The following is a 57,671-nucleotide window of genomic DNA, read 5'->3' on the forward strand; positions in this document are numbered from 1 at the left end:
TACTCGAATCACTTCGAGGCAGAACGTGACGTGATGGATTTTATTGCTCACTACAACCATCGACGTTGCCACTCTGCCTCGAATAACCTGCCGCCAGCTATTTTCGAAAAACTGGCGGCCTAATACTCCTACAGAATGGTCCAAAAAAACTGGACCACTACAAGTTGCCTCCTACCTTCGAACGCGGCAAGGCTGAATCTGTGCGGTGCAAGGGTAGGAGCGAACTTGTTCGCGAGGGCTGCGGGCCTGGAGAACCGCATTAGCCCCTCTCGCCAACAAGTTGCCTCCTACCCGGCAAATCCAGCCGTCGCTTGAATGGGCTGCAATCACAGTGCGCGGCGGAAGATATCTTCTATTTGCGCCTGATCAGCGGGACGCGGGTTGGTCAGTCCACAAGCGTCTTTCAACGCGTTGGCGGCCAGGATCGGGAAGTCCTCTTCCTTCACGCCCAAGGCAGTCAGCCCCGGCGGAATGTCGATGGAACCTGCCAACGTGCGAATCGCAGCAACCGCCGCACGAGCGCCCTCCTCCGGCGCCAGGCCGCGAATATCGGCCCCCATGGCATGCGCCACATCCTTCAGACGAGCCGGGCAGACCGCGGCATTGAAACTCTGCACATGAGGCAGCAATACCGCATTGCACACGCCATGCGGCAAGTCATAAAAACCACCGAGCTGGTGAGCCATGGCATGCACGTAGCCCAGGGACGCATTATTGAACGCCATGCCCGCGAGAAACTGGGCATACGCCATGTTTTCCCTTGCTTCCATGTCTGAGCCATCGTCCACTGCACGGCGCAGATAACCGGCGATCAGTGACATAGCCTTCAGAGCACAGGCATCGGTGATCGGCGTGGCGGCGGTCGACACATAAGCCTCGATGGCATGGGTTAGTGCGTCCATACCGGTAGCAGCGGTCAGTGACTTGGGCATCTTCGCCATCATTGCCGGGTCATTGACTGACAACAGCGGTGTAACGTTGCGATCAACGATGGCCATTTTTACGTGGCGCACTTCATCAGTGATGATGCAAAAGCGGGTCATCTCACTTGCCGTACCTGCCGTTGTGTTGATGGCAATCAACGGCAATTGCGGGTTCTTCGAACGGTCCACGCCTTCGTAATCACTGATATGCCCACCGTTGGTGGCGCACAAGGCAATGCCTTTGGCGCAGTCGTGAGGCGAGCCGCCACCCAGCGATATCACAAAGTCGCATTGCCGCTCACGCAGCATGGCCAGGCCGCTTTCGACGTTACTGACGGTCGGATTGGGTTTCGCGCCATCGAACACCACTGAGTCAATGCCCTGCTCCACCAGAAGACCAGCGATCTGCGTCGCCAGCCCTGCCTTGGCAAGGCCAGCATCGGTAACGATCAGCGCTTTGAGAAAACCGTATTTACGAATGGCCTGCATCGCTTCGTCGAGACAGCCAAGGCCCATGATGTTCACGGCGGGAATGAAAAAGGTGCTGCTCATGATGGAACCTCGGCGTGATCGCCTGCGCGTGGGAATGCTTACAGCATGCGCGCGCCGAGGATGGGGGAATTGATCTGGCTCAATGAATGGAGATGCGAGCGCAATCCCTGTAGGAGCTGACGAGCAACGCGAAGCTGCGATATCGATCTGTCTGATACACCGCTATCGCAGCCTCGCGTTGCTCGTCAGCGCCTACAGATACTGGGTCTTAGCTGATAAACCCATCCGCCTGCAGCAAGGTTTCCAGGCACTGTTCCTGGATACCGTAGAACACTTTCAGTTCCTGGATTTTCGCCAGTATCTCGGTGGACTTGAGCGGCTCGGCGCGTTTGACGGCCAGAATCATCTTGTTCTTGTTGGTGTGCTCCAACGAGATGAATTCGAACACTTTGGTTTCATAACCACAGGCTTCGAGCAACAGTGCGCGCAGGCTGTCGGTGACCATTTCAGCTTGCTGGCCCATGTGCAGGCCATATTGCAACATCGGCCGCAGCAAGGTCGGGCTCTGGATCTGCAGACGGATCTGCTTATGGCAGCACGGCGAACACATGATGATCGACGCACCGGAGCGGATGCCCATATGAATCGCGTAATCCGTGGCAATGTCGCAGGCATGCAGGGCGATCATCACGTCCAGTGCGCTGGGCGCGACACTGCGCACGTCGCCGCACTCAAACTTCAGGCCCGGATGTTCCAGGCGAGCCGCGGCGTTATTGCACAGCGTCACCATGTCTTCACGCAGCTCGACACCGGTCACCTGCCCTTCGGCCTGCAAGGTGTTGCGCAGGTAATCGTGAATAGCGAACGTCAGATAGCCCTTGCCTGAGCCGAAGTCCGCGACTTTGATCGGCTGATCAAGCTTGAGCGGTGAGGACGTCAGGGCGTGGGAAAACACTTCAATGAACTTGTTGATCTGTTTCCATTTGCGGGACATGGACGGGATCAGTTCATGCTGTTTGTTGGTCACGCCCAGGTCAGTCAGAAACGGCCGGGTCAATTCCAGATAACGTTTCTTCTCACGGTCATGGCCCGAAGACGGCGCTTCGCGCTCCTGTTGCGCCTTGCTCTTGAACAGCGTGCTCTTGCCTTTCTTGCTGAATTCCAGCTGGACCTCATCCGTCAACGACAGCAAGTGCGCGTTCTTGAAAGAATCGGGCAACAGGTGCGCAACGACCTGCACCGCTTCGACCAACGGGAAGTTCTTGGTGATGTCCCGGGTTTTATAGCGATAAACGAAAGACAGGCAGGGCTGCTCCTTGACCGTCAGCGCTTTGATGATCACCCGCTGCAACTCTGCTTCGCCGCCTACGTATTTGGCCAGCACCAGCTTGATGAACGAGTTCTGGGAGAGGCTGTTTTCCAGCAGACTCAAAAACTGCGCACGATGATCCGGCGCGGGCTGGGTGGAAGTAGCGGTGACTGACATCTAAAAACGCCTCGGGACGAGCTGATAGCAAAGGCAGCTATTTTAGGCGGTTAGGGCATTGGAGGTTGGATTAATTGATGAACGCCGGTCTGGAAGAGTGAACCTGGATTGTCGAGCCATAGACTGTTTGTTACTTTTTGATTCCGAATCGATGACGTGGCTTTAGCCAAAACGGAAGTTCCCCTGCATAATCCTTGGCCTGCGTCGGGATGTCGAAACATGCGCTCACAGATCCATCAGTGCACTGATAATTACTGTGACAATCTGCAGTCCTGGCCGATAAGAACTGCCAAAGGTCTAAACCCATAAAATATGGCTGCCTGTTATTTAATGCGAGTTGCGGGCAAGCCTTGAGAAATCATTCATGAATAAGCTGTGTTTACTCGGTCTTCTGGTCGGTCTGGCCAGTCAGCCAGCGTTGGCTGCGAACAATGTCAACGCCCCGGCTGCCAATAGCCAGGCCACGCTGCAAGCTAAAAACGCCTTCATCGCGAACTTGATGAAGCAAATGACCCTCGACGAAAAGATCGGTCAGTTGCGCTTGATCAGCATCGCCCAGGACATGCCGCAGCCGATGATTCTCAAGGAAATTGCTGCGGGCCGCATTGGCGGAACGTTCAATTCCATTACTCGCTCGGAAAACCGCCCGCTTCAGGAAGCTGCAGTCGCTAAAAGCCGTCTGAAGATTCCGATGTTCTTCGCTTATGACGTCATCCATGGCCATCGGACCATTTTCCCGATCAGCCTGGGCATGGCCGCCAGCTGGGACATGGCTGCCATTGCCGAGACCGGCCGTATTTCAGCTATCGAGGCCAGCGCCGACGGCCTGGACATGACCTTCGCTCCAATGGTGGATATCTCCCGCGACCCACGCTGGGGCCGTAGCTCCGAAGGTTTTGGCGAAGACACATATCTTGTTTCACGCATTTCCAAAGAGATGGTCAAGTCGTTCCAGGGTGCAAATGTGGCTTCTGCCGACAGCATCATGGCCGCCGTCAAGCACTTCGCCCTTTACGGCGCTGTGGAAGGCGGTCGGGACTACAACACCGTGGACATGAGTCCTACCCGCATGTATCAGGACTACCTGCCGCCGTATCGCGCAGGTATCGATGCAGGCGCAGGCGGTGTGATGATCGCCCTCAACTCGATCAATGGTGTACCGGCCACCTCCAACAAGTGGCTGCTGCAAGACCTGTTGCGTAAGGATTGGGGCTTCAAGGGCGTGACCATCAGCGACCACGGTGCGATCAAGGAATTGATCGATCACGGCGTCGCCAAGGATTATCGCGAAGCCGCAAAGCTGGCTATCAAGGCCGGCGTTGACTTGAGCATGAACGACAAGGCCTACGGCGAAGAGCTGCCAGGTCTGGTCAAGAGCGGCGAAGTCTCCGTTAAGGAAATCGACAACGCGGTCCGCGAGGTGCTGGGCGCCAAATACGACATGGGTCTGTTCGCCAACCCGTACCTGCGCATCGGCGATGCCGCTCAGGACCCGGCAGACACCTACTCTGAAGACCGTCTGCACCGCGCAGAAGCGCGTGACGTTGCCCGCAAGACGCTGGTGTTGCTGAAAAACCAGAACGACATCCTGCCACTGAAGAAAGAAGGCACCATCGCCGTGATCGGCAGCCTGGCCAAGAGTCAGCTGGACATGCTCGGCAGTTGGTCTGCCGCGGGTCGCCCGAATCAGTCGGTCACCGTGTATGACGGTCTGGCCAATGCCGTCGGCGACAAGGCAAAACTGCTTTACGCACGAGGCTCCAACGTCAGCGATAACGAACACATCCTCAACTACCTGAACTTCATTGAGCACGAAGTTGAAGTCGATCCGCGTCCGGCTCAGGAAATGCTCGACGAAGCGGTGAAGACGGCTGAACAGGCCGACGTAATCGTCGCGGTAGTGGGCGAATCTCGCGGCATGTCACACGAATCCGCCAGCCGCAGCAGCCTGAACATCCCCGCCACACAGCAGGCATTGATCAAGGCACTCAAAGCCACAGGCAAACCGCTGGTACTGGTGCTGATGAATGGGCGTCCGCTGGTACTGGTCGATGAGGTCGAGCAAGCCGATGCGATGCTGGAAACCTGGTTCCCGGGCACCGAGGGCGGCAATGCCGTGGCTGACGTGCTGTTCGGCGACTACAACCCGTCCGGTAAGCTGGCGATGTCGTTCCCCCGCTCGATAGGTCAACTGCCGGTCTACTACGCACACCTGAACACCGGTCGTCCGTACTCGACGGAAAAACCTGGCAACTACACGTCGCATTACTTCGAAGAAACCAACGGCCCGCTGTTTCCGTTTGGTTTTGGCCTGAGCTACACACAGTTCGATGTGTCCGACATCACCCTGTCTGCCAAAGACCTGCCACGCAAAGGCAAGCTGACCGCTAGCGTCACGGTGAAGAACACGGGCAAGGTCGCGGGCGAAACCGTGGTTCAGTTGTACCTGCATGACGTTGCAGCGTCCATCAGCCGTCCGGTCAAAGAGCTCAAAGGCTTCGAGAAAATCATGCTGAACGCGGGGGAAGAGAAAGTCGTGACCTTCACCCTCACAGAAGAAGACCTGAAGTTCTTTAACCCGCAGTTGAAATACGCTGCCGAAGCAGGTGAGTTCAGGCTGATGATTGGCCTGGATTCTGCGACGGTTAAAGAGACGAGCTTCAATTTGTTGTAAGTGCGAGTATCGAGGGCGGGCCCACTGCCCTCGACGAATAATATAAACCTCAGATGCTATACCTGTGGGAGCGGTGCTTGCCCGCGATGAGGCTGGACGCGATCTGAAGTGAACCGCGTCCAGCCTCATCGCGGGCAAGCACCGCTCCCACAGGAGATGGCATTCCAAACCAGATAATGCGCAATCCTGGCTGTCTCGCTCATGCCCTCCACTTCCCGCTCCCTGCGCATCACGCTGTATGCCCTGCTTATCCTGGCGGGCGCTGCTGTTTCGGCGGGTCTGGCCATGCGTCAGGCGCAGCGCCACGGTGTGGAACAGGACGCTGCACGGGCACAGGAGCAGCTTTCGCTTTACGCCAATACTCTGCACACGCTGATTGAACGCTACCGGGCACTGCCAGCAGTCCTGGCCCTTGACCCGGAATTGCGCACAGCCCTGAATGGCCCGATCACTGCCGTGTCCCAGGATGCACTGAACCGCAAACTGGAGAAGATCAACGGTGCGGCGCAATCCTCGACCCTGGAATTGATGAATCGCAAAGGCCTCGCCATCGGGGCCAGCAACTGGCGGCTACCGACCAGTTACGTCGGCCACAACTATGCCTTTCGCCCGTATTTCCAGCAAACCAAAGCCACAGGCGTTGGACGCTTTTACGCAGTCGGCGTGACCAGCGGCATCCCCGGCTATTTCCTGTCCCATGCAGTAACTGGCGATGCCGGGGAATTCATGGGTGCCATGGTGGTGAAGCTGGAGTTCCCCGACCTTGAGCACGAGTGGGCAAAGGGCGACGACCTGCTGCTGGTCAGTGACGCCAAGGGCATCGTCTTCATCGCCAGCCAGCCGCGCTGGCGTTATCGCGAATTGCTGCCCATCGCCGCGCAAGATCGCGCCGAGCTGTCCGCGACTCGCCAGTACGACAAACAACCGCTGTCCCCGCTACAGCGCACTGAGCTGCGCGAATTCAACAATCAAAGCCACCTGACTCGCGTGCAGGGTCCGGACGGCGAGGCTGATTACCTGTGGCAGTCCATGCCTTTGCCCGCCGAAGACTGGACCCTGCACCTGTTACGCAAACCGCAACTGGCCAGTGAGGACGCCCGAAACGCAGCGCTGGCAGCGGCGGGTACCTGGCTGACGCTGGTGTTTCTCGGCTTGTTTCTCTATCAACGCTGGCGTCTGGCGCGCCTGCGCGAACACAGTCGTGACGAGCTGGAACGTCAGGTGCAAGAACGCACCCGGGATCTGCGCACCGCTCAGGAAGGCCTGGTGCAATCGACCAAACTCGCCGCGCTGGGGCAGATGTCTGCGGCACTGGCCCACGAAATCAATCAGCCCCTCACCGCGCAAAGTATGCAACTGGCTACGCTGCGCCTGCTGCTGGATCACGGGCGTATTGACGACGCCTACAAGGCGCTGGAACCCCTGGACCAACAGTTGATTCGGATGAAGGCACTGACCGGACATCTGAAAACCTTCGCCCGCAAAAGCCCCGGAGGCTTGCGCGAACGACTCGATCTGGCGGCGGTGGTTGATCAAGCCTTATTGCTGCTGGACTCGCGACTGCGCGACGAGCACGTTGAGTGCGTGCTGAATCTGACAAGACCGGCCTGGGTGCGCGGCGATGCCATTCGTTTAGAGCAGGTGCTGATCAATCTGCTGCGCAATGCACTGGATGCCATCCGCGACAAGCCCGTCAAACGCCTCGAAATCCGCATTCATCCGGAACAGACGCGCTGGCTTGTCAGCGTGGAGGACAGCGGCGGTGGTATTGCTGACGAGCATCTGGCGAACATCTTCGATCCATTCTTCACCACCAAACCTGTTGGCGATGGTTTGGGATTGGGGCTTGCGGTGTCTTATGCCATCGTCCACGAGTTGGGTGGACGCTTGAGTGCCGAAAACCAGAGCGATGGTGCGCGGTTCTGGTTCAGCTTGCCCAATGACTATCTGGAGCCTGACCCCGCATGTTGAACTCAGTGATTGTGGTCGACGACGAAGCCCCGATTCGCGAAGCCGTGGAGCAATGGCTAAGCCTGTCCAGCTTCAATGTTCAGGTCTACAGCCGCGCCGAAGACTGCCTGGCGAATTTGCCCGAGCATTTTCCCGGCGTGATCCTCAGCGATGTGCGCATGCCGGGCATGAACGGGATGGAGTTGTTAAGCCGGATACAGGCGATCGATGCCGATCTGCCGGTGATTCTGCTCACCGGCCACGGCGATGTACCTATGGCGGTGGATGCGATGCGGGAAGGTGCGTATGACTTTCTCGAAAAGCCCTTCAGCCCCGAAGTACTGCTGCGCAACCTGCGCCGCGCGCTGGAAAAACGCGAACTGATCCTGGAAAACCGCCGACTGCACGAACAGGCCGATACCCGGACTCAACTGGAGGCCACATTGCTGGGTGTTTCTCCCGGCCTGCAAACCTTGCGGCGACAGGTGCTGGACTTGTCGCAATTGCCGGTCAACGTGGTCATTCGCGGTGAAACCGGGAGCGGCAAGGAAATGGTTGCCCGCTGCCTGCATGACTTTGGCCCTCGAGCGCACAAGCCTTTTGTAGCGCTCAACTGTGCGGCGATTCCAGAGCAGTTATTTGAAGCCGAGCTGTTCGGCCATGAGAGCGGCGCGTTTACCGGCGCGCAAGGCAAACGCATCGGTAAGCTGGAATACGCGGACGGCGGCACGCTGTTTCTTGATGAAATCGAAAGCATGCCGCTGGCCCAGCAAGTCAAATTGCTGCGCGTACTGCAAGACAAGAAACTTGAGCGGCTGGGTTCAAACAAGGCCATTGACGTCGACCTGCGTATCGTCGCGGCGACCAAACCCGACCTGCTGGAAGAAGCCCGTGCCGGACGCTTTCGCGAAGACCTGGCTTATCGGCTGACGGTGGCCGAGTTGCGTTTACCGCCATTGCGCGAGCGCCGTGAAGACATTCCCCTGTTGTTCGCGCATTTCGCCAGTGCCGCTGCGCAGCGTCTGGGTCGCAGCGCGCCTGAACTCAGTGGCGCACAGTTGGGCCAGTTGCTGAGTCATGACTGGCCCGGCAACGTCCGCGAGCTGGCCAACGCGGCTGAACGGCAGATTCTCGGCCTGACGTCGCCGCCGACAGTGCAGACCGATCCGGGGCAATCCCTCGCGGCTCAACAGGAAGCCTTCGAAGCGCAATGCCTGCGTGCCGCGCTGGCCCGTCACAAAGGGGATATCAAGGCCGTACTCGAAGAACTGCAACTGCCACGCCGCACCTTGAATGAGAAGATGCAACGGCATGGGTTATTGCGGGAGATGTTTGTCGAGTAGATCTGCCGCCAGGGCATTACTGATCGATCTGAAAACACCGTCCCTGTAGGAGCTGCCGAAGGCTGCGATGCATTTTTCCTGACACACCGCCATCGCAGCCTTCGGCAGCTCCTACAGAAATTTGCGTTAGCGATGAATTATCGGCAGTTTTCCGCCTACCCCAACACCATCAATAAGCGGATTTCCGCTTATTGCTTCCCCCTCGTGCCCTCTAGACCGGCATTTCCTCACATGGCACAGCTCCTGCTATATCCACAGCAAGGCTGCGCAATGACGCGCCATTCTAAAAACAATGAATAATAAGGAACATGATGGACACTCCCAACTCTGCTTCCAAAGGGTCGGCCAACGCTCCAGCGGCTGAAAAAACCACCTCAACCCGTCTTAAATCCATTTTCAGCGGCTCGGTCGGCAACATGGTCGAGTGGTATGACTGGTACGTTTACGCCGCCTTCTCCCTCTACTTCGCCAAGTCCTTTTTCCCCAAGGGCGACACCACCGCACAACTGCTCAACACCGCTGCCATCTTCGCCGTAGGCTTCTTGATGCGCCCGATTGGCGGCTGGCTGATGGGTTTGTACGCAGACCGCAAAGGCCGCAAGGCAGCGTTGATGGCTTCGGTGCTGCTGATGTGTTTTGGCTCCCTGATCATCGCGTTGACTCCGGGCTATGAAGTCATCGGTGTCGGCGCTCCGATCCTTCTGGTATTCGCCCGCTTGCTGCAAGGTCTGTCAGTGGGCGGCGAGTACGGCACTTCAGCGACCTACCTCAGTGAAATGGCAACCAAGGAACGCCGGGGCTTCTTCTCCAGCTTTCAGTATGTGACGCTGATTTCCGGCCAGCTCATCGCGCTCGCCGTATTGATCGTGCTGCAACAGACGTTGACCACCGAACAGCTGTACTCGTGGGGCTGGCGCGTGCCGTTCGTGATTGGCGCACTCTGTGCGGTCGTCGCGCTGTTCCTGCGCCGTGGCATGGAAGAAACTGAATCGTTTACCCGCGCCAAGAAGGAAAAGCCAAAAGAAAGCCTGATGCGCACCTTGATGCGCCACCCCAAGGAGCTGATGACCGTAGTCGGCCTGACCATGGGCGGCACATTGGCTTTCTATACGTACACCACCTATATGCAAAAGTATCTGGTGAACACGGTCGGCATGAGCATCAGTGATTCCACCACGATCTCGGCTGCAACGCTGTTTCTGTTCATGGTGATTCAACCACTGGTGGGCGCACTGTCCGACAAGGTCGGCCGTCGGCCAATCCTGATTGCCTTTGGCGTGATGGGGACATTGTGTACGGTGCCCATTCTGACCACCTTGCACACGATCCAGTCCTGGTGGGGGGCATTCTTCCTGATCATGGCGGCGCTGATCATCGTCAGCGGCTATACCTCGATCAACGCCGTAGTAAAAGCCGAGCTGTTCCCGACCGAGATTCGCGCGCTGGGTGTTGGCTTGCCCTACGCGCTGACCGTTTCGATCTTTGGCGGCACCGCTGAATACATCGCGCTGTGGTTCAAGAGTATTGGTATGGAAACCGGTTACTACTGGTACGTCACCGCCTGTATCGCCTGTTCGCTGCTGGTCTATGTGTTCATGAAGGACACTCGCAAGCACTCGCGGATTGAAACCGACTGACACATCTATCAGCGGTAATGATGAAGGGCAGCCACATTCAGCGTGTCTGCCCTTTTTAATGAGAGCGACTCGTAACTAACACTGACGAAATCAGTGCAATTACAAGCTAAAAAACTATCTGAAACAGCAATAAATAATACGTTTAAAATTTGTCAAGAGGGTTTATTACAAAGTTTTTCAGAGAAATGCACCACTCTGAGGCAAGCAGACCTGCGAAGCCCGAAAATCGCGCCTTACGGCCTACTATCATTTCTAACGATGGTCGTTAGCACTGCTATTCACTTCTGAATAAATTTCAGGCGCGTAGCATTCACTCCATACCGAACTGACAACCCATTCGATTACTGGAGTAACAATCATGAAAACCAGCAAACTGATTTTTGGTCTTGCTTTCTCTGTTCTGGCTTCGAGCGCTTTCGCTTCGCCACAAATGCCTAGCCTGCCAGGCAACAACCACACCAACGCCATTGAGCAGACTTCGACGCTCACCGTTGCTGAAGGCGGTTCCGTACACACTAACGTTGGCAGCATCCGTCAGGCCGCTGTTGGCAATGACCAGATTGGCGCAGATCGTTTGGCTGAAGACGGTGCCGACCGTGTAGGTCCTAATCGTCAGGCTGCAGATGGTGCTGATCATGTAGGTGCAAATCGTCTGGCTGAAGATGGTGCAGACCGAGTTGGTGCTAATCGCCTGACCTCTGACGGCGCTGACCATGTTGGTGCAAATCGTCTGGCCGCTGATGGCGCAGACCGTGTAGGTGCAAACCGTCGGGTGTAATTGCTCGACGTGTCCCCTTTAGCCCGGCCCTAGTGCCGGGCTTAATCGTTTTTGAATCACACGAAACTGTCAGGCGCTGCGAATTGTCAGGCACTATAGACGCATCTTTTCATGCGCCTTCAAGGCCAACAGGACTAGCACATGTCAGACGATATCTACTCTTACGAACCCTCTCTCGGCCACGGCCTGCCTCACGATCCGTTCAACGCCATCGTGGGCCCGCGCCCCATCGGCTGGATTTCTTCGCAGGATGCCGACGGCAAGCTGAACCTGGCGCCGTACAGCTTTTTCAATGCCTTCAACTACATTCCGCCGATCATCGGTTTCTGCAGCGTAGGCCGTAAAGACAGCCTCAATAACATCGAGCAGACCGGCGAGTTTGTCTGGAATCTGGCCACGCGCTCGCTGGCGGAAGCCATGAATCAGAGCTGCGCACCGGTGGCTGCAGATGTCAGCGAATTCGAACTGGCTAACCTGACGCCGCTGGCATCGCAAATCGTAGCGGTGCCGCGGGTGAAGGAGACGCCTGTTTCATTCGAGTGTAAGGTGACCCAGATCATCCAGCTACAGCGTGCCGACAAGGAAGTCGTACCCAGCTGGTTGATTCTTGGCGAGGTGGTGGCGGTGCATATCGCTAAATCGCTGCTCAAGGACGGTATCTATGACACCGCAGCAGGGGAACCAATTCTGCGTGGCGGCGGCCCGGCGGATTATTTCCAGCTAGGCCCGGAAGCGCTGTTCAAGATGCACCGTCCCAAAGCCTGATCAATGGGCCTGAAATGAAAGGCCGCCCTCGGTATCGATTTCGATCAAACGGTTCAGCTCAGCACTGGCTGCAACGTCCGCTTCATGGGCGGTCTTGAATTTTTGCTCTGGCAGTACCCGGTTGAATACCGGCGCACCACCGGCCCCCAGCCCTTTTACTGCAATGGCAGCGCTATAGCCACCCTCGCCCGGAACAACTGCGGAAACAGCTTCGAAGCCATTGAGTTCTTTACGTGCCATGGGTGCAGATCCTGCTTGTGCCTTAAAGCAGGAGATTCTAAACCGGCGGCGCTCAAACCGCTTGCATCAGCTGCTCGGCTTCAGCCTGTGTGGCGAAAGTATGGAAATCCAGGCTGCTGACCATATAGGTCTGCATGACGTCGGAGAATACTTGCAACTCGGGCGTGGTCAGCCAGCTGCTCATCGCCTCTTCACTCGCCCAGCAGCCGGAGATCAGCCACAGATCAGGGTCCTTCAGTGAGTGCTGTAACGCGAAGCTCAAGCAACCGTCGGCCGTGCGTGAAGGCTCGATCAGGCAGCGCAGGCGCTCGCCCAGTTGTTCGCTCTGACCGGTCCTGGCGCGGGCGAAAACCAGATGGCTCACGGGTGATGACTGAGGCATGGTCATGGCTCCTTTGTCTGCAGGATGATTATCGGGGTGCGGCGACAGGAACCGAGATTAGAGGCTTCGCGCAATGATCGTTAGTCAGTTACTGTTGGCTTCTTGCCTGATCCTGCAGCGCTGTGAAAAGCACATCGCATGCACAACGATGGTCCGAGGGCGTTCGTACACAGCACCAGGCAATGTCTGATCCGGTTTAGCAGCCTCGGATACGCACCTTGGCAGGATCAGGCAATCATCTCGCAGGAATCGGGTAGTGCTTTGGCTTGCACAAAAATAAGCTGGGCACATCAATGAAGGATTAAAGGACTCGCCCATGCCGCAACTCCAGCCACTCAAAGAACCGCTCAGCGAGGACCTGGAGAAGCAGCGAATCGAGCTGGCTGATCTGGTTCGCCGGTTCGCCCCAACCGAAGGCTCGTTCCAGACGGCAATTTCACCGCTGCACATGGTGCGTTATGAAAGCCCGGCGCAATCGCTGCCGAGCCTGGTCCAGCCCGCGCTGTGCCTGTTCGCCCACGGTAGCAAGGAAGTACGCCTCGGCGATGAGACCTACACGTATGACCCACTCAACTATCTGGTGCTGTCTGTCGCGTTGCCGCTGAGCGGTAGAATCCTCCACGCGACGCCGGAAAATCCGAATCTGGCCTTGCGACTGGATATCGACCCGGCAGATATCAACGCACTGATTGCCGAAGCCGGGCCGATGAGCGTTCCTACCCGCCCCAGTGGACGTGGTCTCTATATCGAGAGGATCGACACCCAGCTGCTGGATGCCGTGCTTCGCCTGTCACGTTTGCTCGACAGCCCTAAAGACATCGCAATGCTTGCGCCACTGATCAAGCGCGAAATCCTCTATCGCCTGTTGCGCAGCCCCCAAGGCCATCGCCTCTACGAAATCGCCATCACCAGTTGCCAGACTCATCGCGTGACTCAGGCGATCCGATGGCTCAACCACAATTTCACTGAGCCTTTGCGCATTGAAGAGCTGGCCAGGGAGGTGAATCTCAGTGTTTCCACCCTGCATCATCGCTTCAAGGCCGTCACGGCGATGAGTCCGTTGCAATACCAGAAGCAGTTGCGGCTGCAGGAAGCACGACGCTTGATGCTGGCCGATGGGCTCGACGCGTCGGCTGCAGGTTACCGAGTGGGTTACGAAAGCCCGTCGCAATTCAGCCGCGAATACAGCCGCCTGTTCGGTGCCCCGCCGTTGCGCGATCTGGCAAGGTTGCGGGCCACTGTTTAGCGCTGCTCGCTACACATTCCTGTAGGAGCGCACGAGCAATGCGAGGCCGATATAGTATTGCGCCTGACACACCGCCATCGCGGTCTCGCGGTGCTCGTGCGCTCCTACAGGGGAAAATGGTGGTGCTTAAAGACGCTATAACTTTTAAGGCTATACGCCATACCCCATAGATCAATTCTGTCCTACGACCCCAGCGCCCCTGCCCTACACTCGCTTTAATCCTTCCTGAACTGCCAAGTAGTTGGAACGAGGAAAGCGACATGAACATAAAAATAAAAAAATGCGTCACTGTATTGGGTATCAGCGCAGTAATCGCCGTGTATGCGGCGGGTGCCTATCGCAATGAGCTTGCTCGTCAGGCGCCACAAGTGGCGACATGCAGCTTCGGTCATTGCGTGCCCAGTAACGCGACATTCAGCGCATTACGATAAGGCCTCGCTGAAGCGTTTAAGTCACTGGAAATGCATAAGGCAGCTATCGATTAGGGAGCTATCGGCTTAGACTGATTACGCTCCCCGTCGGCATTCGGCGGAAATAACTGTCGATCAGGTTCTGCCTTGACCAGTATTGCCCAGACCACGCCTTCAATCCGTAGCGTCCTGTACGCGTTGATGATGGCCGTATTTCTCAGCGCCCTTGATCAGACGATTGTTGCCGTCTCGATCCCCGCCATTTCAACCCAGTTCAATGATTTCGACCTGTTGGCCTGGGTGATCTCCGCCTACATGGTTGCCCTGACCGTGGCCGTGCCGATCTACGGCAAGCTCGGCGATTTGTTCGGCCGACGTAAATTGATGCTCTTCGGGTTGGGGCTTTTTACTTTGGCATCGTTGTTCTGCGGCGTCGCGCAAAGCATGGAGCAGCTGGTGCTCGCACGGGTCATTCAGGGGATTGGCGCAGGCGGCATGGTTTCTGTCAGTCAGGCAATCATCGGTGACTTGGTGCCGCCTCGGGAGCGCGGCCGCTATCAGGGTTACTTCAGCGGCATGTATGCACTGGCCAGTGTATCCGGGCCATTATTGGGAGGTGTCATGACCCAATACCTGTCGTGGCGCTGGGTGTTCCTGATCAATCTGCCAATGGGCTTGATCGCGTGGTGGTTTGCCAAACGTACCCTGCTCGGTCTGCCTGTCCCGCAACGTAAACCGATCATCGATTATCTTGGCACGGTGCTGATGATTATCGGCCTGACGGCGTTGTTGCTGGGTATCACTGAAATAGGACAAGGTCGCAGCTGGCGGGATCAACAGGTGCTGGCACTACTGGGTGTCGCATTGCTGGCGCTGATTTGTTTCGTCTGGTACGAGCGCCGTGCAGCTGAACCGTTGCTGCCTATGCACCTGTTCGCCAACCGCAGCGCAGTGCTCTGCTGGTGCACCATTTTCTTCACCAGCTTCCAGGCTATTTCGCTGATCGTGCTGGTGCCGCTGCGTTATCAGACGGTCACCGGGGGCGGTGCCGACAGCGCCGCTCTGCACCTTTTGCCATTGGCGATTGGCATGCCCATGGGCGCTTTCTTTGCAGGCCGTCGCACTTCATTGACCGGCCGCTACAAACCCATGATCCTCACCGGCGCAATGTTGATGCCGATTGCGATTCTCGGCATGGCGTTCACTCCACCACAATCCTTGATGCTGACCAGCCTGTTCATGGTGCTGACAGGGATCGCCAGTGGAATGCAGTTCCCGACGTCACTCGTAGGGACGCAAAACTCGGTGGCGAAGCACGACATGGGAGTAGCGACCAGTACCACTAACCTGTTCCGATCCCTGGGTGGCGCGGTGGGTGTAGCGCTGATGTCAGCACTGCTGCTGGCAATGCTCCAAGGCACAGGACTGGGTGGCGCAGGCTCGATCGGTGGTGAAGGTGCATCCGGCAATGTGCTGATGGACAGCCTCAACGCCGCCAGTGGCCCGGCATTGCAAATTCTGCGCGATCAACTGTCGCTGACGTTCCGCCACCTGATGATCGTCAGCGCGGCCATCGCACTGCTGGGCCTGGCTGCGGCGCTGGCGATGCCGGATAACCTGTTGCGCGGGAAGGAGCATAAGGAGAGCTGATCCAGCAGCAACGCTCATTTAGCCTGAAATGTCTTATTGTGGGAGCGAATTCATTCGCGAATGAGTTCGCCCAGGCTCTGCGCGATGTCGTGGGACCGGCTTTAGCCGGGAAAAGGCCGATACAGGCACTGAAGATTGGTCGTCTGAAATACCGCCTTCCCGGCTGAAGCCGGTCCCACGGCACATATCAGCTTGCGGGTAAAGAATCTCCCTCAGATACCCCGTCTACAGCTATAACGCGCGGACTCGGTACCCCACGAGTTGAACAACCTACTGCTTATTGGCTGTAATACCCCACCGCCACCAGGTAATCCCCAACCTTGCGCTCATACGCATGCTTGTTCTCCACCTTGCCGGTTACGGGGTTACGCCAACGGTATTCGTATTCAGCTGCGTCCTGTTTTTCAATCAGCGCGAGCATTGGTTCGCCGACAGGTTTGCCCTCAGGGTCTTTAACCTTGCGAAAGTCGGTATTGATCAATCGTAGGTTGGTGCCATGCGCCACATAACGCTTGCTCTTCAGATCGACGACAAACACATAAAGGTCATCCTGCAGAAATCCGCCTCGCAGGCTGTTGATAGCGGTGAGAGTGCCCTTCTGGTCACGACCCATTTCGCTAACCGCCTTATCCAGCAACGCTCTGGCTTGTTCAGGCGATGCTCGAGGCACGTAATAACCCACCGCGAGAATCCGCTCGCCAAGCCGCTGAAAGTACACCCGCTTGCGCTCGACCTTGCCGTCAGCCCAGTTCTGCCAGCGATACTCGGCTTGTTGGACACCTTTGCTTTCCGGGGTCTGCAAAACTTCCTTGAACGCTTTTTGCAGGTCCGGCTCAAGCACCTGAGAGACGTCGCGACCAATCAGCACCACTGAAGGTCCACCGCTGGCCAGCATGGTGCCGTGGGTGTCGACGACGAACACATAGCGCTCGCCATCGACAAACTCGCCCTGACGGCTGAACTCGGCAAACGCCTTGTCACCTGCTTCCTGATAGCGGGTCACAGCCTTCTCCAGCAAGGCTTTGGCGGCAGGCCCCTGCTCAGGGCTTTCGACGCCAGCCACTGCCTGGCCAAGCCAGGCAGAAAATAGAACCCCCAGGACAACACCGATACCGCGTGGCGAAAACTGCATGACTGGCCCCTTCTTTTTATAAGTCTGCACAGAGCTTAGACAAACGCTGGATGATGCAGAATCATTCATGAAAAAGGGGTCGCCAGGGCCGCTTGGCTAACCGCTGAAATCAGTCCAGAACCACTGTGTTCGCTCGGCTTTAAGGTGTTCGAAAGCTGGCATGACTTCACCCTTGTTGAAGAAACGCCGGGAGCGCGCCATGGCGCTACTGAACCAGTGCCCGGTCTGCGGACAAGGCTGGCCGGCACGCACCGAGGCCATGGGTTTTTCGTCGAAGCGGGCATACCACTGAGCAGTCGATTGCTCGGTAAAACCGATGCCACGCCCCGGGCATGGATGAAGGCAGCCAGTGTCCTGCACCCGGATTGGCTTGAGCACCTTATTGACCGCCATGTAGGCATTCGAAGGCCCTTCGCCTCTGCCACCCAGTGCCGGTAAAACACCTGCGCGAATCATCAGGCCGTTTTCATAGGTTTGGAAAACGACGTCACTATGAGGACTGAGCACCTTGCGCAACCGGTCGCTACCACCCAACTGATGAACAAACCGGTTTCCCAGAATGCTGTACCAACTGACGCCCTTGATCCTGTCCAGCAATCGCAGACTTTCCATGTGCGGTCCGGCATCGACCATCAAACCGATGTAGTCCTGTGCCAACCGGTATTCCAAGGGCAGATACCTGAGGCCATCACCTGGCAGAACACACACCAGCCCGCCGTAACCATGCTCGGCCTGGATCTGGTTGCAGAGATACTTAACCCAGCCCTCGTAAACTTTGGCACCGTCTCGGTCCATCAAAAAGGACCACGGCAGCAGCATTTTCAGGCAAGAGTGATCGGTCGCCGCCTGACTTTCAGGCGGCGCCATGACGGACATGCAATAAGTGGCAGCCTCCACGGGTCTGGCGCTGGAAATCGACCACAGCAGCGGTTCGTCCGGTGCGCTATCAAGCACTTGCTTTCGACAAATGGAGAAACTGCTGGGCGACAGTTTTCGAAGCCGCTGATAAGACTGCCAATCGAGTGCCGACCGAAACGTATCGTAAAAATGCGTGAAGCATTCTTCGATTCGTTGCCGGGTCTTCGGCGTATGCCCTTGCTTGAAATACAACGTGGTCATGAGCCCTAATCGGGCGGCGGGTCTACATTGTGCAGCGTCGGTCAGAAACTGATCCGCCTGGTACTTGAGCCTTCCGAGAATCCCTGGTGCTTCAGATACGGTTTGCAACACGTTTTTATTCTCCCGGTCTTCCATAAACAAGAATGCGACGCAAGAGTGAAGGGAGTTGCAAGGAGGGACAATACAGAGAAATCAATTTGGGAAATCAGCTACACACTTCAAGAAGCGTCCTACTCAAATCCTACAAATTTAGCCTCTGCCGGGCACTTTTAATCACCAATAGTCATAATGGCATTGCGCCAATTTTGTAAGCGTTGGGTAAAATGACTGGGCAGTCACGGCCTGCTTCACTGAAGATACAGGCGCTGGGCGGGGAATCTGACAGAAGTTTCAGGTGCGTAGGGCGGGGCTTAGGCGCAGCATGTCCAGACCGGCATCTACCCATTTCTCGGCCCTGTCGCTGAGGGAGTAACTGTCGGGGACCAGCAGCCATTGGCCGAGCATGCCGTCTATATAGGCATGAAGGGCGATGGACGCACGAACGGTGTCCAGATCTGCAGGTAATTGACCTTTGCGGACAGCGTTGCTCAACGCCAGGCCGATCCGGTCGTTGCACTCTAGTGCATTGACCTGACGCTGCTGGCGAAAGTCGCACATTTCATCGGTGAATTCGCATTTATGAAACAGAATCTCATTAATGCGCCGCGTTTTCGGGTCCACTGTAATTTCATGAAACAAATGAATCAGCAATTTCTTCATGCAGCCCAGCGGGTCGACCTCGTCCTCGCTTTCGCTCGCCAGCGCCATCTCTTCCAAGGGTTCCTGGATGCTGTCGAGCATCGCCTGCACCAGATCGGCCTTATTGCTGAAGTGCCAGTAGATCGCGCCACGGGTCACGCCCGCCAGGGATGCGATATCCGCCAGAGTCGTACGCGCAACGCCTCTCTCATAGAACGCTTTCTCAGCGGCCTCGAGAATTTGGCTACGGGTAACCTGAGCTTCCTCTTTGGTACGACGGACCATGGCAGTAAAACCTCATTGAAAATGCTGCACGCCACGAATCATGTGGCTCTGAAGCAAAACCGGGCGGCATTTGTATTGCCTTGTCCCGAACCTGCAATCCCCAGTAGGCGCGGCTTAGCGACGCAGTACTGGGTATTTACAAACAACCGTGAATGTAAGTATATTCATTAGCCTACTACTTATCCAGCCAGAATTTTTCACACCCTTTCACTTTTCTTGAGCACCCAGGCTCCTGACCCGAGGATCTTCATGCAATTCAAGCCAGCTGTTACCGTACTGGTCACTGCCGTCGCCCTGGCAACACTGCTCAGTGGATGCAGTAAAAAGGAAGAAGCCGCAGCTCCTGCAGCTGCACCTCCTCAGGTCGGCGTCGTTACCATCAAAGCTCAGCCCTACACCCTGACATCGGAACTTCCGGGCCGCACCACGGCCTATCGCATCGCTGAAGTCCGGCCTCAGGTCAACGGCATCATTCTCAAGCGCATGTTTACAGAAGGCGCTGATGTGAAAGCCGGCCAACAGCTGTATCAAATTGATCCAGCGCTGTACGAAGCCACGGCCAACAGCGCCAAGGCGACATTGCAGTCGGCCAAGTCTCTCGCTGATCGCTACAAGCAACTGGTCAACGAGCAAGCCGTAAGCCGTCAGGAATACGACACCGCGCTGTCCTCCAGCCTGGAAGCGCAGGCCACGTTGCAAACCGCTCAGATCAACCTGCGTTACACCAAGGTAATGGCCCCTATTTCCGGCCGTATCGGTCGTTCCGATGTGACTGAAGGTGCACTGGTTACCAGCGGTCAGACCAACGCGATGGCGACGATCCAGCAACTGGACCCGATCTACGTTGACGTGACCCAGTCTTCCACCGAGATGCTCAAACTGCGTCGCGACCTGGAGTCCGGCAAGCTGCAAAAAGCCGGTGACAACGCCGCATCGGTCAAGCTGACCCTTGAAGACGGCAGCGAATACAGCAAACCGGGCAAACTGGAATTCTCTGAAGTGTCGGTAGACCAGGCGACTGGCTCCGTGACCCTGCGCGCAGTGTTCCCTAACCCTGATCACACCCTGTTGCCTGGCATGTTCGTTCACGCCCAGCTGCAGGCTGGCGTGAAAAGCGAAGCCATCCTTGCTCCGCAGCAAGGCGTGACCCGTGACATGCGCGGCAATCCATCCGCCCTGGTGGTTAACAAAGACAACAAGGTTGAGCAACGCGAACTCATCGCCAATCGCACTTCCGGTGCTTACTGGTTGATCGAAAAAGGTCTGGAACCGGGTGATCGCGTAATCACTGAAGGTCTGCAATTCGTCAAGCCAGGCGCGCAAGTGACGGTCAAGGAAGCGACCAACCTCACGCCAGCCCAGTCCGCCCCTGCCGCCACTGGCAAAGGTGAGTAACCGATGTCTAAATTCTTTATTGACCGCCCCATTTTCGCCTGGGTATTAGCCCTGGTGATCATGCTGGTGGGTACGCTTTCGATCCTGAAGCTACCGATCAACCAGTACCCGGCCATTGCACCTACAGCCATTGATATCCAGGTTACCTACCCAGGTGCTTCGGCGCAGACGGTGCAAGACACCGTGGTGCAGATCATTGAGCAACAGCTCAACGGTATCGATAACCTGCGTTATGTTTCCTCGGACAGTAACTCCGACGGCAGCATGACCATCACTGTGACCTTCAACCAGGGTACCAACCCGGATACCGCCCAGGTTCAGGTCCAGAACAAGCTCAACCTTGCCACCCCGCTGCTGCCGCAAGAAGTACAGCAACAGGGTCTGCGCGTAACCAAGTCGGTGAAAAACTTCCTGCTGGTAATTGGTCTGGTCGCCGAGGACGGCAGCCTGACCCGGGAAGACTTGTCCAACTACATCGTTTCCAACATCCAGGACCCGATCTCCCGGACTTCCGGTGTGGGCGACTTCCAGGTGTTCGGTTCGCAGTACGCCATGCGTATCTGGCTGGACCCGGCCAAGCTCAACAACTACCAGATGACACCGGTTGATGTGAGCACGGCAATTTCTGCACAGAACGTCCAGATCGCTACCGGCCAACTGGGCGGTCTGCCTGCCGTACCCGGCACTCAACTGAACGCCACGATCATCGGCAAGACGCGTCTGCAGACCCCTGAGCAGTTCGGCAACATTCTGCTCAAGGTCAATACCGACGGTTCGCAAGTACGTCTTCGTGACGTCGCCCGTATTGAGCTGGGCGGCCAGAACTACAGCATTGATGCGCAGTTCAACGGCAAACCGGCTTCCGGTATGGCAATCAAACTGGCTTCCGGTGCCAACGCACTGGACACCGCCAAGGCGATTCGCGCCACCGTCGCCAACCTGGAGCCGTTCTTTCCGCCTGGCATGAAGGTGGTTTACCCGTACGACACCACGCCAACCGTGACCGAATCGATTTCGGGCGTTGTTGACACCCTGATCGAAGCGATCGTGCTGGTGTTCCTGGTGATGTACCTGTTCCTGCAAAACTTCCGCGCCACCGTGATCACTACGATGACCGTGCCGGTCGTATTGCTCGGTACATTCGGCATCCTTGCCGCGTTCGGTTTCACTATTAATACCCTGACCATGTTCGGGATGATCCTGGCCATCGGGCTCTTGGTGGACGACGCCATTGTGGTGGTGGAGAACGTCGAGCGGGTAATGGCCGAAGAGCACTTATCGCCCAAAGAGGCGACCAAGAAATCCATGGGGCAGATCCAGGGTGCACTGGTGGGTATCGCCATGGTGCTCTCGGCGGTACTGCTGCCAATGGCGTTCTTCGGGGGGTCTACAGGGGTTATTTACAAACAGTTCTCGATCACCATTGTTTCGGCGATGGCCCTGTCGGTTCTGGTTGCATTGATCTTCACCCCGGCGCTCTGCGCCACCATGCTCAAGCCCATCGACCCGGAAAAACACGGCCAACCCAAAAAAGGCTTCTTTGGCTGGTTCAACCGTACGTTCGATCGTGGCGTAAACAGCTACGAGCGCGGCGTGAAGCGCATGGTGACTCACAAGCTGCCAGCGTTCGGCGTGTATCTGCTCATCGTCGCGGGCATGATCTTCCTGTTCACTCGCATCCCGAGTGCGTTCCTGCCGGAAGAAGACCAAGGCGTGATTTTCGCGCAGGTCCAGACCCCAGCGGGCTCGTCCGCGGAGCGTACGCAGAAAGTCATCGACGATATGCGTACCTTCCTGCTCGACAAGGAGAACGGTGAAGGTAACGGCGTGAACTCGGTATTCAGCGTCAACGGCTTCAACTTCGCCGGTCGTGGCCAGAGTTCGGGCCTTGCGTTTGTAATGCTCAAACCGTGGGGCGAACGTGACTCGGAAAACACCGTGTTCAAGATTGCCGAACGAGCACAGGCACACTTCTTCTCCTTCCGGGATGCGATGGTGTACGCCGTGGTTCCACCTTCAGTACTGGAACTGGGTAACGCAACCGGTTTCGACGTTTACCTGCAGGACCAGGGCGGTGTAGGCCACGACAAGCTGCTTGAGGCACGTAATCAGTTCCTCGGCATGGCGTCGCAAAGCAAGATACTTGCAGGCGTACGTCCTAACGGCCTGGGTGACGAGCCGCAGTATCAGCTCACCGTCGATGACGAGAAGGCCAGCGCTCTGGGCATTACGTTGGCGAACATCAACCAGACCTTGTCCATCGCACTGGGTGGTAGTTACGTCAACGACTTCATCGACCGTGGTCGGGTGAAGAAAGTGTACGTGCAGGGTGAAGCGGCGAGCCGCATGACCCCTGAAGATCTGGGCAAGTGGTTCGTGCGTAACGATGCCGGGACCATGGTGCCGCTGTCTGCCATCGCCAAAGGCGAGTGGATTTACGGTTCGCCGAAGCTGTCGCGTTATAACGGCGTAGCGGCAATGGAAATTCTCGGCACACCGGCTCCGGGTTACAGCTCGGGGCAAGCCATGGCGGAGGTCGAAGCCATCGCCAAGAAACTGCCAGCAGGTATCGGTTACGCCTTCACCGGTCTGTCCTTCGAAGAACGTTTGTCCGGCTCTCAGGCGCCTGCGCTGTACGCCCTGTCGATGCTGGTCGTGTTCCTCTGTCTGGCAGCGCTGTATGAAAGCTGGTCGATTCCGATTGCGGTCATGCTCGTTGTACCGCTGGGTATCATCGGTGCACTTATGGCAACCAGCCTGAGGGGCCTGTCCAACGACGTGTTCTTCCAGGTCGGCTTGTTGACGACGATCGGGCTGGCGGCGAAGAATGCGATCCTGATTGTCGAGTTCGCCAAAGAGCTGCATGAACAGGGCAAGAGTCTGGTGGATGCGGCGATGGAAGCCTGCCGCATGCGTCTTCGCCCGATCATCATGACCTCCATGGCCTTTATCCTCGGCGTGGTACCGCTGGCGATCTCCACCGGTGCCGGTTCGGGTAGCCAGCACGCAATCGGTACAGGCGTAATCGGCGGTATGATCACCGCCACCGTCCTGGCAATTTTCTGGGTCCCAATGTTCTACGTTGCCGTGTCGTCGATGTTCAAGAGCAAGTACGACAAGGAACACGAGAAACAAACATCACATGATGAGGCTGGCCAATGAGCAAGTCCCTGATCTCCCTGGCAGTCACTGCGGTCATCCTCAGTGGTTGCTCGTTGATCCCTGAATACAAACAGCCTGCGGCTCCGGTCGCGGCGCAGTACCCGCAAGGTCCGGCCTACTCGCCGACTGAAGCGGCGAACGTCGCGGCGGCCGAACAGGGCTGGCGTCAGTTTTTTCATGACCCGGCCCTGCAGCAGCTGATCCAGACTGCGCTGGTCAATAACCGCGACCTGCGTGTCGCGGCGCTGAACATCGACGCCTACCGTGCTCAGTACCGCATTCAGCGTGCCGATCTTTTCCCGGCGGTTTCTGCTGATGGCAGCGGCAGCCGTCAACGGGTTCCTGCCGATATGTCCACCACTGGCGAATCAGGCATTACCAGCCAGTATTCGGCAACGCTGGGTGTCAGTGCCTATGAACTGGATCTGTTCGGTCGGGTTCGCAGCCTGAGCGAGCAAGCCTTGCAGACTTACTTCTCCAGTGAAGAAGCCCGTCGTAGCACACAGATCAGCCTGGTGGCCAACGTCGCCAATGCCTACATGACCTGGCAGGCCGACAAAGAGCTGCTCAAGCTGACGGAAGAAACACTCAAGACCTACGAAGAAAGTCTGCGTCTGACTTCCCGTAGTAATGAAGTGGGCGTTTCGTCGGCGCTGGATCTGAGCCAGGCACGGACCTCGGTGGAAAGCGCCAAGGTTGCTCTGGCGCGCTACCAGCGTCAGGTCGCTCAGGATCAGAACAACCTGACCCTGCTGCTGGGCACTAACCTGCCGGATAATCTGCCGCCCGCTCAGCCTCTGAGTGCCGACCTGTTGAGCGCTCTGCCAGCAGGCCTGCCTTCGGATCTACTGCAGCGTCGTCCAGACATTCTGCAGGCCGAGCACTCGTTGCAGGCTGCCAACGCAAACATCGGTGCAGCCCGTGCGGCGTTTTTCCCGAGCATCAGCCTGACAGCCAACGCCGGTACGATCAGCCCGGATCTTTCCGGTCTGTTCAAAGGCGGTTCGGGTACCTGGCTGTTCCAGCCAAGCATCAACATCCCGATCTTCAACGCTGGCAGCCTGCGCGCCAGCCTGGATTACTCGAAAATCCAGAAAGAGATCAGCATCGCCAACTACGAAAAGGCGATTCAGACCGCCTTCCAGGAAGTCTCTGACGGCCTGGCTTCGCGCAAGACTTACAACGAACAGTTGCAAGCCCAGCGTGATTTCGTGAACGCCAACCAGGACTACTACCGTCTGGCCGAGCGTCGCTACCGGATCGGGATCGACAGCAACCTGACCTTCCTCGATGCCCAACGCTCGCTGTTCAGCGCGCAACAATCGCTGATCACCGACCGTCTCTCCCAGCTCACCAGCGAGGTCAACCTGTACAAGGCCCTCGGCGGTGGTTGGTATGAGCAAACCGGGCAGGCTAAACCGGTAGATAAAGAGAAGCCGACAGTTCAGTTGTTCTGACACCTGCTCTGATAAGCGACTCCCATAAAAAACCCACCTCATCGGTGGGTTTTTTATTGCTTCAGAGAAAGCGCTTTATCAGTGATCGTGATGCAGATACGCCGGTTGCTTGGGCAGGCGCAGACTGAACAGGAAGGCAACGGCCATCATGATCGTCACGTACCAATAGAAATTGTTCTCCATGCCCTGGTTCTTGAGGCTCAACGCAACAAACTCTGCAGAACCACCAAACACCGCGTTAGCCACCGCATAAGCCAGACCTACGCCCAGTGCGCGAACTTGCGGAGGGAACATTTCGGCTTTTACCAAACCGCTGATCGAGGTGTAGAAACTCACGATTGCCAGCGCAAAGGTGATGAGCAGGAAAGCCAGGAACGGGCTGGTCGTGGTCTTGAGGGTCATCAAAATCGGCACCGTGCAAAGCGTACCCAGTGCGCCGAACCACAGCATTGAGTTACGGCGACCGATCTTGTCCGCCAGCATGCCGAACAACGGCTGCATGCACATGTACAGGAACAGCGCGCCGGTCATGATGTAACTGGCGGTCTTGGGGTCCATACCCCCCGTGTTCACCAGGTACTTCTGCATGTAAGTGGTAAAGGTGTAGAAAATCAGCGAGCCGCCTGCGGTGTAACCCAACACGGTAATAAACGCCGCCTTGTGATCACGGAATAGCGCACTGATGCTTCCGGCGTCCTTGTCCTGACGCATCTCAGCGGTGGTGGTTTCCTCAAGCGAGCGACGTAACAGCAGCGAGATCACCGCTGCAACTGCACCGATCACGAACGGAATGCGCCAGCCATAGGCGCGTAGCTCTTCAGTGCTGAGAAACTGCTGCATGATCACTACGGTCAGCACCGCCAGCAGTTGCCCGCCGATCAACGTCACGTACTGGAAGGAGGCGAAAAAACCCCGCTGGCCGCGCAACGCCACTTCGCTCATATACGTCGCAGTGGTGCCGTACTCGCCGCCTACCGACAAGCCCTGAATCAGACGCGCCAGCAACAGCAATGCCGGGGCCCAGACGCCAATCGTTGCGTAAGTCGGTAAACACGCAATCATCAACGAGCCGCCGCACATCATCAGTACGGCGATCATCATTGAGTTCTTGCGACCATGCTTGTCGGCAACCCGGCCAAACAGCCAGCCGCCGATAGGCCGCATCAAGAAACCGGCAGCAAACACGCCCGCGGTATTGAGCAACTGAACGGTGGGATCATCGGAAGGAAAGAACGCCGGAGCGAAGTAGATGGCGCAGAAAGCGTAGACGTAGAAATCGAACCATTCGACCAGATTGCCTGAGGAGGCGCCCACAATCGCAAAGATCCTTTTGCTGCGTTCTTCACCCGTGTAATGCGTGGTTGTCATTATTTTTCCCCATTAAAGCTGAACAGTCATCCAGGACATAACCTGTAACATGTTTTGGGACAATAAGCAGCTTTATGGAATTCCATTGTGGGGTGGTGGGCGCCATTGAGGATGGCGCGAATTCAAAAGTTGGAACGCGGTCTCCCGTGGGAGCGGTGCTTGCCCGCGATAAGGCTGGAAGCGATCTAAAGTGAACCGCGTCCAGCCTTATCGCGGGCAAGCACCGCTGCCACAGGACCCCGCTTCAATTCAGAAAAGCGCCCACCCCGTCAGCGCTCAATCGCCAACGCAAGGCCCTGCCCTACCCCTACACACATGGTCGCCAGGCCTCGGCGACCGCCGCTTTTCTCCAGGTGATGCAGCGCAGTCAATACCAGTCGTGCGCCGCTCATGCCCAAGGGGTGACCCAGAGCGATGGCGCCACCGTTGGGGTTCACTTGCGGCGCATCATCGGCCAGTCCCAGTTCACGCAGCACCGCCAGGCCCTGACTGGCGAAGGCTTCATTGAGTTCGATCACATCAAAATCGCTGACCGCCAGGCCAAGGCGCTCCACCAGCTTACGTACCGCTGGCACCGGGCCGATACCCATGACCCGCGGCGCGACGCCGGCACTGGCCATGCCGAGAATTCGAGCCCGGGGCGTCAGGCCATGCTTTTTGACCGCTTCAGCCGACGCCAGGATCAGCGCGGCAGCACCGTCGTTGACCCCGGAAGCATTACCGGCGGTGACGGTCTTGTCCGAACCATTTACCGGTTTCAGTTTGGCCAGGGTTTCCAGGCTGGTATCGGCGCGCGGGTGCTCGTCTTGCTCCACCACCGTTTCACCCTTTTTATGGGCAACGCGCACTGGGGTGATTTCTTCTTTAAAAAAGCCCGCAGCCTGAGCAGCGGCAGTGCGCTGTTGGCTGCGCAGGGCGAAAGCGTCCTGATCGGCTCGAGAAATCCTGAAGTCATCGGCGACGTTGTCGCCGGTTTGTGGCATGGAATCGACGCCGTATTGCTCTTTCATCAACGGGTTGATGAAACGCCAGCCAATGGTGGTGTCTTCCAGCTTCATGTTGCGTGAATACGCAGCGTCAGCTTTACCCATGACAAAAGGCGCGCGCGACATCGACTCAACGCCACCGGCGATCGCCAGCTCCATCTCACCTGCCGCAATCGCTCGAAATGCTGTCCCGATAGCGTCCATGCCCGAGGCGCACAAACGGTTAAGGGTCACTCCGGGTATAGTTTCCGGCAGGCCCGCCAACAACGCAGCCATGCGCGCTACGTTGCGGTTGTCTTCACCGGCCTGATTGGCGCAGCCGAAAAACACCTCGTCCACTTCATTCCAGTTGACTGAAGGGTTGCGCTCCATCAGCGCCTTGATAGGCACAGCGGCCAGATCATCGGCGCGAACGCTGGCCAACCCACCGCCAAAACGGCCAATGGGGGTACGAATCGCATCGCAGATAAACACTTCGCGCATCATGCTTCTCCCGGCGCTTGACCGTGGGCTTTAGCAGTTCGGGCTTCCAGGTCACGCAAGGCGGTCAGCTCGGTTTCGGTTGGCTCGGCGGAGTACTCGACGTTTTCGGCGAAACGCAGCTCCCATCCGGTGGCCGCGATAACCTGCTCGCGGGTTACGCCGGGGTGCAAGGTAGTCACCACAAATTCGTTGGTGCCTTCTTCCGGTTCCATGATGCACAGGTCAGTAATAATCCCGACCGGCCCGGCGCCAGGCAATCCAAGGCGTTTGCGAGAGTCACCGCCTTCGCCATGACCAACCGAAGTCATGAAATCCAGCTTGTTGACGAAAGCCCGCGCGGACTGCTTGAGGATGATCAAGACCTGCTTGGCAGACCCGGCAATTTCCGGCGCGCCGCCCGCACCAGGCAGACGCACTTTGGGACTGTTGTAATCCCCGACCACCGTCGTGTTGATATTGCCGAAGCGGTCAACTTGCGCAGCCCCGAGGAACCCCACATCCACTCGTCCACCTTGCAACCAGTAACGGAAGATCTCACTGGTGGACACCACCGTGTCAGCGGTTTCCGCCAGCTCGCCATCGCCGATGGACAGCGGCAGCACAGTCGGCTTGGCGCCAATCGGCCCGGATTCGTAAATCAGCACGACGTCAGGCGAGGACGTCAGGCGCGCCAGGTTCGCCGCCTTGGAAGGCAAACCGATACCGACAAAGCAGACCGCCCCGTTACGCAGACGACGAGCCGCTGCCACTGTCATCATTTCACTGGTGGTGTAAGTCATTATTGTGCCTCCGAAGCGCTGGCCAACTTGCTCTGGAATTCGCTGAAATCCGCGGTGCCATGAATGTATTCCTTGATCCACGCACTGAAGCTCTCGCGGTCACGGGCAATCGGGTCCCACGCCTGATAGAAAAGGTTGTCGCGCTCGTAGTAACCATGGGCGTAGGACGGATGAGCACCACCGGGTACAAGGCACACCGCGCTCAAAGCCCAGGTTGGCAATACGCAGGCGTTCATCGGCGCATTCAGGTCATCAACGATCTCTTCCACGGTAACGATGCAGCGCTTGGCTGCCAGTGCGGCTTCCTTCTGCACGCCGAGGATGCCCCACAGCAGCACGTTGCCTTTACGGTCTGCTTTCTGCGCGTGAATGACCGTCACATCCGGACGCACCGCAGGTACTGCTGCGAGCACCTCGCCGGTGAAGGGGCAAGTTACCGTCTTGATCAGTGGATTGACCTTGGGCAGATCGGAGCCCGCATAAGCACGCAATACAGCGAACGGCAGACCGGACGCGCCAGCGACATAGGCGTTAGCCAGGTCGGCATGGCTGTGCTCTTCGATTTCCATCGGGTGCGGCCATTGTTTTTCAACGGCGTCACGCAAACGATGCAGGGAGCCGACCCCAGGATTACCGCCCCACGAGAAAATCAGACGCTTCACACAACCTGCGCCTATTAACTGGTCATAGATGAGGTCCGGCGTCATGCGCACCAGCGTCAGATCTTTTTTACCCTGACGAATGATTTCGTGGCCTGCGGCCGTGGGGATCAAATGGGTGAAGCCTTCCAGCGCAACGGTGTCGCCATCGTTGACCAATTGCTTCACGGCGTCGCGTAGAGAAAGAATTTCAGCCATGAGGTGCTCCCGAACTCAAATTGCATCCAATGAACAGCGTAGATGGACTACGCTGGAATGGACTTGAGGTTATGCCGGGGCCTGAGGCCAAACAATCCGATAATCGATTATTCGTTCGTTAATCGCACAAATTCAATTGAGGCTCAGGTGAACAACTGAGTACTTAAATCCCTGCTTGCATCCAGCATGATGGGCAGGAAACGCTGCTCCAGCTCGCTTCTGGCCACGCGGCCTGCACTGGTGCTCACGTTCAGCGCTGCCAGGACCTGACCGGACGCGTCATAGACCGGCACCGCAATAGAACGCAATCCTTGCTCCAGTTCCTGATCGACAATGCACCAACCCTGTTGACGGACTTGCTGAAGACATTCAAGCAGCGCTTCAGGCGTGCGGATCGTACGGCTGGTCTTGGGCTGCAGATCCACATGATCCAGATATTCCCTCAATGTCACATCGTCCAGCGCCGAGAGCAGGATGCGGCCCATGGACGTGCAATAGGCAGGCAGTCGGCCGCCGACCGAAAGGTCCACTGAAATAAGGCGCTGTGTGGTTGCCGACCGGGCGATGTACAGAATGTCTTCACCTTCCAGGGTCGCCATGTTGCAGGCTTCATGCAGTTGATCGCTCATCCGGTCAAGATAAGGCTGAGAAGACACCGCCAGCGGTGTCGACGAGAGATAAGCGTGGCCCAGCGTCAGCACTTTCGGCAGCAGCGAATAGGTTCGACCATCCGTCGTGGCATACCCCAGCTTGATCAACGTCAGCAGACAACGTCGTACCGCCGCGCGCGGAATTTCCGTGCGGTGGCTGATTTGGGCGATGGTCAGATGCCGTTTGCGCTCCTGAAAAGCGTGAATCACCGCCAGCCCTCTCGCCAGGGAGGTCATGAAATCCGGGTCGCCGGTCAATGCCTGAATCCGTTTGGCAGGCGATGCCACGATAGGCGGTGCCAACGAAGCAAAAGAATTGCGCAGTTCATCATTCATTGCCACTACCTCGGTAAACCCTGTCAGGCCATATAAATCGCAGCTTCCACGCTTTTTTCGCGGCAAACATCCGAGCCACCTTGTGCGATTATCGAACAAGTGGCCGATAATCGCAATTGACCCGTCGCAAAGATACTTATACCTTTAGATCGCCTTTAGTGGCTTCTTGGAAATACTGGTCAGGTACCCACGAGAAGTCCAAGGTACGGCCTTGCCCATGAAGCGAGGCCGTTTTTATTCCCGTGCACCTCCCCTGCTACTCGCAAGTGATATCGAAAAGCCACAAATCGACGGATCGTGATCCCTTGATGCGTGCCCTTGTCACAAATATCATCCGTCCTGCACATACCTCTCATTTCGCCACGAACTATGTCGTCAGAATTCTGTCTGTTGTCGTCAATATTCAGGACATAAAAGTTACGTCGTATGTCGCTCACTGAAACTTCGGAACTGTCGTACAAGAAAAAGTCCATTACGGAAGTCTTTTGATAATGAACTGCACATATAGTTGACTGATCCGAAGTTCTTGGAGATAGTACCTGCCACTTGGCTTGCAATAACGATTCGCAATGGTTGCAGTACCGGGCGCCATGCTCGGGGCAAACCACAGGATCGAGGCACCGCAGCAATGCGGCCAAAGCATTATCCTGGCGAATGAATTTCCAGCCAAAGTAGCAATCGCATTCGCAACTCAAACGACTGTCGCTACGACAATTATGTTTTCTGGTGTCCGTAGCCGCGAGCCGCTAGATGTTCAGATCATGGCCTGATCAAGGGGTTGTATGGCGGAAGCCTTTCAGCAGTCTCTGGACAGGACCCTGTGTGGACTATTAAGCCGCTCTGCGATAACGCCAGATTAATTTTGACTTGATCAGGTAACAAAGTGACCAAAGATGAACTGCGCGCGGAACTTGAGCGCCAGGAACAACGCTACAAGGATGTTTACGGTGGCGAAATCACCACCTACGCCGCTCAACCAGAGCCGGAACGCAAACCTTGGCGCAAGAAGGCCAGTATTCTCGATCAGGCCTTCAAGCAAGAATTGCAAAAGATGGAAAAAGATCTGAGCGAAGAGGGATAACCTTCAGCGCTGCGAACCGGGCTACCTCCGATGGCCCGGCCGGATTTTTTTCAGAGCGGCCAACTGTTCCTGAACGACTGCCAAACGGCTCCAACATCTTCTTGATTTATCAAAGGAGACGCTTCGCCGAGCATAAAATTTCGATAATTGGCGATACCAATCGGCAGTCGACACATCGATCTGTATTTTTTCTGTCATAATCCCGCCCCCTTCAGACCGGGTCAGAAAACCTTCATGATCGATTTATTCAGCGGACTAGATGCCTGGGTACTTGTGAGCCTGCTGCTCGCCCTGGCTTTCGTCCTCACCTTCGAGTTCATCAACGGCTTTCATGACACCGCAAACGCGGTGGCGACAGTCATTTACACCAAAGCGATGCCGCCGCATCTGGCTGTATTCTTCTCCGGGATTTTCAATTTCCTGGGTGTGCTGCTGGGCGGTGTCGGCGTTGCCTATGCCATCGTTCACCTGCTCCCGGTTGAACTGCTGATCAACGTCAACACCGGACACGGCCTGGCCATGGTGTTCTCGCTGCTCGCCGCGGCGATCACCTGGAACCTGGGCACCTGGTATTTCGGTATCCCGGCATCGAGCTCCCACACGCTGATCGGCTCGATCCTCGGCGTTGGTCTGGCGAACGCATTGATCAACGATATTCCATTGGCCGACGGCGTTAACTGGCAAAAAGCGATCGACATCGGCGCTTCGCTGGTTTTCTCGCCACTGGCAGGCTTCCTCGTTGCGGCGCTGGTCCTCATCGGACTCAAATGGTGGCGACCGCTGTCGAAGATGCACAAGACGCCTGAACAGCGTCGCAAGCTCGACGACAAGAAGCACCCGCCCTTCTGGAACCGACTGGTTCTGGTGATTTCCGCCATGGCGGTGAGCTTCGTACACGGTTCCAACGATGGTCAGAAAGGTATCGGCCTGATCATGCTGGTGCTGATCGGTATCGTGCCGAGCCAGTTCGTACTGGACCTGAACAGCACCACCTACCAGATTGAACGTACCCGGGATGCAACCCTGCACCTCAGTCAGTTCTATCAGCGCAACAACAGCACCCTGGGCGAGTATCTGGCGCTGGGTAAAGCGGAAAAAGGCGATCTGCCGGAAAGCTCCAGCTGCAACCCGGAACAGACCGAACCGACTATTGCCGCACTGCTCGACAACCTCACAGGCGTAGCCGATTACCATTCGTTGAGTCCTGAGCGACGCATCGAAGTACGTCGCTACTTGCTGTGCCTGGATGACACCGCACGCAAAGTCGCCAAGTTGCCCAACCTGGGCGCCCGTGAAAAGTCGGATCTGGATAAACTCCGCAAAGACCTGACCGCGACCACTGAGTACGCCCCGTTCTGGGTGATTCTGGCGGTCGCGCTGGCGCTGGGTATCGGCACCATGGTTGGCTGGAAACGCGTCGTGCTGACCATTGGCGAGAAGATTGGCAAACAAGGCATGACTTACGCACAAGGCATGTCGGCGCAGATCACCACAGCGTGTGCCATTGCTGCAGCCAACGTCTTCAGCCTGCCGGTTTCCACGACACACATTCTGTCGTCCGGCGTCGCGGGCACCATGGTCGCCAACAAGAGCGGCCTGCAAGGCGGCACGGTGCGCACCATCCTTCTGGCCTGGGTGCTGACCCTGCCAGCAACCGTGGCACTGTCGGCCGCCCTGTTCTGGCTGGCGTCCAAAGCGCTGGCTTAATTAAAAACGCCATCGCGGGAACATCCCGCGATGGCGCTTTGCTGTAGGCGTCTCCCGTGGCCTCTGACACAGCGCTGTCGCGAAGCAAACACTGTGAACCAAGAGACATAGAGCAGTTTACAAACATCTCTGAACTACCGCCGCTTCTTCCCCCCGCCCAGTAAAGACCCTAACAACCCTCGTACCAATTGACGCCCCAACTGATTGGCCGCCTGGCGCACGGCGCTTTTCATTGCCTGCCCCGCCACACCGCCCAGAAACTCGCCTGCCATGTCGCCGAAGCCCTCCTGCTCCTTGGCGCTCTTCGCTGGTACATCCTCCGTCTCAGGTGCTGCGACTTTTCGCGCAATAAGCATTTCATAGGCCGACTCACGATCAACAAGCTTGTCATAGCGACCTGACAGTGGCGACCGGGCAATCAGGCTGGCTCGCTCGGCATCGATCAACGGCCCGATCCGTGATTGCGGCGGCGCGACCAGCACTTGCTGAACCATCGCTGGCGTGCCCTTTTCCTGCAAGGTACCGACCAGCGCTTCGCCAATACCGAGTTGGGTAAGCACGGCCAGTGTGTCGATATCCGGATTGGGCCTGAACCCGTCCGCCACGGCGCGCAGCGATTTCTGCTCCCTTGCAGTAAACGCGCGCAAGCCGTGCTGGATGCGTAAACCCAACTGCGCCAGTATCTGATCAGGCAAGTCACCCGGCGACTGGGTGACGAAATACACGCCTACCCCTTTGGAGCGAATCAGCCGCACCACTTGCTCAAGCCTGTCCTGCAACGCCTTGGGCGTGTCGGCAAACAGCAAATGCGCTTCATCAAAAAACAGCGCCAATATCGGTTTGTCTGCGTCACCACGTTCCGGCAACTGTTCGAACAGCTCGGCCAGAAGCCACAACAGGAACGTGGCGTAGACCTTGGGCGCTTCATGAACGAGTCGGCTGGCGTCCAGCAAATGGATACGCCCTCGCCCATCGCTTGCAGGCTGCAAAATATCTTCCAGCTGCAAAGCTGGCTCACCGAACAACGCCTCAGCGCCCTGCTGTTCAAGCACCGCCAACCGACGCTGCAGGGCCTGACTCGAACCCGTAGTCACCAGTGAGCTGTCTTCACCCAGCAACTGCGGATTGTCCCGCAGATGATTGAGCAACGCTTTCAGATCCTTGATATCAAGCAGCAACAAGCCCTCGCGATCAGCCACTTTGAAGGACGCATATAGCGCAGCTTGCTGGCTGTCCGTCAGCTCCAGCAAGCTGCCCAGCAACAGCGGCCCCATTTCGCTCAGCGTCGTGCGAAGTGGATGACCGGATTTCCCGAGTATGTCCCACAAAGTGACCGGGTAGGCTTTCGGTGTGTGATTGAGCCAAGGCATACCAGCAATACGTTCGGCAATCTTGCCTTGCGGCTCTCCCGGTGCGCCCAGCCCGCACAAGTCGCCTTTGATATCCGCGGCGAACACCGCGACGCCTGCATCACTGAAGGCTTCGGCCAGACGTTGCAGCGTCACCGTCTTGCCGGTCCCGGTCGCTCCGGCCACCAGCCCATGACGATTCCCCAGGCGCAATGCCTGACTCACCGGCAACCCGTCCGGACCGGCACCCATTACAATGTTCTGAACGTCTGACATGTCATCACCTGTCTTGATCGTTTTATCAGTGTGGCCCACGCGCAGGGAAACAGTGCGAAACTTGATGCTGTAGCCGGGAAGGAAGGATAAACCCTGGTAGGAGCGAACTTGTTCGCGAGGCGGTTTGGCTGGCGATGCTCATCTTTCGTTTGGTCCGACGCTTCGTGAACAAGTTCGCTCCTACCGGGTATCGCAGTTCGCAGAAGCGGCTTTGGCTGCGAGCGCGCCAGAAAACCAGACTGTCGACGCCACCTGACGAACATCTGTCGTAATAAGTGGTCAACGTTAGACTTTTTCCGTGATCATCCAGCGCAGGGCCCAACACCCCATGACTGCATATATCTTGCTGACTCACCAGCGGCAACCTTCAGGGCGTCAAAAATGAAGCGCATTGCGTGGCTGGGCATTGGCTTGCTGGCAGCCGTGCTGATCCCTTTGCTGCTGGGCGGCGGCGATATCTTTCAGCGGTTACGCAGCTTCCCCTTCCCGCTGTTGATGGCGATGTTCGGCATGATCATCCTCTGTTGGGGCCTGAATACCCTGCGCATGCGGATCCTGCTGGGGGACAGCGCGCGACAGCTGACAGTAAACAAAAGCCTCGGCCTGATCATGGCCAGCGAGTTCGCCTATTGCGCAACGCCCGGCGGCAGCGGTGGGCCACTCACGTTGATGGCAGTGCTCGCCCGAAATGGCGTCAGGCCAGCAAAAGCCAGCGCGGTCTTCGCCACAGACCAGCTCAGCGATCTGGTGTTCTTCCTCGTGGCGCTGACAGGAATCATGTTCTATGCGCTCTTCCATACGCTCAGCGAGCGTATGGAGTGGCTGCTGGGCTTCAGCGCGGTGCTCGTCGTGGGCAGCCTGTGTCTGTTTCTGGGGTTTGCCCGCTTCCATCGCCAGGTCATCAAGTTCAATGGCAGGCTGCTCAAGCGTTTCAACACCAAAAGCACTACCCGGCATCGTTGGGCGCGTAAACTTTTGCATTTTCGCGATGCGCTGGCTGAAACCTGGAAAATGCCACGTCAGAAACTGATCGCGGTGTTTGTGCTGACCTGCCTGCATTGGGGGCTGCGCTACAGCATCCTGTACCTTGCGCTGCTAGGTCTGGGTGTGAATGTGCAGTGGGCGTGGACGTTTCTGATTCAGATGCTCTCGTTAACGGCCGGACAGTTCAGCCTGCTGCCAGGAGGCGCGGGTACTGCCGAGCTGACATCCGCTGCGCTGTTGGCACCGATGGTCGGTAAATCCACGGCTGCGGCTGCAATTCTGATCTGGCGCACAGTGACCTACTACTTCTACCTGGTGGTAGGCGGGCCGATTTTCCTGCTGATGGTCGGTCGGCCATTGCTGAACAAACTGATGCGCTTCAACCAAGTCTGAATCAAGTGTCGGACTTGTCGTCTGGCTGCAGATCCTTATCAAGCTGCGTGGCGCGCCAAAGCTCTGCGGCGCCGTCGAAATCGGCGCCGTCTTCTGGCGTCAACGCATCTGGATCATAACGGCTGAGGCAACCCTCACCCAGGGTTGGGGGAGCTGTTGAAGTGGCTTTGTCGAGAGGATCGGTCATGGAGAGCACCTCATCGAAGTGTCGGAAATACATCTTCTGCAGGAGCTGCCGAAGGCTGCGAAAGCAACCTGCCTGACACTCCGCCATTCGCAGCCTTCGGCAGCTCCTGCAGATTCAATGTTCGCCTGGAGCTTAGTCGAACACTACTGTCTTGTTGTCATGCACCAGCACGCGATCTTCCAGGTGATAGCGCAAGCCGCGGGCCAGGACCATTTTTTCCACGTCGCGACCGAAGCGCACCATGTTTTCGATGCTGTCGCTGTGGCTGACGCGGACCACGTCCTGTTCGATGATAGGGCCCGCATCCAGCTCTTCAGTGACATAGTGACAGGTCGCACCAATCAGTTTGACGCCCCTTAGGGAGGCCTGGTGGTAAGGCTTGGCACCTACAAAGGAAGGCAGGAAGCTGTGGTGAATATTGATGACCTGATGGGCATATTCACGGCAGAGTTGCGGCGGCAGGATTTGCATGTAGCGCGCCAGTACCACCACGTCGGCCTGATGATGAGCAACCAGACGTGAAACTTCGGCAAACGCCGGCTCCTTGTCCGCCGGGTTTACCGGCACGTAGTAATAAGGAATGCCGTGCCACTCGACCATGCTGCGCAAATCCTGGTGATTGGAAATCACGCAGGCAATTTCGCAGTCCAGTTCATCGCTGTGCCAGCGGTGCAACAAGTCCGCCAGACAATGAGACTCGCGACTCGCCATCAATACAACGCGCTTCTTCTGCGCGGAGTCAGTGATGCGCCAGTCCATCGCAAATTCTTCAGCGATAGGGGTGAACGCCTCGCGGAACGCGTCGAGATCAAACGGCAGCGTATCGGCACGAATTTCATGACGCATGAAGAACCAGCCACTCTGATTGTCAGAGTGATGGCTCGCTTCGGTAATCCAGCCGTTATAGGACGCCAGAAAGTTACTGACTTTGGCAACGATGCCGACGCGGTCCGGGCAAGAAATCACCAGACGAAAAGTGCGCATTGGGGGAAACTCCAGAACTTCGCAAAGGCGGCTATTCTAGCGACTGCGCGGGAAAACTGCAGTATTCCTGTAAAACTGATTGGAGATGGCTGCGGCTACCCTGGCGTCCCGAATCGCCGCCCTGCCACACCGGCCGCTGATTCCTGAACGAACGCTTAAGAAACCGCAATTTAAACGCCTTAATAGCGACTATCTTTACCTGATGCGCTACGCCATTTAGTTTATCAACCGCCTGTAGGCCCCGGTATATTTCTAAATAATTCAAATAAAACTTTTCTTTAATGTTTACTTGATCAAGGCGCATGACTATTATTGGTTCACTGTATCCCTGCCCACCTCTCAACATAAGGTAAGCCTCATGTCTCTGATCAACGAATACCGCGCTACAGAAGAAGCCATCAAAGAACTGCAAGCGCGTTTGAAGAACCTGTCCCAAGACGACAAACTGCAAACCGAGCTGGAATTCGAAGGCAAACTGCGCACTCTGATGGGCGAATATCAGAAGTCGCTGCGCGACATCATTGCTCTGCTCGATCCAGAAGCTAAAGTTGGCAAATCTGCACGCGGCGGCGCGGTCAAACCTACTGGCACCAAGCGCGCGCGCAAGGTCAAGCAGTACAAAAACCCGCATAACGGCGAAGTCATCGAAACCAAAGGTGGCAACCACAAAACTCTGAAAGAGTGGAAAGCCAAGTGGGGCGGTGATGAAGTTGAAGGCTGGGCAACCCTGCTGGGCTAAACCCGGAGCAGACCCCGCTTCACTCGTTACACTAAAAAACGCCAGCCAGTCTGGCGTTTTTTATTGCCTGGAAAAACACCCGTGCCCGTTACTTCAAAGGCCGAGTTTCTGGCGCAACGCCTCCACGTAGTCCTGCCATTCGCGCAATATCGCAAGCTGCCCGGGGGTAGCACTAAGCGATAGTTCAACAAGTGCCTGAGTAAAACTTTGCAGCGTATTAGGTGCGCCAGATTCAGGCACTGTCAGACGTGTCCTACAAAAAGCAAGCCAGCGCTGTTGCTCTTCGGTACTCAAGGTTTCAGCAAAATTTCTCGCTCGATAGCGAAATAACAATTCTGGCAGACGCGCATCATCAAAAGGCCATGGCTGACGGGCTAACTCCTCAGGCTCCGCATTGCGTACTTGCTCACAAAGCCTGCGATCACGGTCAGCAATAAACCCGTCATACAATTGTTGCTCGGGATCTTCGCTGGCAACAAAGTCATCAGCGGCATAAATCGCCTTCAGCTTATCCTGCCAGAGTGCCTGCCCCTCATTGAGGTGACGCACACGCTCGCTAAATACAGTCATATCGAGATTCAAGCGTTGTTGATCTTCAGCACGTAGCACCTTGAGCGGCGCGATCACCGGGCAACGATTTATATGCAAAAGTTTAAGGGGGACCGGCAGCTCGCCCTCAGCTAAATCCTCGCGACGGGTATATAACCGTTGTCGCAATATTTGTGCATCCTGCTCCAGTAACGGCAAATGATCCTGATGTAAATCGCACACGATCAGCGCATTTCGATTTTGCGGATGCCAGGCCAGCGGAAGCACAACCCCCAGATAATGACGTGCCGCCGAAAAACGCCCGGAGATATGAACCAGTGGTTCCATAAGCCGTATCTGTTGCTGGACGTTCTGCTTACTGCGCAACTCGAAAAGATAGTCGTAGAGACGGGGTTGTTTTTCACGAACCAGACGCGCCAGAGCAATCGTTGCCCGCACATCAGACAACGCGTCGTGCGCCTGTCCGTGATCGATACCATTGGCAGCCGTCAGCCGCTCAAGCTTGAGCGTGACCCGACCATCATCTTCGGGCCAGACAATGCCTTCGGGTCGAAGTGCGTAGGCGGCACGCACCACATCAATCAAGTCCCAGCGACTGTTCCCGCCTTGCCATTCACGGGCATAAGGATCAAAGAAATTCCGGTACAGGCTGTAGCGCGTCATCTCATCATCGAAGCGCAAGGTGTTGTAGCCCGCTCCGCACGTGCCGGGCGCAGCGAGTTCGGCGTGAACACGAGTCATGAAATCAGCTTCGCACAATCCCTTCTCGGCGAGCGTTGACGGCGTGATACCTGTGATCATGCATGCGGCGGGATGCGGAAGAATATCGTCGCTGGGCTGGCAGTGAATATTAACCGGCGACTCGATCTCATTGAGTTCGATATCCGTACGGATACCCGCCATCTGCAGCGGGCGATCATTGCGCGGATTGATACCGGTGGTTTCGTAGTCGTACCAGAAGATGGTTGAAGTCACGGGCTGATCCTGAACAAAAGACCGGCAAAGTGTAGGGCTTGAGACTGGTAAAAGGCGAATAAGGCAATGTTTGCCTTAAAAGAAACCTTTTCTTACAACACATGTAGAAACAGTCCGGTTGCTTACCAACTCAACAGTCCCTAGCATCAGGTTTTGTTTTCAGGCGTACCTCTTCCGACAATGCCCTCCCCGCACGCTTTGCCAAGGACTGCACCGCCAATCGCGCCGCTGGACACCCGCAGCCGAATGGAAACCCCGGAAGGTATCGACCTGCTACTGCGTCCGGCAGGACTGGTGCCTCGCGCTCTGGCCTTTGTTATCGACTTCATCATTCGTGCCGTGGTTATCGGTGCGCTCTTGCTGATCTTCAGCCTGTTCGAATCCTTTGGCGCAGGCCTCAGTGCTATCGCCATGTTCCTGGTTACCTGGTGGTACATGGTGCTGTTCGAAGTGCTGAATCAGGGGCGCACACCCGGCAAGCAAATCATGAGTTTGCGGGTGATCCATGATGACGGAACGCCTATCGGCTGGACCGCTTCGCTCATCCGTAACCTGCTGCGTTTCGTCGATATGCTGCCATTCGGCTACAGCCTGGGCGCTATCAGTTGCTTGCAACACCCCCAATTCAAACGCCTCGGCGATCTGGCCGCCGGTACGCTGGTGGTCTATCAGGACAAACCACCGCGGCGTCCGGTTTTGCCGCACGCCACGCCGATCATCGCTCCCTTTGTGCTGAGCCTTGAAGAACAAAGGGCCATTCTGAGCTTCGCGGAACGACAAGCCGAACTGACGTCGGAACGCACCCAGGAGCTGGCTTCTATTCTCGCCGCGCCGCTGAACGTCAGCCCGGCACTGGCAGTACCTCGGCTGAACAGCGTAGCCAGCGGCTTGCTGGGGCCAACATGAAACAAGGCCTCTTCGAACTTCGTCATCAGGCCGAGTGGCGGCGGTTTGCAGAGCGTCTGGACGCCCTGGAAAAAGGCAAAGCGCCAGGCACCTCGAACGAGACCTTCAGTCGCGAATACCGGCGTATCTGTAACCAACTGGCCGTTGCTCAGGAAAGGGGCTACAGCAGCCATCTGGTTGACCCGCTGCAACAACTGGCCATGCGTGGTCATCAGCAACTGTACCGGCATCGTCATCCCCTCGGTGCGCAACTGCTGGGCTTCGTGCTGGCCGGGTTCCCGCAACTGGTGCGCGCCGAATGGCGTCTGGTCGCCATCGCCAGCCTGCTGTTCTTCGGCAGCCTGATCGGCATGGGCTTGCTGGTGTATGGCTTCCCGGATCTGGTCTACAGCGTCATCGCCCCTGACCAGGTGGCGCAGATGGAGGGCATGTACGACCCACAATCAAGCCGGATCGGTCAAACCGTAGAGCGCGCCGCCGATGCTGACTGGATGATGTTTGGCTACTACATCATGAACAACATCGGGATTGCCTTTCAGACTTACGCCAGCGGTTTGCTGTTCGGGCTTGGCAGCCTGTTCTTTCTGTTTTTCAACGGGCTGACGATCGGAGCCGTTGCCGGACACCTGACCGGTATCGGCTCCGGTCAGACATTCTGGTCATTCGTCATCGGCCACGGCGCATTTGAACTCACCGCCATCGCGCTGGCGGGTGCTGCCGGGCTCAAACTCGGTTGGGCGTTATTGGCACCCGGAGCATTGCGTCGCAGCGAAGCATTGCGGATTGCAGCAAAAACCAGCGTACAGCTGATTTATGGCGTCATCCTCTTCCTGTTGATTGCAGCGTTCATAGAAGCCTATTGGTCTTCCATGACCTGGCCGCAACCGGTAATAAAGTACACAGTCGGCGCGGGCCTCTGGCTATTAGTCATCGCTTATCTGGTTTTTGCAGGCAGGACACACCATGCGCCTGACTGATGCCAGCGTTGCGATTCATCCCCGAACGCCTTGGGAAGCCATAGACCTGGGCGTGCTGCTGGCACAGGAGCATCGCGGACTGCTGATGGCAAGCTGGGCCATTGTCACCTTGCCGATTTTTGCGATGCTCAGCCTGTTGCTCTGGAATCATCCGACTACCGCGATCCTGCTGTTCTGGTGGCTCAAGCCCGTCTATGAACGCTTGCCACTTCTTATTCTTTCCAAAGCATTGTTCGCCCCTGCACCCAGCCTGAAAGATGCACTTAAAAGCTGGCTGAAAACGTTGCGCCCGAATCTGCTCTCCAGCCTGACCTGGCGCCGACTCAGCTTGAGCCGTAGCTTCATTTTGCCCGTGCAACAACTGGAACAACTCTCCGGCGAGGCACTCAGCCAGCGCATTGGCGTGCTCAGCCAGAAAGATCAGTTCGCCGCTCGCTGCCTGACTGCCGTGGGCGGCACGCTGGAGTCGTCCCTGTGGATCGGGATGATCGTGTTGTTTTATGCACTGATTCCCCAGCAGGTAGAGGTCGACTGGACCTGGCTGGCCATGCTCGAACTGAACGACGAACTAAACTGGCTGGAGCACCTGTGCAATCTTTTCTATGCACTGATTCTGATCGTATGGGGACCGGTTTACGTGTCCTGCGGCTTCACCTTGTACCTGAATCGGCGCACGGTTCTAGAAGCCTGGGACATTGAACTGGTCCTGCGTCGGTTGCGCCAAAGGCTCACGGGTAGCGCCTATGTACTGATGATCGGCCTTGGCCTGACGCTGATCAGCGCCGCGCCGCCCGCATGGTCTGCGCAGCAGGATTTCAGCTGTCCGATTCCCATGCTGTCCCCAGAGGGCGAAGCTGGCCCCGACAGCCCGCGCCTCGTCAATCAGGAACTGACCAGCGCAGAGTCGCAGCAGGACATAAAAAACCTGCTGCAACAGCCGCCGTTCAAGAATCCGAAAACCGTTTCAGGTTGGCGGCTGCCTGAAGCCCCAATAACTCCGCAGGAGAAAAGCGCGGACCAGAACACCAAATTGTTCGGCTGGCTGAAATGGCTGCTGCAATTTGGCAACGTCCTGGCAAAGGTCTTCCAGGTTTTGCTATGGGGAATTGTGATCGCCTTGATCGGTGTGGTGATCTGGCGCTACCGGAAATGGCTGGCAGCGTTCGTCAACCTTCGCGCTCCCCGTGAGAAACCGCAGCGCGCTCCACCGGAACAATTGTTTGGCCTGCAAGTCAGCGCCGAAAGCCTGCCTGCGGACATTGCAGGCAGTGCGGAGCAGCTGTGGTCAACCCAGCCTCGTGAAGCGCTGGGATTGCTGTATCGGGCGCTACTCAACCGGCTGCTTGTCGACTATCAACTGCCCCTGAAAAGCGCCGACACCGAAGGCGAGGTTCTGCAACGAATCGCAGCGCTTGACCAACCGGCCCTCAACAACTTCAGCCAAAGCCTGACCCGACACTGGCAAAACCTCGCTTATGGTCACCAGCTACCTGCAACTCCGGTACAGCAGGAGCTTTGTGATGGCTGGCGACGCCTGTTTGATCGGGAAGTGCAGTCATGAACCGACGTCGCTGGTTGCTGCTCGCTCTGGCTGTGCTGGTTCTGGGCGTTGTTGCGGTCTACCTCCTGAAGAATCTGGAGCGCTACGAAGAAACCATCGATCAAGGCCCATCCCCCGAAGCTCGCGCCAATCCATGGCTGGCAGCGGAAAGTTTTCTACGCAGTCACTCCATCGACGTAAAGACAGCCGACTCGACCAACAAATTGCCCGATGCGAGGCTCGAATCCCAAACCCTGCTGTTGCTCGACTATCGCGACAACATGACCCCTGCCCAGGCGGACCAGGTGCTGCAGTGGGCGCGGTCCGGCGGGCATCTGCTGTTTGTCGCCGAGCAACTCTGGGATGAAAAAAGAGGCCGTAGCGGCGATCTGTTGCTGGACCGGTTGCAGATTCATCAATTACTCACCAAAGACCTCAAAGGGCAGGATTACTCACCCGCCAGCTCCGTTAGCCCGGTAATCCCGCTGCGCACGCCTGTACCCAAGGCACCCAAAGTGTCCTGGCCGGAATTGACACGCTTGTATCTGGAAAACGAAGAAGCTCCGGCCTACATGAGCTTCGACCCCAGCTTCCACCTCGAAGACCCTGAAGATCACGCCCAGTCTTGGGCCAACAGCGCTGACGCAACGCACATGCTGCAGCTGATCTATGGTGACGGCCTGATTACCGTGGTTACCGATGCCGACTTGTGGAAAACCCGATCCATCGGTCATTACGACAATGCGTGGCTCCTGTGGTACCTGACCCAGGACAGCAAAGTCACGATGGTCTTCAGAACCGACCACGACAACCTGTTCAGCCTGTTGCTGCGTCATTTCCCGCTGCTGCTATTAATGCTGACGCTACTGATCGGCGCTGGACTCTGGCGGGCGGGCATGCGCCAGGGGCCTGTGCGAGCACCTGCTGTCGGCGCGCGTCGCCAATTGACCGAGCACCTGCGCGCCAGTGCTGAATTTCTACGTCGTCGCAGCGGCCAGCAAACCCTCTTGCGGACCCTGCAGGCAGAAATTCTGCGCCGCGCCCGCATTCGTCACCCAGGCTTCGAATCCCTGGTGGTCGCCGACCAATGGCAGGTCCTGGCACGTCTGACCCGCCAGCCAACCAGTGTCATCAGCCAGGCATTGCGCCCACGTCCGGCACAGCGCATGTCCAGTTCCGACTTCACCCGTCAGGTTGCCCACCTGCAAACCATCAGGAATGCCCTATGAGCGATCTACCCAACGAAACCTCCCCCGGCACCGAGCCTGTGGTCGAGTTCAATATCGACCCGGTAGCCACTCCCGCACCGCCCGCCAGCAATCAGGCGCAGCAACGGCAGCGCGCCAGCCAGTTGGCCCAGGCGTTGCGCAAAGAGCTGCAAAAAGCCGTGATCGGACAAGCCGCCGTTATTGATGACGTGCTGACCGCGTTGATTGGTGGCGGCCATGTCTTGCTCGAAGGGGTGCCCGGACTCGGCAAAACTTTACTGGTCCGGGCGCTGGCCCGTTGCTTTGGCGGAGAGTTCGCCCGCATTCAGTTCACCCCTGACCTGATGCCCAGCGACGTCACCGGCCATGCGGTCTATGACCTTCACACCGAGCAGTTCAAACTCCGTAAAGGTCCGATTTTCACCAACCTGCTACTGGCCGATGAAATCAACCGTGCTCCGGCCAAGACTCAAGCCGCGCTGCTTGAAGCCATGCAGGAACGGCAGGTGACTCTTGAAGGTAAACCCATGCCCATCGCCCAGCCGTTCATGGTGCTGGCGACGCAAAACCCCATTGAGCAGGAAGGGACTTATCCACTGCCAGAAGCCGAGCTGGATCGTTTCATGCTCAAACTGCGCATGGACTATCCCGATGTCGACGAAGAGCTGAGCATGGTCCGCCAGGTCACGCGCTCAACACGGGCCGATATGCTCGACGTACAACCGCTACGCGTCGTGCTCCAGGCGCGTGAAGTGCAGGCCTTGCAGCGTATTGCGAGCGAACTGCCGCTGGACGATCAGGTACTGGACTATGCCGTTCGACTGGCGCGCGCTACCCGCAGCTGGCCGGGACTGACCCTCGGCGCAGGTCCACGGGCTTCCATTGCGCTGGTACGTGGCGGCCGGGCGCGGGCGTTGCTGCGCGGTGGCGAATTTGTCATCCCTGACGACATCAAGGATTGCGCGCTGGCTGTGCTGCGCCATCGGGTAAGGCTGGCGCCAGAACTCGACATCGAAGGCCTGTCGGTTGATCAGGTCCTCAGCCAGTTGCTCGATCAGGTTCCGGCGCCCCGTCTATGAAGCAATTGCTGAAACCATCGACTGCACTGTTTGGCTGGCTGGGAGGCCTGGCTGGCATTGCGCTGTTGCTCGGCATTCTGTCCGCAATGGCCATTGAGGTGCCCGATGAGGTCGGCATACTGTTTTGCGCGTTGCTGCTGGCACTGCTGATGCTGGCACTGGCAGATGCCATTCGGCTGGTCCGTAAACCGTCTCCGAGCCTGGAACGTGAAGTCAGCGGGAGTCTGGCGCTGGGTCGTTGGGCGCAAGCACATCTGACGCTGAGCCACGATTATCCGGATGAAATCACCGTGCAGGTGCTTGATCATTTGCCGGAGGGCTTCGAGGTCGAACATCTGCCACAAACCCTGGCGCTGCGGCCGGGCCAGCAAAGTCGGTTGAGCTACCACCTGCGGCCATTGCAACGAGGGCTTTTCAAGCTTTCCCGTTGCGAGATAGAGCTGCCCAGTTCGATGGGACTCTGGCGAGTTCGTCGTTATCTGGAGTTGAACGGCAGTACACGGGTCTATCCGGATTTTGCCCGCGTCTATGGGGGGCAGTTGCTGGCGGTTGAGAACTGGCTCAGCCAGATGGGCGTACGCCAGCGACAGCGGCGTGGTCTGGGCATGGAATTCAACCAGTTGAGAGAGTTTCGCGAAGGCGACAGCCTGAGGCAAATCGACTGGAAAGCTACCGCGCGTCACCGCACGCCCATCGCCCGTGAGTATCAGGAAGAAACTGATCAACAAATCATTTTCATGCTCGACTGCGGTCGACGCATGCGCAGCCAGGACGGCGATCTTTCGCACTTCGATCATGCGCTCAACGCCCTGCTATTGCTTGGGCACGTCGCGTTGCGTCAGGGCGATGCGGTAGGTCTGTCGACCTTTGCCAGCGAGCAGGACCGCTACCTTGCCCCGGTCAAAGGGCCGAGCCAGTTGAATGTCCTGCTCAACAGCGTCTACGACCTGGACAGCACTCGTAGAACCGCAGACTACAGCTCCGCCGCCCGCCAGTTGATAGCACGCCAGAAGCGCCGCGCTTTGGTCGTGGTAATGACCAACTTGCGCGATGAAGATGATGAGGAGCTGTTGTCAGCGGTCAAAATGCTGAGTCAGAAACACAGGGTACTGATAGTCAGTTTGCGCGAAGAAGTGCTGGATACATTACGGCACGAGCCGGTTCAGACTTACGAAGACGCGTTGATGTACTGCGGAACCATCGACTTTCTGAGTGCCCGGACCGAATTGCATGACCGTTTGAACGCCCACGGCATTCCAGTTCTCGACTCCCGTCCGGCAGAGCTTGGACCGGAACTGATCAGTCGCTACCTGAACTGGAAAAAAACCGGGGCGTTGTGACCGCTCTTCCCGACATCCGCTGTCTCGAAGCAAACATTGAACTGTAGGAGCTGCCGAAGGCTGCGATAGCGGTCTGTCAGGAAAACTGCATCGCAGCCTTCGGCAGCTCCTACGCAATTAGCGTGAGTCAGTTAGTCGCTCTCACGCCGACGCCTCCATCGGATAAAAACTGAAGTAATGCCTTAGAGCACCAATCAGTTCCGCGTACTCTGGCGGTGACTCCGTCAATATGAAGCCGGAGTCATAGCTACCTGGTGTCTCATCTTCATGACACCACAGACAGGTCGCTGTCACTTCCAGGGTTACAGGCATTCCTCTCTCACAAGGTACCTGTAGACGCAATTGAAATTCAGCACCCACCAGCATCGGTAGATCACTGATCAGCATCAATCCCTTCTCGGAAATGTTGCCCAGACAACCCAATTGCTTGTTGGTGTAGCGGTTGAACACCCGCAGATAACCAGGCAATTGGTGCCGTTCGATCCTTCGTTCTTTCAACATAGGTCAGCCGCCATAGGTGGCCATTGAGCATGGCCGCGCTAATACTCCTGGGGTAGCCAGCACTGCGCGCTGGCACCGTCAATACGGACAAACTTGAGTTTGTCGTCGCAGAAACGTGAATCTGACCCAATGCAGGCGCCACAAGTCACGTACGTCCGTCTGCTTTTCGTAAGACTAGACCACTTATGGCATACAACCACTCAAAAACGTTACAACTGATCCAAACGGATGTAATTAACGCTTTACAGGGCTGACCTGAGCAGTCTGGACGCGCGGATAGTGACCCAACTGTTGCAGCGTCTCCAGGCGCGCTCTCGCTCTGAATGCATACTCACTGTAAGGGTACTGAGTGATGATGAACTGATAAGTCTGCGCCGCATCAACAAACAGTTTTTGCCGCTCGAGGCATTGCCCGCGCAGCATCGATACTTCCGGTTGAACGTAGCGACGCGAGCGGCTTTGACGATCGACCTTGGAGAGGCTCAACATCACAGCCTCGCAGTCACCCCGATCATAGGATCGGTAGGCGCTGTTCAAATTGGAATTCATTGCCATTCGGGTGCAACCACTGACAGCTGCCAGCAATACTAAAATCATCACGATTCGCATGGGACTCTCCTGTGCTCTGCAATATATCGACCTCAGACAGGATTTCTTCAAGCGGTTTTTGACACCGGTCGTCTGCTGGTTACCGGCTCGTAAAGTACGACGACAATGCAAAGAAACATGACTACAGATCAAGACAGTAGTAGCCTCTCGCTGCGCTTCATATAAGGAGTTTATGCATGACCGTTCGCCGCACTAAAATCGTCGCCACCCTTGGCCCTGCCAGTAACTCGCCGGAAGTCATTGAACAGCTGATCCTTTCGGGTCTGGACGTTGCTCGTCTGAACTTCTCCCACGGCACACCGGATGAGCACAAGGCACGCGCCAGGCTCATTCGCGAAATTGCCGCAAAGCACGGGCGCTTCGTTGCTCTGCTGGGCGACCTGCAAGGTCCGAAAATTCGTATTGCCAAGTTTGCCGGCAAGAAAATCGAACTGAAAGTCGGTGATAAATTCACCTTCTCCACCGTTCACCCGCTGACCGAAGGCAACCAGCAAATCGTGGGTATCGACTACCCGGATCTGGTCAAGGACTGCGGCGTAGGCGACGAGCTGCTGCTCGACGACGGTCGCGTGGTCATGCGCGTTGACACTCAGACGGCCGACGAACTGCACTGCACCGTGCTGATCGGTGGTCCATTGTCGGACCACAAAGGCATCAACCGTCGCGGCGGCGGCCTCACCGCTCCGGCCTTGACCGAAAAAGACAAGCTGGACATCAAGCTCGCTGCCGAAATGGACCTGGACTATCTGGCCGTGTCCTTCCCCCGCGACGCTGCCGACATGGAATACGCCCGTAAACTGCGCGACGAGTCCGGCGGTACCGCCTGGCTGGTGGCGAAGATCGAACGTGCTGAAGCCGTTGCCAACGATGAAGTGCTGGACGCGCTGATTCGCGCCAGTGACGCGGTCATGGTTGCCCGTGGCGACCTGGGCGTTGAAATCGGCGACGCCGAGCTGGTGGGCGTTCAGAAACGCATTATTCTGCACGCACGTCGCCACAACAAAGCGGTAATCGTCGCAACTCAGATGATGGAGTCGATGATCTCCAGCCCGATGCCGACCCGCGCTGAAGTCTCCGACGTGGCCAACGCCGTGCTCGACTACACCGACGCTGTGATGTTGTCCGCTGAAAGCGCTGCGGGTTCTTATCCTATCGAAGCCGTTCAGGCCATGGCCCGCATCTGTATCGGCGCTGAGAAGCACCCGACGGGTAAAACCTCCAGCCATCGCATCGGTCACTCGTTCACCCGTTGTGACGAAAGCATCGCGCTGGCCGCCATGTACACCGCCAACCACTTCCCGGGCGTTAAAGCGATCATTGCTCTGACTGAAAGCGGCTATACCCCGCTGATCATGTCTCGCATTCGCTCATCGGTGCCGATCTACGCGTTCTCCCCGCACCGCGGGACTCAGGCTCGCGCAGCAATGTTCCGTGGCGTTTACACCGTACCGTTCGACCCAGCCAACCTGCCACCAGGCCAGGTCAGCCAGTCTGCGGTAGACGAACTGCTCAAGCGCGGTCTCGTTGAGCAAGGCGATTGGGTCATCCTCACCAAGGGTGACAGCTACCACACCATCGGTGGCACCAATGGCATGAAAATCCTGCATGTAGGCGATCCACTGGTCTAAGACCGCCCGCGCAGTGAACAAAAGCCCCGACTCGCGAGAGCCGGGGCTTTTTTGTGTCTGGTGACCCAGGGTGAACCGCAGCGCATTTCTGAGAGACCCCGATGTCTATGGCACCGCGCTATCTCGCGGCAAACCTGGGCCTGTAGGACCGGATTCATCCGGGAGGACGGCATTCCAAGCGCCGATGATGTGGCGGATGTACTGGCCTCTTCCCGAATAAATTCGGTTCTGTGTGAGTCCAGTGTCCGGGACACAAGGCAATCTCGCGTTTGAATGCCTTATTCACGTCCCACAAACACGTCCGCCAGCACCTGATTACGCGGAATACCCACCAGATAAAGTCGCTTGGCGAAGGTCTCTACACTTTGAGGGCTGCCACAGACCAGCGCCAGGGTTTTGCGCGACAGCATGCGCAGGTCGGCTAGGGTCGCGTCCAGTTCATCAACCGTCGCCAGCTGCACTTGAACATTGCCATGGGCACCTGCCAACTCAGTCAGTTCGGTATGCAGGTAATGCTCACTGCCATCGCGTGCCAGATGAATAAGCCTGATCGGTCCTTGATGCTCCTGACGCAGCGCCTCTCGAAGCACGCCCCACAGCGGTCCGAGGCCGGTTCCGGCGCCCAAAAGTAGCAACGGCCGGTCCTGCCAGTCGGGATCGTATTGCAAAACACCGCCCCGCAACTCGCCGAGGCCAAGACGCTCGTCTACGCGCAAATGGCGAGCTACGTCGGCAAAAGCGCCCGGTTGACGGCAGTCGATATGAAACTCCAGAAAACGGTCTTCGCCCGGCAAGCTTGCCAGCGAATACGGCCGGGCAACACCGCCCTCAGTCCACAGCACCAGATGCTGTCCAGCCCGATAACGCAACGGTCGCTCCGGTTCAAGACGCAAACGCAGCACCGTAGCGCTGAGCCAGTCACACTCAGCGATCCGAGCAGGCATCCCGTCGCTCAGTGGATCAAACGCGTGAACCGTCAAATCCTCCATCACCCGACACTGGCAGGCCAGACGCCAGCCCTGCAGACGCTTGCCCGCATCCAGCGCCTCAGGCAACGCATCCGCGGGTTCGCCATCAATGCAGCGCACCAGACAGGCATGACAACTCCCTGCCCGGCAGCTATAGGGAACGCTGACGCCAGCCTGATTGAGGCTGTCGAGTAAATTGCTTCCTGCTTCGACCGTCCAGTGACGCTCGCCTACATGCAACTCAGGCATCAACGCTTTCCCAACCCGCCACACATCGATTACGCCCGCCCCGCTTGGCCCGATACAGCGCCTGATCTGCCCGGTGCAGGGCTTCATCCAGATTGTCACCACGTTGCAGCAAGGTCATGCCCACCGACAGGCTGAGATTTGAGCCAGGTAACGCCGCCAGCTCAACACGGCTGAATGACTCACGTACACGCTCACAGCAATCGACCAGTTGTTTTTCGTCACAGAGTGGTATCAACAACACGAACTCTTCTCCACCGTAGCGCGCCAGCACATCGCTCTCGCGCAGACAATCCTGAGCGCGAGCCGCAAAAGCCTGCAACACCTGGTCGCCAGCCGAATGGCCATGGTTATCGTTGATGCGCTTGAAGTGATCAAGGTCGATCAAGGCCAGACCGTGAGAAGTGTCGTCGTTCAGTTGATTCAATTCCCGGGCAGCCATGCGCAAAAAGTAGCGGCGATTATACAGCCCGGTGAGTTCATCGGTTGCAGCCAGCTCTTCAAGCTGAGCCATCATCCCGCGCAAGGTGTCCTGGTGGGCCTGCAAGGCGTAGCGACGCTGACGCATTCGCTGGCGCTGGGCATGCACGTAACCGGCAAAGAGGCTGAGCCATAGCAGCATCACGAACAGAGCACTGATCTGCAGCAATACGGTGCCCGGTTTTTGCAAGGCTCCATTGATGAATTCCCACGCATTGATGCCCGCGAAACTCAACAGCACGAGCAACGCACAGCGAGCGAAGACCATGGGTGTGAGCTGAAACAAACCGAACAGGAGGATCGGCGCATAGATGATCAGAAATATGCCTCGAGCCTCACCCAGACATGACAACAGCCAGGTCAGCCAACACAAGGCCAGCACGACCTGAAATTCAGTCAGGCTCGCATCACTGAAGCGCTGATTGAATCGGGTGAGGAAAACGATCAGTAAAACCAGTTGGCTAAGCAGCACCGAAACACAGGTGATCACCGCTACATGCAATGGCTGTTGCAGTTCCCCCGCGTAAATGGCCAGCCCGCTCAGTAACAAAACCAATACATAGGTCGCCACCGCCAAACCAAATCGCTTCAAAAAAATGGACTGTGTGGTCGGGGATATTTCCCGTTTGGTCATCGTGCTCAAAAAGGATTCCTTCCCGTAGTGGCACCAAGCCCAGAACTTTAGACTCGCGTCAGAAAGTTTCCAGCGACGGGGGATAAATACGTTCAAAAAGGTTCAATTGCAACTGATGTGGCGTAGCTCAAATACACGGATTACACCGGCTTGCGGTGGTGTCGGCTGACAACTCCCGCAGCAATAGGGATAAACCAGTCAGCGGACCAATCATGACAAGGCGCAAAACCGATGGATGGAGCAACGAGGTTGCGGGTTATACTGCCGCGCCTTTTTGTCGCAGCCAGCGATGCTGCCGTAGCCATGAGACATCGCAAGATGGCAGATGACTCAGACAATATTTTTGAATGTTCCCGTCCTAAACAGAGGAGCGCGCCCACATGACCGTGATCAAGCAAGACGACCTGATTCAGAGCGTAGCCGACGCCCTGCAATTCATTTCCTACTACCATCCGGTGGATTTCATTCAGGCCATGCACGAAGCGTATCTGCGCGAAGAGTCGCCTGCTGCCCGTGACTCCATGGCGCAGATCCTGATCAACTCGCGCATGTGTGCGACCGGTCATCGTCCGATCTGCCAGGACACCGGTATTGTTACCGTGTTCGTGCGCGTCGGTATGGACGTGCGTTGGGACGGGGCCACCATGGGCCTGGACGACATGATCAACGAAGGTGTGCGCCGCGCGTACAACCTGCCGGAAAACGTCCTGCGCGCCTCGATCCTGGCCGACCCGGCCGGGGCCCGCAAAAACACCAAGGACAACACCCCCGCCGTCATTCACTACTCCATCGTTCCGGGTAACACCGTGGAAGTGGACGTGGCAGCCAAAGGCGGCGGTTCGGAAAACAAATCGAAGATGGCGATGCTCAACCCGTCCGACTCGATCGTCGACTGGGTCCTGAAAACCGTTCCAACCATGGGTGCAGGCTGGTGTCCGCCTGGCATGCTTGGCATTGGTATCGGCGGTACTGCCGAGAAAGCCGCCGTCATGGCCAAGGAAGTGTTGATGGAATCCATCGACATCCACGAGTTGAAGAAGCGCGGCCCATCCAGTCGTATCGAAGAGATGCGTCTGGAGCTGTTCGAAAAGGTCAACCAACTGGGGATCGGCGCTCAGGGCCTGGGTGGTCTGACCACCGTGCTCGACGTGAAAATCATGGATTACCCGACTCACGCCGCTTCGCTGCCGGTGTGCATGATCCCTAACTGCGCCGCCACCCGTCACGCGCACTTCGTGCTTGATGGTTCCGGCCCGGCCTCGCTGGAAGCGCCACCGCTGGACGCCTACCCGGAAATCGTCTGGGAAGCCGGCCCGTCAGCGCGCCGCGTCAATCTCGACACCCTGACCCCGGAAGACGTGCAAAGCTGGAAGCCGGGCGAAACTGTACTGCTCAACGGCAAAATGCTCACCGGTCGCGATGCAGCGCATAAGCGCATGGTCGAGATGCTTAACAAGGGCGAAAGCCTGCCGGTTGATCTCAAGGGTCGCTTTATCTACTACGTCGGCCCGGTTGATCCGGTGCGTGAAGAAGTCGTCGGTCCGGCTGGCCCGACCACCGCGACCCGTATGGACAAATTCACCCGGCAGATCCTTGATCAAACCGGTCTGCTGGGCATGATCGGCAAATCCGAACGCGGCCCGAGCGCTATCGAAGCGATCAAGGACCACAAAGCCGTGTACCTGATGGCGGTCGGCGGAGCGGCCTATCTGGTGGCGCAGGCGATCAAAAAGTCGAAAGTCGTGGCCTTTGCCGAACTGGGCATGGAAGCGATCTACGAGTTCGAAGTCAAAGACATGCCGGTTACCGTTGCCGTCGACAGCAAGGGCGAATCCGTACACGTCACCGGGCCGCAGATCTGGCAGAAAAAGATCAGCGACAGTTTGGCGGTAGAAGTGCAGTAAGCACGTCGGCTTCAATAAAAAACCCGCAGAGATGCGGGTTTTTTATTGGCGTTCGAGGGCTACTGTAGGAGCTGCCGAAGGCTGCGAAGCATTCATCCTGACACACCGCCATCGCAGCCTTCGGCAGCTCCTACAGGGTCCAATGTTTTCTGCGCGACAGCGCGGTGGCATTAACACCTTCAAGCATTCGAAAGCCGACTCACACTGGTGATCTGCCCACTCCAGATCATTTCGTAATGCGCGGTCTGAACAATCGACTTCACATGCCTGGGCGTCATCAATGCCCAGCAATGATTGCCCGGTGATCGAACCGAGTTGTAGCGCAGGCTTGGGCACGCTGCCCGCTTGGCTGCATGGCCCAACTGGCGAGCAGTGGAATAATCTTCAGGATCGTAAATGGGGTCTGAAAGTGGCAGCCCGGTAGCATCGCGATTGGCCACTTCATCGAAGGTGCAGACCAGACCACGAAACAGGAAACGCTCGTAGTTGAGCCCGGCCACTTTCGACCAATACCTGTTCTGGTGATGGCGCACCTCCGCGATAGCGGTTTCCATCACATCGGCCAGATACAACACTCCGAAATCCCCCGAACTGAAACGCGAGCCGCCCGGATTGACGTGGGTGAACGGCCCTACCGCGTAAGAACAGCCTGGAATGCCGAATGGGATCTCGGCGACGGGGATCAACGCAATGCGCCCGACTTCATTCTGCAAACGGGGATTGGTCAATGCCTGCAACTGGTATAACGCCTCAAACTCGGCGGCATCGGCAACATCATCGAACAGATCTATGGGCGGGAATCTGGAATTGACCAATCGATATGCCCGCTGCTCTTGCTCGGCAAGAAGTGGCAGGCTGTCAAGCATCACCACTGTGCACCCCGAAGTGCGTCAACGCGGCGGAAGGTTTCATACAACGAGACAATGTCGCCTTGAGCCATGATGTCCAGCGGCTTGCGACCATTGAAGAACTCATTGTCGTTGTCCATCGACGGGAAGCCGTACACGTTGTCCGGGTTGTCGAAGACCGTGCGCAACGCCGCGTGAATATTCAGTACGAAGCTGATGCGGTGCATCTGATCCATGTCCAGCCCGACTGACCATTCGGAGCTGGTCTGCTTGGCACGGGTGTAGGTGCTACGGGAGATACGCAGAATTCGACACGCCTGCTCACTGGACGCATCCCACTTATCAAGAATACGCAGTGCAGTGCGCAAGCCGGACACGCATTGTTCTTTGGAAAGAGGCTGGATTTGTGGGACGGCGGACATGAGAAACACCTTTTGCATCTGCAGACTCAAACATTATCAATAAGAGTCTATAGATGCAAATCGATTTCTACGCCGTGCGCCGCTTCCACAGGTAATGCATCCGCAGTTAAAGCCATGTTGACCCAAGACGTCAGCTCCAATGCAGCTCAAAAAAGCTGACACAACCTCATCGTGCTGCAAACACAAACCTTTGTGGGAGCCGGGCTTGCCCGCGATGCATGAGACGTAGCCCGAAGACATACCGCGTTATCGTTTATCGCGAGCACTGTGGATCGCCACCCCGGTCACTCCCACAGGTCCAATGCTTGCTTTGCGACAGCGCTGTGTCGGGCACTAGGCGATCTCGGACAAAGACTGCGTTCGACTCGATTTCCGCGAAATCGCAGGACATATCCTCTTTACTCGAAGGAAATTTCCGAGAGTGCCCTGAGCGCATTGCGCGCCTGATTCAAGATCTCTAGGGTGCGCCGGTCGCTGCAAAATCAGCGATCAGGTTTGGTAGACCTGAGTATCCTGGGCGCGGTGCGCCACCTTTTGCGAGGCGCATTTTTTCGGCCTATGTTTATGGTGGCCGCGCGCTTGGCGTCTTCGGATGCACCGGGTTTGCCTAGGTTTACCGGTCTACCACTTGCGTGCGGCCGCCACCTTTATCGTTGGTAGCGATAGGAGCGGCTCCTTATAAAAATCTGGGAACTGCTAAATGCTCAAACAAAACAATGCTGACTCACCCCTCTTCACCATCAACGAAACAGTCAATCAGCAACAAGCGCTCAACTACGCGTCTGACCTGCTGCGCTGCATCATCACGACCGCTTACGAATCAGGCGACAATGCCAAAGGCACCAGCCGTGATCTGGCATTCTCGGTTGTACACATGGCAGAAATCGCCAAGGCCATGGTGGATCGGTCTATCGACTGTCGGTGACGAATCTGAACACCCCATAGCCGAGACTAACGCGCACCCGTGGGACCAGCTTTAGCCGGGAAGAGGCCAGTATATTCACCACATCTTTATCGTCAGAAATACCGCCTTCCCGGCTAAAGCCGGTCCCACGTCAGTTACGCCGATCAAGCAGGTTCACCACCAGCCGGTCAACCCAACCCCAAAGCCGCTGTTTGACCCGGCTCCACAAAGGTCGGGCCTTCCATTCAGCCAGGGTGATTTGCTTGCTTACGGCAAAGTCTTTTTCGAAGCTCGCGACTACATCCTTGGTCAGGCCAACGTCGAGAGCCTCCAGGTTGGCTTCCAGGTTGAAGCGCAGGTTCCAGTGATCGAAATTGCATGAGCCAATGCTGACCCAGTCATCGATCAGCACCATTTTCAAATGCAGGAAGCACGGCTGGTACTCGAAGATTTTCACGCCCGCACGCAGTAAGCGCGGGTAGTAGCGATGCCCTGCGTAGCGCACTGAAGGATGATCGGTGCGCGGTCCAGTGAGGAGCAAGCGGACATCAATGCCTTGGGAGGCTGCCTTGCGCAATGAACGGCGGACTTTCCAGGTAGGCAGAAAATACGGCGTCGCCAGCCATATACGTTTGTGACCGCTATTCAGCGCCCGCACCAACGATTGCAGAATGTCACGGTGCTGGCGGGAATCCGCATAGGCAACACGGCCCAATCCGTGACCCGACACAGGCACCTTCGGCAGGCGTGGCAAGCCGAAATTCTCGGCGGGGCGCCATGCGGTGCGACGAGGGTTGGCGTGAAACTGGCGGTCGAACAATGCTTGCCAGTCGATAACCAACGGTCCGGTGATTTCCACCATCACTTCATGCCACTCGCTGACGTCCTCGGCAGGCTGCCAGAACTCATCGGTAACGCCCGTACCGCCAACCACCGCGAGCTTTTTGTCCACCAATAACAACTTGCGGTGGTCGCGGTAGAAGTTGCGCACACCGCGCCGCCAATTGATGCGGTTGTAAAAGCGCAGAATCACGCCCGCATCGGTCAGGCGTTTACGCAGCCCCAGGGTGAAGGCCTGTGCACCAAAGTCATCGAACAGGCAGCGCACGATCACGCCGCGTTGAGCCGCATCTACCAAGGCGCGCACCACCGCCTCGGCGCAAGCGCCCGCCTCGACCAGATAGAGCTCCAGCTCGACTTGCTGCTGAGCGCCGTCAATGGCAGCGATCATGCGCGGAAAGAACGCCGGGCCGTCGATCAACAACTGAAACTGGTTATTCTCACGCCACGGAAAAATCGCTCCGGCCATACTCAGCGCGCCGTGAAGATCAAGACGGCACCCACCGGCACGGCGAGACTGACCGCAGACAAGCCGGCCGCATTGCGCAATGTCGTGAAGCCGGGCACCAGATCAAAATCCTGTGCATTGACCACCAACGGCTCAAGGGTCACGACTTGAAAACGTCGTTCATCAAGACGCGTGGCAAGCAGTTCGGCTCGATAGCTGTGGGATTTGCCATGCAGTTGCAC

The 57,671-nt window shown here is 57.1% G+C and carries 49 protein-coding genes (1 of these 49 running past the window's edge); 25 read left to right on the top strand and 24 right to left on the bottom strand.

Translation table 11 applies throughout. The annotated features are described in order from the left end of the window. Positions 1-326 precede the first annotated feature (326 nt). Together yiaY and CKW31_RS14415 are read right to left on the bottom strand one after the other, a co-directional pair. Positions 327-1,475: an L-threonine dehydrogenase gene (gene yiaY, locus CKW31_RS14410; RefSeq protein WP_095096097.1), complete on the bottom strand. Its 1,149-nt coding sequence runs from the start codon at positions 1,473-1,475 to the stop codon at positions 327-329. Between the two features lie 208 nt (positions 1,476-1,683). Then, the gene (locus tag CKW31_RS14415) at positions 1,684-2,901 is read right to left on the bottom strand and encodes an SAM-dependent methyltransferase (protein WP_095096100.1); all 1,218 of its coding nucleotides are present in this window, start codon (positions 2,899-2,901) and stop codon (positions 1,684-1,686) included. A gap of 364 nt (positions 2,902-3,265) precedes the next feature. Between CKW31_RS14415 and bglX the strand changes: the two genes are divergently transcribed. The 6 genes from bglX to CKW31_RS14445 all read left to right on the top strand — a co-directional run bounded on the left by bglX (position 3,266) and on the right by CKW31_RS14445 (position 12,048). After that, positions 3,266-5,575, top strand: a complete 2,310-nt coding sequence (gene bglX / locus CKW31_RS14420) for a beta-glucosidase BglX (protein ID WP_095096103.1) — start codon at positions 3,266-3,268, stop codon at positions 5,573-5,575. Between the two features lie 201 nt (positions 5,576-5,776). Then, on the top strand, positions 5,777-7,546 hold the full coding sequence (locus CKW31_RS14425; protein WP_095096106.1) for an ATP-binding protein: 1,770 nt from the start codon (positions 5,777-5,779) through the stop codon (positions 7,544-7,546). Next, a complete protein-coding gene (locus CKW31_RS14430; protein ID WP_095096111.1) occupies positions 7,540-8,868 on the top strand; it encodes a sigma-54 dependent transcriptional regulator in 1,329 nt (442 codons plus the stop codon). Before CKW31_RS14425 ends, CKW31_RS14430 begins: the two co-directional genes overlap by 7 nt. Before the next feature lie 311 nt (positions 8,869-9,179). After that, positions 9,180-10,505, top strand: a complete 1,326-nt coding sequence (locus tag CKW31_RS14435) for an MFS transporter (RefSeq protein WP_095096114.1) — start codon at positions 9,180-9,182, stop codon at positions 10,503-10,505. Between the two features lie 358 nt (positions 10,506-10,863). Beyond that, entirely contained in the window at positions 10,864-11,283 is a 420-nt protein-coding gene (locus CKW31_RS14440) for a hypothetical protein (protein ID WP_095096116.1), read from the top strand. A gap of 141 nt (positions 11,284-11,424) precedes the next feature. Then, positions 11,425-12,048 (top strand): flavin reductase family protein, encoded by a 624-nt coding sequence (locus CKW31_RS14445; protein WP_027898068.1) that lies wholly within the window; start codon positions 11,425-11,427, stop codon positions 12,046-12,048. On the opposite strand, the gene CKW31_RS14450 is transcribed toward CKW31_RS14445, so the two are convergent. Together CKW31_RS14450 and CKW31_RS14455 are read right to left on the bottom strand one after the other, a co-directional pair. Beyond that, on the bottom strand, positions 12,049-12,288 hold the full coding sequence (locus CKW31_RS14450; protein WP_095096120.1) for a hypothetical protein: 240 nt from the start codon (positions 12,286-12,288) through the stop codon (positions 12,049-12,051). Between the two features lie 52 nt (positions 12,289-12,340). Continuing rightward, positions 12,341-12,670, bottom strand: a complete 330-nt coding sequence (locus CKW31_RS14455; RefSeq protein ID WP_095096123.1) for an antibiotic biosynthesis monooxygenase family protein — start codon at positions 12,668-12,670, stop codon at positions 12,341-12,343. A gap of 316 nt (positions 12,671-12,986) precedes the next feature. Between CKW31_RS14455 and CKW31_RS14460 the strand changes: the two genes are divergently transcribed. The 3 genes from CKW31_RS14460 (at position 12,987) to CKW31_RS14465 (ending at position 15,976) form a co-directional block, all read left to right on the top strand. Beyond that, on the top strand, positions 12,987-13,916 hold the full coding sequence (locus CKW31_RS14460; RefSeq protein WP_095096125.1) for an AraC family transcriptional regulator: 930 nt from the start codon (positions 12,987-12,989) through the stop codon (positions 13,914-13,916). 260 nt (positions 13,917-14,176) lie between these two features. Continuing rightward, the gene (locus tag CKW31_RS29840; protein WP_176469888.1) at positions 14,177-14,347 is read left to right on the top strand and encodes a hypothetical protein; all 171 of its coding nucleotides are present in this window, start codon (positions 14,177-14,179) and stop codon (positions 14,345-14,347) included. Positions 14,348-14,473: 126 nt separating this feature from the next. Further along, positions 14,474-15,976, top strand: coding sequence for an MDR family MFS transporter (locus CKW31_RS14465; protein ID WP_095096127.1), 1,503 nt, complete (start codon positions 14,474-14,476; stop codon positions 15,974-15,976). Between the two features lie 277 nt (positions 15,977-16,253). Here the strand turns inward: CKW31_RS14465 and CKW31_RS14470 are convergent, their stop codons facing one another. The 3 genes from CKW31_RS14470 to CKW31_RS14480 all read right to left on the bottom strand — a co-directional run bounded on the left by CKW31_RS14470 (position 16,254) and on the right by CKW31_RS14480 (position 19,250). Beyond that, positions 16,254-17,108 carry a cache domain-containing protein gene (locus CKW31_RS14470; protein ID WP_095096130.1) on the bottom strand — a complete coding sequence of 285 codons (855 nt, stop codon included), beginning with the start codon at positions 17,106-17,108 and terminating at the stop codon, positions 16,254-16,256. Positions 17,109-17,204: 96 nt separating this feature from the next. Then, positions 17,205-18,362: a DUF3396 domain-containing protein gene (locus CKW31_RS14475; RefSeq protein WP_095096133.1), complete on the bottom strand. Its 1,158-nt coding sequence runs from the start codon at positions 18,360-18,362 to the stop codon at positions 17,205-17,207. Between the two features lie 255 nt (positions 18,363-18,617). Beyond that, entirely contained in the window at positions 18,618-19,250 is a 633-nt protein-coding gene (locus CKW31_RS14480; protein WP_095096136.1) for a TetR family transcriptional regulator, read from the bottom strand. Positions 19,251-19,499: 249 nt separating this feature from the next. On the opposite strand from CKW31_RS14480, the gene CKW31_RS14485 reads away from it, so the two are divergent. The 3 genes from CKW31_RS14485 to adeC are packed head-to-tail and all read left to right on the top strand — an operon-like array spanning position 19,500 to position 25,264. Next, a complete protein-coding gene (locus tag CKW31_RS14485) occupies positions 19,500-20,645 on the top strand; it encodes an efflux RND transporter periplasmic adaptor subunit (protein ID WP_095096139.1) in 1,146 nt (381 codons plus the stop codon). A 3-nt stretch (positions 20,646-20,648) separates the two neighbouring features. Further along, the gene (locus CKW31_RS14490) at positions 20,649-23,807 is read left to right on the top strand and encodes an efflux RND transporter permease subunit (RefSeq protein WP_095096142.1); all 3,159 of its coding nucleotides are present in this window, start codon (positions 20,649-20,651) and stop codon (positions 23,805-23,807) included. Next, positions 23,804-25,264, top strand: a complete 1,461-nt coding sequence (adeC, locus tag CKW31_RS14495; RefSeq protein WP_095096145.1) for an AdeC/AdeK/OprM family multidrug efflux complex outer membrane factor — start codon at positions 23,804-23,806, stop codon at positions 25,262-25,264. The genes CKW31_RS14490 and adeC overlap by 4 nt, the downstream gene beginning before the upstream one ends. A gap of 78 nt (positions 25,265-25,342) precedes the next feature. Here adeC and CKW31_RS14500 read toward each other — a convergent pair whose 3' ends face one another. From CKW31_RS14500 to pcaR, 5 genes are all read right to left on the bottom strand, one after another. After that, positions 25,343-26,632: an MFS family transporter gene (locus CKW31_RS14500; RefSeq protein WP_095096148.1), complete on the bottom strand. Its 1,290-nt coding sequence runs from the start codon at positions 26,630-26,632 to the stop codon at positions 25,343-25,345. Positions 26,633-26,901: 269 nt separating this feature from the next. Beyond that, the gene (gene pcaF, locus CKW31_RS14505) at positions 26,902-28,104 is read right to left on the bottom strand and encodes a 3-oxoadipyl-CoA thiolase (protein WP_176469889.1); all 1,203 of its coding nucleotides are present in this window, start codon (positions 28,102-28,104) and stop codon (positions 26,902-26,904) included. Next, entirely contained in the window at positions 28,101-28,880 is a 780-nt protein-coding gene (locus CKW31_RS14510) for a CoA-transferase subunit beta (protein ID WP_095096153.1), read from the bottom strand. The genes pcaF and CKW31_RS14510 overlap by 4 nt, the downstream gene beginning before the upstream one ends. After that, entirely contained in the window at positions 28,880-29,737 is an 858-nt protein-coding gene (locus CKW31_RS14515; protein ID WP_095096156.1) for a CoA transferase subunit A, read from the bottom strand. The genes CKW31_RS14510 and CKW31_RS14515 overlap by 1 nt, the downstream gene beginning before the upstream one ends. A 143-nt stretch (positions 29,738-29,880) precedes the next feature. Further along, positions 29,881-30,723, bottom strand: coding sequence for a pca regulon transcriptional regulator PcaR (gene pcaR, locus CKW31_RS14520; protein WP_095096158.1), 843 nt, complete (start codon positions 30,721-30,723; stop codon positions 29,881-29,883). A gap of 883 nt (positions 30,724-31,606) precedes the next feature. Here pcaR and CKW31_RS14535 point away from each other — a divergent pair. Beyond that, on the top strand, positions 31,607-31,804 hold the full coding sequence (locus CKW31_RS14535; RefSeq protein ID WP_027900610.1) for a hypothetical protein: 198 nt from the start codon (positions 31,607-31,609) through the stop codon (positions 31,802-31,804). Between the two features lie 234 nt (positions 31,805-32,038). Next, positions 32,039-33,511: an inorganic phosphate transporter gene (locus CKW31_RS14540; protein ID WP_095096869.1), complete on the top strand. Its 1,473-nt coding sequence runs from the start codon at positions 32,039-32,041 to the stop codon at positions 33,509-33,511. A 134-nt stretch (positions 33,512-33,645) separates the two neighbouring features. On the opposite strand, the gene CKW31_RS14545 is transcribed toward CKW31_RS14540, so the two are convergent. Continuing rightward, complete coding sequence (locus tag CKW31_RS14545) at positions 33,646-35,136, bottom strand: helicase HerA-like domain-containing protein (protein WP_095096165.1); 1,491 nt, start codon at positions 35,134-35,136, stop codon at positions 33,646-33,648. A 381-nt stretch (positions 35,137-35,517) separates the two neighbouring features. Here CKW31_RS14545 and CKW31_RS14550 point away from each other — a divergent pair, with 381 nt between their 5' ends. After that, positions 35,518-36,513, top strand: coding sequence for a lysylphosphatidylglycerol synthase transmembrane domain-containing protein (locus CKW31_RS14550; protein ID WP_095096168.1), 996 nt, complete (start codon positions 35,518-35,520; stop codon positions 36,511-36,513). Position 36,514: 1 nt separating this feature from the next. Here the strand turns inward: CKW31_RS14550 and CKW31_RS14555 are convergent, their stop codons facing one another. Next, positions 36,515-36,700, bottom strand: coding sequence for a hypothetical protein (locus tag CKW31_RS14555; protein ID WP_095096872.1), 186 nt, complete (start codon positions 36,698-36,700; stop codon positions 36,515-36,517). Positions 36,701-36,832: 132 nt separating this feature from the next. After that, positions 36,833-37,684, bottom strand: a complete 852-nt coding sequence (purU, locus tag CKW31_RS14560) for a formyltetrahydrofolate deformylase (RefSeq protein ID WP_095096171.1) — start codon at positions 37,682-37,684, stop codon at positions 36,833-36,835. 358 nt (positions 37,685-38,042) lie between these two features. Here purU and mvaT point away from each other — a divergent pair, with 358 nt between their 5' ends. Next, entirely contained in the window at positions 38,043-38,423 is a 381-nt protein-coding gene (gene mvaT / locus CKW31_RS14570; RefSeq protein WP_095096177.1) for a histone-like nucleoid-structuring protein MvaT, read from the top strand. Positions 38,424-38,516: 93 nt separating this feature from the next. Here mvaT and sbcB read toward each other — a convergent pair whose 3' ends face one another. Then, complete coding sequence (gene sbcB / locus CKW31_RS14575; protein ID WP_095096179.1) at positions 38,517-39,947, bottom strand: exodeoxyribonuclease I; 1,431 nt, start codon at positions 39,945-39,947, stop codon at positions 38,517-38,519. A 180-nt stretch (positions 39,948-40,127) separates the two neighbouring features. Between sbcB and CKW31_RS14580 the strand changes: the two genes are divergently transcribed. The 6 genes from CKW31_RS14580 to CKW31_RS14605 are packed head-to-tail and all read left to right on the top strand — an operon-like array spanning position 40,128 to position 46,997. After that, a complete protein-coding gene (locus tag CKW31_RS14580; protein WP_095096182.1) occupies positions 40,128-40,853 on the top strand; it encodes an RDD family protein in 726 nt (241 codons plus the stop codon). Further along, the gene (locus CKW31_RS14585; RefSeq protein ID WP_095096875.1) at positions 40,850-41,830 is read left to right on the top strand and encodes a stage II sporulation protein M; all 981 of its coding nucleotides are present in this window, start codon (positions 40,850-40,852) and stop codon (positions 41,828-41,830) included. Before CKW31_RS14580 ends, CKW31_RS14585 begins: the two co-directional genes overlap by 4 nt. After that, entirely contained in the window at positions 41,817-43,391 is a 1,575-nt protein-coding gene (locus CKW31_RS14590) for a DUF4129 domain-containing protein (protein ID WP_095096185.1), read from the top strand. The genes CKW31_RS14585 and CKW31_RS14590 overlap by 14 nt, the downstream gene beginning before the upstream one ends. Then, positions 43,388-44,599 (top strand): DUF4350 domain-containing protein, encoded by a 1,212-nt coding sequence (locus tag CKW31_RS14595; protein ID WP_095096188.1) that lies wholly within the window; start codon positions 43,388-43,390, stop codon positions 44,597-44,599. Before CKW31_RS14590 ends, CKW31_RS14595 begins: the two co-directional genes overlap by 4 nt. Beyond that, on the top strand, positions 44,596-45,657 hold the full coding sequence (locus CKW31_RS14600; RefSeq protein ID WP_095096191.1) for a MoxR family ATPase: 1,062 nt from the start codon (positions 44,596-44,598) through the stop codon (positions 45,655-45,657). Before CKW31_RS14595 ends, CKW31_RS14600 begins: the two co-directional genes overlap by 4 nt. An 8-nt stretch (positions 45,658-45,665) precedes the next feature. Beyond that, complete coding sequence (locus CKW31_RS14605; protein WP_095096878.1) at positions 45,666-46,997, top strand: DUF58 domain-containing protein; 1,332 nt, start codon at positions 45,666-45,668, stop codon at positions 46,995-46,997. 141 nt (positions 46,998-47,138) lie between these two features. Here the strand turns inward: CKW31_RS14605 and CKW31_RS14610 are convergent, their stop codons facing one another. Both CKW31_RS14610 and CKW31_RS14615 read right to left on the bottom strand, forming a co-directional pair. Then, entirely contained in the window at positions 47,139-47,498 is a 360-nt protein-coding gene (locus CKW31_RS14610; protein WP_095096194.1) for a PilZ domain-containing protein, read from the bottom strand. Positions 47,499-47,732: 234 nt separating this feature from the next. Continuing rightward, positions 47,733-48,107, bottom strand: a complete 375-nt coding sequence (locus tag CKW31_RS14615) for a tol-pal system YbgF family protein (RefSeq protein WP_027900594.1) — start codon at positions 48,105-48,107, stop codon at positions 47,733-47,735. A gap of 176 nt (positions 48,108-48,283) precedes the next feature. Between CKW31_RS14615 and pyk the strand changes: the two genes are divergently transcribed. Further along, complete coding sequence (gene pyk, locus CKW31_RS14620; protein WP_095096197.1) at positions 48,284-49,735, top strand: pyruvate kinase; 1,452 nt, start codon at positions 48,284-48,286, stop codon at positions 49,733-49,735. Between the two features lie 278 nt (positions 49,736-50,013). Here the strand turns inward: pyk and CKW31_RS14625 are convergent, their stop codons facing one another. Both CKW31_RS14625 and CKW31_RS14630 read right to left on the bottom strand, forming a co-directional pair. Beyond that, complete coding sequence (locus CKW31_RS14625; protein WP_095096200.1) at positions 50,014-50,952, bottom strand: iron-sulfur-binding ferredoxin reductase; 939 nt, start codon at positions 50,950-50,952, stop codon at positions 50,014-50,016. Then, complete coding sequence (locus CKW31_RS14630; protein ID WP_095096203.1) at positions 50,945-52,063, bottom strand: diguanylate cyclase; 1,119 nt, start codon at positions 52,061-52,063, stop codon at positions 50,945-50,947. The genes CKW31_RS14625 and CKW31_RS14630 overlap by 8 nt, the downstream gene beginning before the upstream one ends. 380 nt (positions 52,064-52,443) lie before the next feature. On the opposite strand from CKW31_RS14630, the gene CKW31_RS14635 reads away from it, so the two are divergent. Further along, positions 52,444-53,967 carry a fumarate hydratase gene (locus tag CKW31_RS14635; RefSeq protein WP_095096206.1) on the top strand — a complete coding sequence of 508 codons (1,524 nt, stop codon included), beginning with the start codon at positions 52,444-52,446 and terminating at the stop codon, positions 53,965-53,967. Positions 53,968-54,146: 179 nt separating this feature from the next. On the opposite strand, the gene CKW31_RS14640 is transcribed toward CKW31_RS14635, so the two are convergent. After that, positions 54,147-54,833: an RES family NAD+ phosphorylase gene (locus tag CKW31_RS14640; RefSeq protein WP_095096209.1), complete on the bottom strand. Its 687-nt coding sequence runs from the start codon at positions 54,831-54,833 to the stop codon at positions 54,147-54,149. Next, complete coding sequence (locus tag CKW31_RS14645) at positions 54,833-55,237, bottom strand: antitoxin Xre-like helix-turn-helix domain-containing protein (RefSeq protein WP_095096881.1); 405 nt, start codon at positions 55,235-55,237, stop codon at positions 54,833-54,835. Before CKW31_RS14645 ends, CKW31_RS14640 begins: the two co-directional genes overlap by 1 nt. Before the next feature lie 700 nt (positions 55,238-55,937). On the opposite strand from CKW31_RS14645, the gene CKW31_RS14650 reads away from it, so the two are divergent. Then, positions 55,938-56,162 carry a DUF6124 family protein gene (locus CKW31_RS14650; RefSeq protein WP_095096212.1) on the top strand — a complete coding sequence of 75 codons (225 nt, stop codon included), beginning with the start codon at positions 55,938-55,940 and terminating at the stop codon, positions 56,160-56,162. Positions 56,163-56,292: 130 nt separating this feature from the next. Here CKW31_RS14650 and CKW31_RS14655 read toward each other — a convergent pair whose 3' ends face one another. Both CKW31_RS14655 and CKW31_RS14660 read right to left on the bottom strand, forming a co-directional pair. Then, positions 56,293-57,450 (bottom strand): phosphatidylserine/phosphatidylglycerophosphate/cardiolipin synthase family protein, encoded by a 1,158-nt coding sequence (locus CKW31_RS14655; protein ID WP_095096215.1) that lies wholly within the window; start codon positions 57,448-57,450, stop codon positions 56,293-56,295. 2 nt (positions 57,451-57,452) lie between these two features. Next, on the bottom strand, positions 57,453-57,671 hold the end of the coding sequence (locus tag CKW31_RS14660) for a YceI family protein (protein ID WP_095096218.1). 363 nt of this gene lie beyond the right edge of the window; 219 of the gene's 582 nt are visible here — the last part of the coding sequence; its start codon lies beyond the right edge, outside the window; its stop codon occupies positions 57,453-57,455.

It is taken from the genome of Pseudomonas sp. Irchel 3A5 (assembly GCF_900187575.1).
In the GTDB taxonomy this organism is placed as follows: domain Bacteria; phylum Pseudomonadota; class Gammaproteobacteria; order Pseudomonadales; family Pseudomonadaceae; genus Aquipseudomonas; species Aquipseudomonas folii.

Excerpts from the sequence above, each read along its gene's own strand:
- CKW31_RS14655 (WP_095096215.1), bottom strand. The coding sequence starts at position 57,450 with ATGGCCGGAGCGATTTTTCCGTGGCGTGAGAATAACCAGTTTCAGTTG.
- CKW31_RS14610 (WP_095096194.1), bottom strand. The coding sequence starts at position 47,498 with ATGTTGAAAGAACGAAGGATCGAACGGCACCAATTGCCTGGTTATCTG.
- CKW31_RS14510 (WP_095096153.1), bottom strand. The coding sequence starts at position 28,880 with ATGACTTACACCACCAGTGAAATGATGACAGTGGCAGCGGCTCGTCGT.
- CKW31_RS14545 (WP_095096165.1), bottom strand. The coding sequence starts at position 35,136 with ATGTCAGACGTTCAGAACATTGTAATGGGTGCCGGTCCGGACGGGTTG.
- CKW31_RS14515 (WP_095096156.1), bottom strand. The coding sequence starts at position 29,737 with ATGGCTGAAATTCTTTCTCTACGCGACGCCGTGAAGCAATTGGTCAAC.
- CKW31_RS14480 (WP_095096136.1), bottom strand. The coding sequence starts at position 19,250 with ATGGTCCGTCGTACCAAAGAGGAAGCTCAGGTTACCCGTAGCCAAATT.
- bglX (WP_095096103.1), top strand. The coding sequence starts at position 3,266 with ATGAATAAGCTGTGTTTACTCGGTCTTCTGGTCGGTCTGGCCAGTCAG.
- CKW31_RS14445 (WP_027898068.1), top strand. The coding sequence starts at position 11,425 with ATGTCAGACGATATCTACTCTTACGAACCCTCTCTCGGCCACGGCCTG.
- CKW31_RS14435 (WP_095096114.1), top strand. The coding sequence starts at position 9,180 with ATGGACACTCCCAACTCTGCTTCCAAAGGGTCGGCCAACGCTCCAGCG.
- CKW31_RS14580 (WP_095096182.1), top strand. The coding sequence starts at position 40,128 with ATGCCCTCCCCGCACGCTTTGCCAAGGACTGCACCGCCAATCGCGCCG.
- CKW31_RS14470 (WP_095096130.1), bottom strand. The coding sequence starts at position 17,108 with ATGCAGTTTTCGCCACGCGGTATCGGTGTTGTCCTGGGGGTTCTATTT.
- CKW31_RS14455 (WP_095096123.1), bottom strand. The coding sequence starts at position 12,670 with ATGCCTCAGTCATCACCCGTGAGCCATCTGGTTTTCGCCCGCGCCAGG.
- CKW31_RS14415 (WP_095096100.1), bottom strand. The coding sequence starts at position 2,901 with ATGTCAGTCACCGCTACTTCCACCCAGCCCGCGCCGGATCATCGTGCG.
- purU (WP_095096171.1), bottom strand. The coding sequence starts at position 37,684 with ATGCGCACTTTTCGTCTGGTGATTTCTTGCCCGGACCGCGTCGGCATC.
- CKW31_RS29840 (WP_176469888.1), top strand. The coding sequence starts at position 14,177 with ATGAACATAAAAATAAAAAAATGCGTCACTGTATTGGGTATCAGCGCA.
- pyk (WP_095096197.1), top strand. The coding sequence starts at position 48,284 with ATGACCGTTCGCCGCACTAAAATCGTCGCCACCCTTGGCCCTGCCAGT.
- adeC (WP_095096145.1), top strand. The coding sequence starts at position 23,804 with ATGAGCAAGTCCCTGATCTCCCTGGCAGTCACTGCGGTCATCCTCAGT.
- CKW31_RS14555 (WP_095096872.1), bottom strand. The coding sequence starts at position 36,700 with ATGACCGATCCTCTCGACAAAGCCACTTCAACAGCTCCCCCAACCCTG.
- CKW31_RS14475 (WP_095096133.1), bottom strand. The coding sequence starts at position 18,362 with ATGGAAGACCGGGAGAATAAAAACGTGTTGCAAACCGTATCTGAAGCA.
- CKW31_RS14550 (WP_095096168.1), top strand. The coding sequence starts at position 35,518 with ATGAAGCGCATTGCGTGGCTGGGCATTGGCTTGCTGGCAGCCGTGCTG.
- CKW31_RS14615 (WP_027900594.1), bottom strand. The coding sequence starts at position 48,107 with ATGCGAATCGTGATGATTTTAGTATTGCTGGCAGCTGTCAGTGGTTGC.
- CKW31_RS14645 (WP_095096881.1), bottom strand. The coding sequence starts at position 55,237 with ATGTCCGCCGTCCCACAAATCCAGCCTCTTTCCAAAGAACAATGCGTG.
- CKW31_RS14490 (WP_095096142.1), top strand. The coding sequence starts at position 20,649 with ATGTCTAAATTCTTTATTGACCGCCCCATTTTCGCCTGGGTATTAGCC.
- CKW31_RS14630 (WP_095096203.1), bottom strand. The coding sequence starts at position 52,063 with ATGACCAAACGGGAAATATCCCCGACCACACAGTCCATTTTTTTGAAG.
- CKW31_RS14635 (WP_095096206.1), top strand. The coding sequence starts at position 52,444 with ATGACCGTGATCAAGCAAGACGACCTGATTCAGAGCGTAGCCGACGCC.
- yiaY (WP_095096097.1), bottom strand. The coding sequence starts at position 1,475 with ATGAGCAGCACCTTTTTCATTCCCGCCGTGAACATCATGGGCCTTGGC.
- CKW31_RS14440 (WP_095096116.1), top strand. The coding sequence starts at position 10,864 with ATGAAAACCAGCAAACTGATTTTTGGTCTTGCTTTCTCTGTTCTGGCT.
- CKW31_RS14430 (WP_095096111.1), top strand. The coding sequence starts at position 7,540 with ATGTTGAACTCAGTGATTGTGGTCGACGACGAAGCCCCGATTCGCGAA.
- CKW31_RS14590 (WP_095096185.1), top strand. The coding sequence starts at position 41,817 with ATGCGCCTGACTGATGCCAGCGTTGCGATTCATCCCCGAACGCCTTGG.
- CKW31_RS14450 (WP_095096120.1), bottom strand. The coding sequence starts at position 12,288 with ATGGCACGTAAAGAACTCAATGGCTTCGAAGCTGTTTCCGCAGTTGTT.
- CKW31_RS14650 (WP_095096212.1), top strand. The coding sequence starts at position 55,938 with ATGCTCAAACAAAACAATGCTGACTCACCCCTCTTCACCATCAACGAA.
- pcaF (WP_176469889.1), bottom strand. The coding sequence starts at position 28,104 with ATGATGCGCGAAGTGTTTATCTGCGATGCGATTCGTACCCCCATTGGC.
- CKW31_RS14595 (WP_095096188.1), top strand. The coding sequence starts at position 43,388 with ATGAACCGACGTCGCTGGTTGCTGCTCGCTCTGGCTGTGCTGGTTCTG.
- pcaR (WP_095096158.1), bottom strand. The coding sequence starts at position 30,723 with ATGAATGATGAACTGCGCAATTCTTTTGCTTCGTTGGCACCGCCTATC.
- CKW31_RS14460 (WP_095096125.1), top strand. The coding sequence starts at position 12,987 with ATGCCGCAACTCCAGCCACTCAAAGAACCGCTCAGCGAGGACCTGGAG.
- CKW31_RS14585 (WP_095096875.1), top strand. The coding sequence starts at position 40,850 with ATGAAACAAGGCCTCTTCGAACTTCGTCATCAGGCCGAGTGGCGGCGG.
- CKW31_RS14500 (WP_095096148.1), bottom strand. The coding sequence starts at position 26,632 with ATGACAACCACGCATTACACGGGTGAAGAACGCAGCAAAAGGATCTTT.
- CKW31_RS14625 (WP_095096200.1), bottom strand. The coding sequence starts at position 50,952 with ATGCCTGAGTTGCATGTAGGCGAGCGTCACTGGACGGTCGAAGCAGGA.
- CKW31_RS14600 (WP_095096191.1), top strand. The coding sequence starts at position 44,596 with ATGAGCGATCTACCCAACGAAACCTCCCCCGGCACCGAGCCTGTGGTC.
- CKW31_RS14425 (WP_095096106.1), top strand. The coding sequence starts at position 5,777 with ATGCCCTCCACTTCCCGCTCCCTGCGCATCACGCTGTATGCCCTGCTT.
- CKW31_RS14540 (WP_095096869.1), top strand. The coding sequence starts at position 32,039 with ATGATCGATTTATTCAGCGGACTAGATGCCTGGGTACTTGTGAGCCTG.
- CKW31_RS14640 (WP_095096209.1), bottom strand. The coding sequence starts at position 54,833 with ATGCTTGACAGCCTGCCACTTCTTGCCGAGCAAGAGCAGCGGGCATAT.
- CKW31_RS14485 (WP_095096139.1), top strand. The coding sequence starts at position 19,500 with ATGCAATTCAAGCCAGCTGTTACCGTACTGGTCACTGCCGTCGCCCTG.
- mvaT (WP_095096177.1), top strand. The coding sequence starts at position 38,043 with ATGTCTCTGATCAACGAATACCGCGCTACAGAAGAAGCCATCAAAGAA.